Genomic DNA, 49159 nt, shown 5'->3' with positions numbered 1-49159 from the left:
CGCTTTTCGAAAGTGACCCGCTGTAAAAGCGGAACCAATAGTGGCCGTTACCCAAACAACGGATATGTACTCGGCTGATCCAGCACCCTGGTCGGCCCTGAGGCCGCCATCGGGAGCAAGTCGAATCCTGCGCCAGCACAGCGAACAAAATGCTTGAGACTGCCTAAATCTACCCGCCCCCCACAATGGCCAGACGACCATTCGGAATAATGGCCTTTTGCCTAATCTGCTGTAGGACATGATCCACATCAAAATCAGGTAAAAGAACCGCCGAACGGGGCCGAAAAACTCACCTTGTACTTGCGAACGAATGCTATTTTTAAGTTCTTCGCCGTCTTGACCAACGAAGGTCCTGACCCCTGCCGCGAGCTAAAGGAAGCGCTCAATGAACAAGGTGGGCAATATGAACAAAGTGACTTTTCCCAATGCGTGCCAGTTGATGCGCTGGCATTTTCATCCGATGGGCTTCGAGGGGAGTATGGATGCCCCCGGCAGCATGATCGCCCGCCTGTTCGACCGCGCCAGCGGTGAAACATTGATCGCCATCGCCGGCATACCTTGCGCCACAGTGATGAACGCCGCTGATGTGGAGCGCATTATCGAGGCCGTGGAGGATGAGCTGGAGTGTTTTGTGCCGCCGTTGTCGTTGCGGGCCTGAATAGTATTTGTCAGCCGCTGATTACCTGATGCGGGAGCGGACAAGCCCCTCCCACATTTTGCTGTGTGTCAGCTGAAGGTTCAGCGCTGATCGTCGAAAAACGCTTTCTTGCCATCCACCCGCTCGGATGCCCTGGGCACATTCACACCCTGGCCCTCCGACTTTTCCACATACCAGTAGCAGTGGCTGACCGCTCGGGTAATACCGACGTAGGCCAGTCGTAGTATTTCGTCCTTTTGCGCATTGTCGTACGGCTCGCTGTCACCTTCCTTGCCCAAGCCCGCCATGCGGTAGACCTGGTTTTTGTAGGGCGAGCTGGTGAGATGCTGGCAGTCCCCAAGCAGAAATACTGCATCGGCCTGCAGGCCCTTGGCGCTGTGGTAAGTGAGCTGTTTCAGACGGCGCTCGTGGACCGGCAAGCTAGAATCCACATTAACAACAGACTGAATATGCTCTTGAATCAGCAACTTATCGCTGCTTTTTCGATAAAGCATCAAGACCGTATCCCCGCGTTGATAATGCTCCAGCAACCGCAGGCCGAGCGCCGCGTCGTCGCGCTCCACCACGGTGACCGGCACCAATGCCTTGGGCTCGCCACTGGCCTTGGCCTTCTTGCCGGGGATGGCCGGTGCGGTGCGCACGATATGCTCGGCCGCGTCGATGATGTGTTGGTGGCTGCGGTAGTTCTCGCCCAGCATCACGCGAGTGGTGCTCGGTGCGACAAATTCCTGGTTGAACTCCATGAAGTACTTGGGCGAACTGCCGCGCCAGCCATAAATCGACTGCCAGTCATCGCCGACACACAGCAAGGATGAGCGTTGCGCCCCACGCCCGACGTGCATGGCCGGGCCGCGACTGCGGATTTCCCGCAGCGTGGCACGGATCCACGAGACAATCTGCGGCGATACATCCTGGAATTCGTCGATCATCAGGTGTGACATCGGCCGCAGCAAGGGATCACTGAGCAGCTTGAGGTTCTCCGGGGTATTTTCGCCAAACAGGGAAAACATTCGGTTGTAGGTCATGATCGGCGGTGATTGATCGAGCAGGTGGTCTTCCAGGGCCTTCCAGAAAATGCTCAAGGCCTCGAAGAACAACCGATCCGGGTCATCCTTGGCGAAGCTCATCTGGCCCACGGCCGTCGGTACGTCCAGCCCGAGGTTCTCGATAAACCCGGCCGCCATGACAAAACTGTCCAGCAGCGGCGCCGAGGCGAGTTCACCCTTGACCTTGTAATCAAAGCCAGGCCCTGCCGTGGCCTCGCCGGCCAGACTGCTTAAAAGGCGCTTGGATGACTCGTAGTTATCCAGCCATATCAATGGCTTATTGCAGAAAGCTTGAAACAGGGTGCGCTTTACCGCCCACTCTGCGCGCACCGATAATTTTGAGTTTGGGCGGCTGATCCCGGCGTTTTCCCTCGCATCGAAACCCAATACGACCCAGGCATCCAACTGCGGGATATAGCCGTGGCAATGAAACTTGGCACCGTTGATTTCAAAGGTCTGACGGCTGGGTTCGATGCCTTTGATCGGCCAGGCGCCCGCGCGGAACCACAGGTCCTCGATCACGTCGCAGAGTTCTTCATCACGTTTGGCCGCCAACTCGGTCACGGCCATGCGCTTTTGCACGTCCGGATGATCGCGCTCCAGCTCCTTGAGCTGCAGGCCCTGGCGAGCCAGCGGCGCAATCAACTCGCGAAAACGCGCATGATGCCCCTGCAAACGGTGAAAACAGGCGTTCATATGCTGGCGCTGGGCATCACTGATACGAAGATCGAAGGCATTGCTATCGGCGTCTTCGAAGCCGCCACTGAGGTTTTCAAAGGCTTGCAGCCGTTCAAAACCCGGCAGGCTGCGCACCATCGGCAGGATGCGCGAGTGAAACGTACGCACCACCGCCTGGGCTTGTTTCAGGTCAAGGGGTTGGCCCCACAGGCTCAGAATCTCCATGAGCTTGTTGATGAAGTCCTTGCGCGACTCGCGGGTGAACGTCACCACGGTCATCGAACTCAACTCAAAACCCAGGTAATGGGTGAGCAACAGGATACGCAACACCAGGGAGGTCGATTTACCTGCGCCGGCGCCCGCAATCACCGAGGTCGAGGGCGTGTCGCTGAAGATCATCTTCCACTGCGCTGTGCTCGGCTGCGCGTGGGCTGACAGCAGGCGCGCCACATCCGCCTTCATGCGCTTCTTCACATCGGCGGTGAGCGGCAATCGCCAATCGTCGAACAGGCTGTCATCCACACCGGGTGCTCGGTGCTCATCAGGGCGAAAGTCGCGAATCAACAGGACTTGCCGGCCCTCTTCAAGACCATCGGCCTTACCCTCGCGATACCCATATTCCACGCCGGCTTCATGCCCATTGCGAAAACCGTCGGCCTGGCCATGCAGCCAGGAAAACCGGTGCTGCGCGCGCAAACGGGTGAGGCCATGGCCGAACAGGCGAGCGGCCAGCCGCTTCAATAACGGCATTTCAGCCAAGGGGCGCAGTTCAGGGGGCAGATCAGGCTTTTGTTGCGGCACGCGGACTCCTGCGATGAGCTTGGCTTTGACAAGGCCGCCATGGTCGCCGGAATCGACGCTCAGTTCCAGCCAATTGCTTTACGGTCATGTAGTTAGGCGATGAAGTGAAAGTTGAAGCAGGTTTAAATGATCGAATTGATGGATAGGAATCAGGCATTTTTTACGCTTTTTATCGATCATGCGCTGCTGGATGATGGGCTCATTCACAGGAGACGATCATGCTTGAACTTCGACCTTTCAACACCCTCGGCGGCGCCCATCATGGCTGGCTCGACGCCCATCACCACTTTTCATTCGCCGAATACCACGACCCCGAGCGTATGCACTGGGGCAATTTGCGGGTATGGAACGACGACATCATCGCGCCTGGCAGCGGTTTCCCCCAGCACCCGCACCGCGACATGGAAATCATCACCTACGTACGCGAAGGCGCAATCAGCCATGCCGATAACCTGGGCAACAAAGGCCGCACCGAGGCGGGCGATGTACAGGTGATGAGCGCTGGTACCGGGATCGCCCACAGCGAGTACAACCTGGAGGCCACCCCGACCAAGATCTTCCAGATCTGGATCATCCCGAATGAGGCCGGCTTGCCACCGTCCTGGGGTGCCAAGCCGTTTCCGCAAGGTAATCGTGAAGGCTTTGTGACGCTGGCCAGCGGCAAGGCTGGCGACAGTGAAAGCCTGCGCATTCGTGCCGATGCACGCTTGGTGGCGGCGAACCTGAAAGCTGGGGAAAGCGCCGAATACCGGCTGGACAACGGACGCCGGGCGTACCTGGTGCCGGCAACCGGCGTAATTGAAGTCAATGGTTTGCGCGCACAGGCGCGAGACGGCGTGGCCGTTGAGGATGAGCAAGTGTTGCGGGTGACGGCGATCGAGGACAGCGAGATCGTGCTGGTCGACCTGGCCTGATCTTGCATCATGCTGCTATCTAATGTGGGAGGGAGTTTGCTCCCGATGAGGTTATGCCAGTCAACACATCTGTGACTGACCCACCGCTATCGGGGGCAAGCCCCCTCCTACACCGTTACTGGGAAATTGCGCCGTCCACCAGCACCTGCGCCTCTTCCACCAGCTGCTTGAGGTGTTCTTCGCCGATAAAACTCTCGGCGTAGATCTTGTAGATGTCCTCGGTACCCGATGGCCGCGCAGCAAACCAGCCGTTTTCCGTCATGACCTTCAAGCCGCCAATCGCCTGGTTATTGCCCGGGGCATGGCTGAGGATCTGCTGGATGCTCTCGCCGGCCAATTGGGTGGACGTCACCTGCTCCGGCGACAGCTTGCCCAGCAGGGCTTTCTGCGCCGGGGTCGCCTTGGCATCCACGCGAATGGCAAACGGTTCGCCGAGTGCATCGGTCAGGCCGCGGTAGATCTGGCTGGGATCCTGGCCCTTGCGCGAGGTCATTTCCGCTGCGAGCAAGGCCGGGATCAGGCCGTCCTTGTCAGTGCTCCAGACCGTGCCGTCCTTGCGCAGGAACGAAGCACCAGCGCTTTCTTCGCCGCCAAAACCCAACGAGCCTTCGAACAAGCCATCGGCAAACCATTTGAAGCCCACCGGCACTTCATACAGGCGCCGGCCCATACGTGCAGTCACGCGATCGATCAGGCCACTGCTGACCACGGTCTTGCCCACCGCCGCATCGGCTCGCCAATCAGGACGGTTCTGGAACAGGTAATCGATGGACACCGCCAGGTAGTTGTTCGGCGCCAACAGGCCGCCGGAGGGCGTGACGATACCGTGACGGTCATGATCCGGGTCACAGGCAAACGCCACGTCAAAACGTTCCTTGAGACCAATGAGGCTCTGCATGGCGTAGCTGGAGGATGGGTCCATGCGGATCTGTCCATCCCAGTCCACGCTCATGAAGCGGAAGGTGGAATCCACTTCGGTGTTCACCACCTCCAGGTTCAGGCGGTAGTGCTCGGCAATCGCCGACCAGTAGCGCACCCCCGCCCCGCCCAATGGATCAACGCCCAGGCGCAGATCAGCGCTACGGATCGCGTCCATATCGATCACATTGATCAGGTCGGCCACATAGCTGTTGAGGTAGTCATGGCGATGAGTGGTGTCCGCCTTGAGCGCCTGGGCATGGGTGATGCGCTTGACCCCAGCAAGCTTGTTGGCTAGCAGTTCATTGGCTTTGGCTTCAATCCACTTGGTGACGTGGGTATCGGCCGGGCCGCCATTGGGCGGGTTGTACTTGTAGCCGCCACTCTGCGGCGGATTGTGCGACGGGGTGATCACAATGCCGTCCGCCAGGCCGCTGGTGCGGCCGCGGTTGTAGCAAATGATGGCGTGGGAAATCGCCGGGGTCGGTGTGTACTCATCGCCCTCAGCCAGCATGACGTGCACGCCATTGGCAGCGAGCACCTCCAGGGCACTGGCACCGGCCGGCGTGGACAATGCATGGGTATCCAGGCCAACAAATAAAGGCCCTGTGATGCCTTGGGCTTCACGGTACAGGCAGATCGCCTGGCTGATCGCCAGCACATGCCACTCATTGAAGCTCAGCTCGAACGAACTGCCTCGGTGCCCGGAGGTACCAAAGGCTACACGCTGGGTAGAGATTGCTGCATCAGGCTGGCCGGTGTAATAGGCCGTGACCAGTCGCGGGATATCCACCAGCAACTGAGCCGGTGCCGGTTTGCCCGCAAAAGGACTGATAGTCATGCATAAACCTCGGAAAATAAGGATTCGGAAAAAATGACAGTTTACTCAGAGTTGGACTACTGAGCGATGTTATCGATCCCACAATTCGGAGAGAAGTTTCACACATTAATCGGTCTGTGCCTGGAGCAGCGCCTGAGCCAGCGCATTCAGGACAATATCCAGATTGGGGTGGCCGCTGAACGTATGACTCAAGCGCATATGCTGGTGATGCAAGCCTAAGAGGCTGAACAACTCCCCCGGCGCAATCACGACCTGCTGGGCGAGCATGCGCTGGAACACCAGACGCATATCCACCGGCGCCACCGACTGCAACCAGAAACTTGCCCCGGCGATAGGCATTCGATAACTCACACGCCCTTGCATATGCACATCCAACCGATGGCTCATGGCTTGCGCCTGTTCCTGGAGGCGCTGGCATAACGTCTGCAGGTGCTGATCCAACCGCCCGCTCTCATATAGCCGAGCAATGGCGCGTTGCCGAATGGATGAAAGTCGAAATGAGCGCAGCAAAAACTGGCGCTGCAACTCACTGCCCATTTGCTGCGTCAGTAGGTACCCAAACGGCGCTTCTGGCCCCAACACCTTTTCGAACGAAGAAAACACAATCAGCCGCTGCGGGTTGACCAGGTTGCGCAAAGCCGTCTGCGACGACACGAAGCTCAGCTCACCAAATGTGTCGTTCTCCAGCAACCAACAGGCGTGCCGCTCCAGCAAATGCGCTACTTGCAGCCGTTCGGGTAGCGTCAGCGCATTACCCGAGGGCATGCTGACCACGGAGGACAGCAGCACAAGGTGTACCGGTTCGTGCTTGAGCAGGTGCTCGAACGTGGCCAAGTCGAAGCTGCCATCGGCGTGCCAGGGCAGTTCGATAACCCGCACGCCAGCGCTCTGTAACAGGCGCAAGACCAGGTAATCGCAGGGCGATTCAGCCAGCACCACCGTGCCCTCGAGGCCAAGCGTGTCGATCAGGATTTGCAGTACGCCCTGAAGATCGGCGCCGATATACACCTCGTCGGCCTGCCAGCAATGGCTAGGCGACGAGGTATAACGGGCCGCCAATGCCGCCCGTAATTCCCATACGCCACAAGGTTGCGACGGTTGCAGGTGGTGTGGGTACCTGCGCACCAGCTGGCGCTCCAGCGCAAGCAAAGCGCCATCCAGTGACCCCAACAACGCCGGCTCATCACCACTGAGCACAACCATGGTCGGGCGTCGCGCCGCCGCATACAGCCGCTCAAGCAGGTCGGCGCCCGCCATGACCGGCGGGTTTGTCGCCACAGGCCAGGCGAAATAGCCAGACTTGGCCACCGAGTAGACCCGCCCTTCCTTTTCCAGCAAAGAGTAAGCGTACTGAATCGTCGAGATCGACACGTTCATGCGTGTCGACAACTGACGCAACGACGGCAACTTGACCGGCGTTTCCAGGCTGACTTCGTTGATCAGGTTGATCATGTAGCGGTACACCGCCTGATAGGCAAAGTCTGCCTGCCGCTCTCCCCTCAGGTTCATCGCCGCTCACCGGCATCTATACGCCAATGCACGGTGCTAGCGCCCCGACACTTGGGCGATCCGGGCCTCGGGCCGGCTAAACAGTTGTTTGTGGATGCGAGAGCCGTGCGCAGCCGGCAATGTTCGCTTGCGATACAAATGCTGCAATAAGGCCAGCGGCAAACCACTGGTGTCTACCAGCCACTGATGCAACATGTCCGCAGCAGGCTTGCCCTGCAGCGCCTTGTGCAGTTCGGGCAGTGCCACCAACATGCCGGGATGGCATTGACGCAAGAAGCCCTCCAGCCGTTCGCCATGCTGAACGAAAGGCGCGAACAGCAGGCAAGTCAACTGACTTTCGTCCAGACCAAAAAACGCCTGGGCGTAGGTGGTCGACAATACCCGCCCATCCGGGCTGGACGCCTCGGTGATCAACTCAATGGGGACGCGTCTGCGCAGCATGTAGTCTGCCGCGTGACGAACAAAACCTTCGACACCGTGCTCATAGGAGAGCTCACGCAGGCATTGGGCCTGCAAGCCGTACATATGTGCCATGAGCAATGGGTTTGGATAGGCTGGGTGGCTGAACTGGAACTCGAACGGGTCGCGCTTGTGAGCCAGAAACTCCGTAAGCAGCGGCGCGCGCGCGACGTCGACATCGTCGAGCAGGTCGGCAATACCGATGTAGGCCAAATGCCGGTGCCCGCCCCGGCCTGGGTTCTCGGTGCCCGCGTAGTGCTCGCCATAGAGGTCGCGGTAGCAGCCGACGCTCCATTCTTCCATGCGTGCAAACAACCCGTTGAGCGATGTCGGCTTGCCGGACGCGAACGCGAGACCGGTTGCCAGGGCATTTTTCTTCAGCCACGCGATGTATTGGCTTTGCTTGCGCACCGAATCGCCGCTGACCACTGCGTGCACACCGCCGTTCCAGGTAGCAACCCGCTGATAGAAATCGCCAAGGGCCAGATACGTGTCGTTGCGCAGGATGGCGCGAATGTCCCCGGACGTCAGGTGCCCTATCATCAGCATATTGCGCTGGCTGACTTCACGCCCGGCACTGGACGCCGGGCGCTGATGATTAAAGGGCAGTACTTCATGGTTTTCGACCATCAGCAGTTCAACCCGAGAATCATCATGGAAGAACAACGCGCCATAGCCCTGATGCAGTGAATCAAGCGTTGCCTGAGTCATACCCGGATGCCGCAACGTTGCCACGCGCAGATGAAAAGTCTTGGGTGCACGCCCGGCGATGCTCAGTTGCGCCGCACGCAACAGCGCCAGGGTGTAACTGCTGACCTCACCCCCGCCGTGAGCAATCAGCACTTTGTAGTTGCCTACTTGTTCCATGCCACCGGCCGCTACCACAATTCGCTGGATCAACAGTTGCAGTGCGGTACGTTCGTCACGGGTAAAGTGCCCGACCAACCGTTGCAGAACTTGCTGGTAAACATAGTTCATGGCTTGCTCATGAATAGCGCTCATCGTTCTACTACCTGAATTGAAATATTAGCTTCAAGCAATTATCAATCGTCATTGCTCGACCCATTACATCTATAAGTTTGTCGTCAGTTGCATCGTGCGAGGTTGATTCAACATTAGCACCCTGCAACAAAATCGCAGGACCGCTCACCGGAGCAGTCAATGGCGCCACCGATGCTGAGTCGTGGGCGTGCACGGCTTCCAGCGCGGCTGGCCGCATGTCTTAGGAATATTCCGACAACGCCCTACACCACTTTAACTAAGCAACTAAGGAAACGTCCGACGCAAATTAGTTACCCGCTCATTGTTGGCTCAGGTAAAGCGACTGCGTATTTGTTTTGCACTTTCGAGAATGCGACCCGTGCATCGCTAGTTTCAGAGGTGCGAGACGTTAATGTCAGGTATTCAATCATTGCTCAATCCTTGAGATGACAGCGAAGACACAATTATCGGCACTCAAATAATGATTAACAGATACAGAACAACGCCTGAAAGCAGTTCAGATGGGCAGGCGACCGAACTTTTTTGGCGCGCACGCAACAGCGCCGCTCTGGAATTCAGGGCGGCGTAAGGAAAAAAGGTATTGTTTGCAGGGCGCAACACCCTCGCGGCGGCTCAACCCCGATGCGGGTTAAGCCCTGTCAAATGGCGCATTTGCCTCATAGGCTCAGACGCCAACGTATTCATTTACGAATACTCCTACAGCTCAAACAGCTTCAACCTGCAACGCCACACGCTCGCGACACGGGCATTCGTCCATGTATCGATGTGCTTCGACGAACTTACCGAACGGAAACACCGTGGTTTTCAGTGGGACCAGCACCCGGTCGGCCGTCAGTTGGTTGATCTCACGCAAGGCGCGCTGCACTGCCACCTGGTCCTGGATGATGCCCAGTTCCGGCTTGCCGGTGAAGTTGCCGATACAGTGCACGAAGAACTGAATGTTCTTCTGGAACGCCGCACAGGCCGGGAACGGCGTCTGGTTGCCGCCTTGCAGGCCATACAGCACCAGGCTGCCACGCGGTGCCAGCACATCACCGAGCAGCGACATCTGCGGGCCACCCAGGCCATCGAATACCACGTCCACGCCACGGTTATCGGTGAACTTGTTGATCTGCATGAGCAGGTCTTGTTCTTCGGTGACGATGACTTTTTCTGCCCCAAGGGACAGCAGGTATTCGCGCTCGGCACTGTCTTTGGTAGCGGCGATCACCCGCACACCCAAGGCCTTGCCCAGTTGTACAAACGATGGGCCGGAACAATGGCTGGCATCGGTCACCAAGGCAAACTGCCCCGGTTTGACCCGCGCCAGATCCATGTAGGCAAAGTAGGCAATCAGCAACGGCGTGTAGTGCACGCTGGCTTCAATCGGGCTCAAGACATCCGGGTAACGGGTCAGCGCCGAACGGGGCAGGACGATCTGCTCGCCGTACACCGGGTAATCATTGGGGCTCTCGGCCGGAAAACTGGCCACCTTGTCGCCCACTGCCAAGTCATCCACGCCATCGCCGAGGGCGACAACAACACCGGCCATTTCATGACCAAGGCCCGAAGGCAAGCGCGCATGGGAAGACGCCAGGTTCTGGCGCCACAGAATGTCGTACCAGCTGATGCCAATTGCCTCGACACGCACCTGCACTTCGCCCGGTGCGGGCTGCGCGGCTGCATGCTCTTCGCATTTGAGCACCTCGGCCGGACCAAACTTGTGAAAACGGATCGTGCGGGACATCGCAAACCTCGTCAAAGTAACCTCTAATGCCATGAACTTTATCTGGGCTTTCCAGGTAAGACCACCGGTCGCCATTAATAGTCGACATGCCTGTCATTGATTCCGCGAAGGAGGAGCAGACCTCAACTATCGTAGGAAAAATCAATTAGCCGGTGCAGAGTACCAGCCTTTCCCCGTAAGATTCATGCCGGTCATGCTTCTGAATAGGACCTTATGGGTTCCTGTGTGACCGCTCACATCAAGTTTGCAGACTCTTCCAGGACACAAGATGAACCGTAACGACCTGCGTCGTGTCGACCTTAACCTCTTGATCGTATTCGAAACCTTGATGCATGAGCGCAGTGTGACCCGCGCCGCCGAGAAATTGTTCCTCGGCCAGCCGGCCATCAGCGCGGCCTTGTCGCGCCTGCGTGGGCTGTTCGATGACCCGCTGTTCGTGCGCACCGGGCGCAGCATGGAACCCTCGGCCCGCGCCGTAGAAATCTTCGCCCTGCTCTCCCCGGCCCTGGACTCGATTTCCACCGCCGTCAGCCGCGCCGCCGAATTCGACCCGGCCACCAGCACCGCCGTGTTCCGTATCGGCCTGTCCGATGACGTGGAATTTGCCCTGCTTCCGCAATTGCTCAAACGCCTGCGTTCCGAAGCCCCCGGCATTGTGCTGGTGGTACGCCGCGTCAATTACATCCTGATGCCCAGTCTGCTCGCCTCCGGTGAAATCTCCATCGGCGTCAGTTACACCGCCGACCTGCCGGCCAATGCCAAGCGCAAGGTACTGCGGCGCAGCCTGCCAAAACTGCTGCGCGCCGACAGCGTGCCCGGCTCGCTGAGCCTGGACGACTTCTGCTCACGCCCCCATGCATTGGTGTCATTCGCCGGCGACCTGAGCGGGTTTATTGATGAAGAGCTGGAGAAACTCGACCGCAAACGCCACGTAGTACTGGCCGTGCCGCAGTTCAACGGGCTGGGCACGTTGCTGGCGGGTACCGACATTCTGGCCACCGTGCCGGATTATGCGGCTGAAGCGTTGACCGCGGCGGGAGGGTTGCGCGCCGAAGACCCGCCGCTGCCCGTGCGCTCGTTTGAGCTGCATATGGCATGGCGGGGGTCGCAGGATAATGATCCGGGGGAGCGGTGGTTGAGGTCGCGGATTCAGATGTTTTTCGGCGACCCGGATAGCCTCTAGCAAGCGTCGGCTAGATATGCATTCGCTGTGCAACGAAAAGACAGCGACCCAGCGCCACGCTTGAATCCAGACCTGTGCAGGCCTACCCTGCACGCGTCGAACAATCACCCAACACGTCAAGGAAGACTTCAAATGTGGGATGGCAGCGTTACCTTTGGCGACTCGTGGGCCGGCTACATTGGCCGTGCGGATCAAAACACTGCTCACTCCCATGTCGCCATCCAACTGTGCATCGGCGTAGGTCACCCCGCCACCCTTGAGTTGCCCGGAAGGGTGCTCCGTGCGGCAGGTGTGATCATCGGTCCCAACGTCGAACACCGTGCCGTGGCGGAGAGTCATCCGGTAGCGTTTTTATATGTCAGCCCGGACACGGCGTTGGGCCGTGCACTCAATGCGTTGCTCCAGGACGATGGAATCGCCCTGGCCAGTGATGAACTGCTGGCGTGCTTTCGCCGTAGCACATCCCTGTCGCACTTTGTCGACGCCCTATCGCGTTTGCTGGCAATTACCCCGCCGATCGACCATAGGCTCCACAAAGCCCTGAATATTTTGCGCCTGGACCGCGACGGCCCAGGTTGCGTCAGTCGCGCTGCCCAGGCGGTGGGGTTGTCCAGCCCCCGGTTGCGCTGCGTCGCCACCCACCAGATGGGTGTTTCCCTCTCCCAGTGGATCATCTGGAACAAATTGGAACGGGCCTCCAAATCCCTGGCCGGCGGTTCGACTTTATCGGACGCGGCCGCCGACGGCGGTTTCTCCGACCAGGCGCATCTGGCTCGCATGATGCGCCGCATGATTGGCATGACGCCGCGCACCGCCGCTGAGGTTTTGCGTAAGACAAGCGTTTCGTTCAAGACGCACTGATATCAAAACGCCAATATCGATCGCATCTTATTCGCGACAACGTTAAGCGCTGATCACCTCCTCCCAGAGCACCTCAGCGCCACCGAAAGTGAATAGAAGAGTGTTCGCCCGGGGCACCTGTGCCTGCAATTCGGCGAAACGCACCATGAATTCTTTCGATGAATCCGCAGGATGCGCCCTACATGTCAGCACAGCAAAAACTAACCGTCCTTCTCACTGGAGGCTCAGGGGTGCTCGGTGAGTCACTGATCGACTGCCTGGCAGAGGACTTTCACCTGGTCTGCCTGGCGCGCAAGAGCCGTATCCGCGATCCCCGAGTGGAAGTGCTCAAGGGTGATATTTGCAGCGCTGACCTGGGCTTGGCCTGCGACGTTTATGCGGCGCTGGTTGAGCGTGTCGACTGGGTGATCCACGCCGCGGCAGTGACGCGCCTGGACGGTGATATCGATCAGATCTTTTCGGTGAACTACCTTGGCACCGAAAACGTCGTGGCCTTCGTGCAGCAAGCCAAGGTGCCGCTGTATCACATCAGCACCGCCTTTACCCACCCTTGCGACTATTACGAAGGCGTGCAAGCGGAAACGCCATACGAAGTCGCCAAGCGCCAGGCCGAAACCCTGGTGCGCTCGGCTGGCATCGATGTGTCGATCTTTCGTCCGTCCATCATTATCGGTGACGCCAGCACAGGGCATATGCCCAACTTTCAGGGTTTCCATATGACCATGGGGCTGATGATGTCTGGCGTACTGCCCATCGTACCCTGCCCGCCTGCTGGCTATGTCGACCTGATCGCCCGTGACGTCGCGGCCCGAGCGATTGCCAACGCGCTGCACCAGCGTTTGATCGGCGACGACTACTTTCTCACCAGCGGCCCACAGGCTCTGGATCTGACGGGGCTGCTGGACCTGATGTGCCAATCCATGGAAGCCCAGATGCAACCCTTCACACGGCCACGCTGCATGGCGCCGGATATTTACGAACGGTTGATCCGCCCGGTATTTCTGCCGGCGCTGAGCGGCAATATCCAGGCTGCCCTGACCCGTGCCACTCAGTTGTGCCGCTATGCCTGCCTGCGCACGCCACTGCCCACTTCATTGCCGCAGTTACTCGGCGAGCCGGCGTTCAGCCAGCGTGATGTTGGCCGCGAGTTGCTGCTGTCGCTCAACCACCTGGCACCCAAGCTGGGGGCTCTGACGCGCATGCTCAAGCAGCCGGTGACAACGTCCACAGAAGCGAGCGTGGCATGAACCACACTGTTATCGAACCTACTCTCGACGCCGCACAGGTCGACCAATACCTGCGCCAGCACGTCAACTCGGGCTACGCACGCCTCGCCTCGCTGATGAACCTGCCGATCGAGCAGTCCAGCCGTGGCGCCTACATCTACGACGAGCAAGGCCGCCAATACCTGGATGCAGGCGGCTATGGCGTGTTTTTCCTCGGGCACGGCCACCCGGTCGTCGTGGAAGCGGTTACTCGGCAACTGCAGCAAAACGCTTTGGCCAGCAAGTTGTTGCTCAACCCGCAACAGGCCTTCGCCGCACGTGCCCTGGCAGCGCAGTGCCCGGGCGACCTGGACTATGTGTTCTTTTGCAATTCAGGCGCCGAGGCCACCGAAGCCGGCTTGAAGCTCGCGCGCCTCAACGGTTGCCGTCGTACGCTGTCGACCTTCGGGGGGTTCCACGGCAAGACCCTCGGCGCCCTCGCCGTCACCGGCCGCGAGAGCTACCGAGAACCCTTCAATGGGTTGCTCAGCGACAGCGAGTTCGTGCCGTTTGGCGACAGCGTCGCACTTGAGCAGCAACTACGCGCATCGCCGGACAAGGCCTGCGTGATCCTCGAACCGATCCAGGCCGAAGCGGGAGTCATTCTGCCGCCATCGGGTTACCTCAGGCGTGTGCGCGAGCTGTGCAATCAGTATGGCGCCGTGCTGATTATCGACGAGATCCAATCTGGCCTGGGCCGCACCGGCTATTGGTGGGGCTGTGACCAGGAACAGGTGGTGCCCGACATCATGCTGGTAGGTAAAAGCCTGTCCGGCGGTTGCGTACCGGTGAGCGCCATGGTCGCCAGCGCCACGATCTATGCGCCGTTCAATCGCAACCCTACGGTCCACACCTCGACCTTCGGCGCCAACCCGCTGGCCATGGCGGCCGTGCAGGCCACGCTGCAAGTGATGGTGCAAGAAGACCTGGTCGCGCGTGCCCGGTTACTGGGCCAGGACCTGCACGCCCGCTTCAGCGCGCTGTTGCAACAAAGAGGTTGGGCCGAACGTGTGCAACTGCGCAGTGCGGGTTTGCTGTTGGGCTTTGAGTTCGCCGAGGCCTCAATCGCCGCCAATATGGTCATGGCCCTGATCGAGCAGCGCATCATTGTGTGCCACTCGCTCAATGATCACCGGGTGATAAGGCTCACGCCGTCGTCATTGCTGACGGCCCAGGATTGCAACTGGTTGATCGAAGGCTTCACCCAGGCACTGACCACTTCGATGCCATCCCTTTAAATGGAGTTTTCCCCCATGCAAGAAGTCAACGTGCAGGCCCATATTCCCCATGCCTGCGCTGATGAAGTATTTGCGGTGATCAGCGATTTCAGCAATTACGTCGAGCTCTGCGAGTCGGTGCGCGATATCAGCATCAACAAGGTCAGCGACCAGGTGTCGTTTACGTCCTGGGAGGTCAACTTCCACAGCGGCATTCTCAAGTGGCAGGAGCGTGACACCTTCAATGCCGACACCCGGGAAATTCATTTCGAGCAGATGGCCGGCGACGTCGATCACTTCTCCGGCACCTGGCACGTCTTGCCGGACGGCAAGGACGCGATCATCTCCTTCAAATCGCGCTTCGACCTGGGCCTGCCGATGCTCGCGGACATGCTCGACCCTGTGGCCAAACAAGCCATCCGGGACAACATTCACTCGATCATCACCGGCCTGTTTCCGGCGAGCTACTTGAAGGCCTGAACCATGTCACTGTCGTTACTGAATCGCTCACGCGATCTGCTTCAACGCTACGCCCCTGGTTTTGACGAGCGTCTGGCGGCCATTCCTCCGGCCCAGCGTGAGGCGCCACAGAGCGAGGTCATCGCCCTGTTCAAGCAACATGGCCCGGTGGGTTTGCTGGTCAACCGCGAAGCCGGCGGGCTGGGCGCGAATATCCTCGACGCGGTGCATGTGCAGATCGCCCTGGGGGCCCGCTCGCCCTCGCTGGCAGTGGCCAGCACCATGCACCAGTTTTCCGTGGCGAGCTTATTGGCACTCACGCAGAACGGTGGCGGCGCCGAAGGCCTGTTGCTGGCTGCCGTCGCGCAAAAACGCTTGTTGCTGTCTTCGGGGTTTGCCGAGGGCACCAGCGGAGCGGGCATTCTCGACTCGGCCATGCAAGCGGTGCACACCCCAGAGGGGGTGTTACTCAGCGGCAGCAAGAAGCCCTGCTGCCTCGGACAGTCGATGGACTTGCTCACCGCCAGCTATATCCGCCAAACCCCTGGCGGCGAAGAGCTGATGGTCGCATTGATTCCGGCCACTGCGCCGGGCATCAGCCGTAATCCCTTCTGGCAGAACAGCGCCTTGGCCGGCGCTGAAAGCATCGAAGTGCGCCTCAACGAAGTGCTGGTGCCCGAGCGCATGGTGTTTTCCGCCGGTTACACCCACCAGCTGGGCGACGTGCAGACCGTAGGTTTTATCTGGTTCGAACTGTTGATTTGCGCATCCTATGTGGGTGCCTGCGCCGGCCTGATCGAGTCGGTCACAGACGCCGCCCGCTGGACCGCGCATCACCGCGTGGACCTGGCAGCCGACCTGCAATTGGCGATCAGCGCGCTGGAAGGCGCGGCCCTGGATATCGAGCGCAACCCACAGGACTTGCCTAACGTGCTGGCCCGTCTGCTGCTGGTGCGTTACGGCATCGAGCAACGCCTTGCCCAGCTCTCCGACCAGGCTCACGCCATGTTGGGCGGGATGGCGTTCATCACCAGCAACCTGAGCTCCAACGGGTTGATGGCCTGCCGCGGTCTGCAATTTCATCCACCGGCCAGGATCTCGATGGCGACCAACCTTGACACCTACTTGTCCGCATCAACCTTCAGCATGACCGGAGCGCACTCATGAATCTGCTCGGAAAAACCATTGTTATCACCGGCACCGCGCGCGGCCTGGGTTTCGCAGCGGCCTGCAAACTCAAGCAACTGGGCGCCACCGTGATTGGCCTTGACATCCTCGCACCGCAAGACAGCGGTCTGCTGGACGCTTTTTATCAAGTCGACCTGTGCGACCGCCACGCCGTGGCCAACGTGATCAGCGCCATCAGCACCGATTTCGGCGACATCGACATTCTGGTCAATAACGCCGGCACCCTGACGCTGGAACGCGGCGAAACCGGCGTCACCGATGAGGTGACCCGCGCGGTGGATGTCAACCTGTTCGCGCCTTGGCAACTGACTTCGGGGTTCCTGCCGGGGTTGCTGCGAAAGCGCGGCAAAGTGGTCAACGTGTCCTCACTGTTCGCGCTGGTGAATGCACCCTACGTGGCCGCCTATGCTGCGAGCAAACGTGCGCTGAGCGCTTATTCGGATGTGCTGCGCATGCAGTATCGCGGGGAACTTGACGTGGTCACGGTGTACCCGGGGTTCATCGACACGGCGATCCACTTGCCCGCGCAGCGTGTTGGCCTGTCGGTCAAACGCCTGGTGACCTTCAAGTGGGGTGACAAGACCCTGCTGTCCCTCGAAGAAAAGCTGGATGCCGCCGCGAACGGCCTGGTACGTGCCTGCCAGAAAAATGGCCTGCGCAACCGGGGGCTGACGTTCATGGGCACGCTGGCCATGTATACCGCACGCAGCGTGCCGAGCGTGGTGGATGGCTTTATCGCCATGCGCCTGCGCACGCTCACGCGCGGCGGCCACCTGGTGCTCAACCCTGAACTGATCGAGTAAGCCGTCGCCAATGGCCAGCCACCTGCCCCCCAAGCCCCAGGTCCGTCTCGACCGCGCCTTGTTCAAGGCCCGGCCGAGGGAGTCCTTGCTGATCATCGCCTACGCCTTGAGCCTGTACCTGTTGCCACTGGCACTGTTTGTGTGGGTGACGACCACAGCTTCCACCCTGTGGACGCTGGTGTGTTTGCCGTTGGTGGTATTGGCGGGATACGGGTTATTTCTGCAAGCGATCCTTGGGCATGAAGGTTTCCACTTCAACCTGAGTGCGAACCCCATGCGCAGTTGCTACCTGGGCATTGCCACCAGTTCGCTGCTGCCGGGGTTCTATGTGACCGGTTACTTTGTAGACCATTGGCAACACCACCGTTACAGCAACAGCACGAAGGACCCGGACTACCGGCTCTTTTCGCGTTACCACACACTGGTAAGCCGCATCACCCTGTCGCGCTTGATCGCCACCTTGAGCTATCTGCAGACCACCTGGCGCCTGGCGTTCGGGCCATTGGGCAATCCCTCGGCGCTGCCGTTGAGTTCAGCCCAGGTGCAATGGCTGGCGCGCTGCAATATCGCCTGTCAGGTTGTATGGCTCAGCCTTTATGGGCTGGCCATGTGGCTCATCGACGGGTTGCTGCTGGGGTTTTCCTTGAGCCTGGCGGTGGCGTTCATGCTGTCGGCGGTCAATGCCTATCAAGAACATGCTTTCGACGCAGGCCCGCACTTGCCGCCAGCGCGTTCACGCACTTCGCGCCTCAACACCTGGCTGCACGCGGGTTCGAACTTTCACCTGGAACATCATTTTTACCCCGCGGTGCCTTGCTGGCGACTGCCCAAGGTACACCGTCAACTGCTGGACGCGGGGTGGTACGAAAACCGGCAATACCTGCTGGAAAAGCACTTCGTGCGGTCTTTCCGGTATGCCACCGGGCGCCACCCCTACCGTACAAACACGGTAAACGACACACACCCTTAATTTCCGCTGGATTTTCTGCCTGACCCTTCAGGCCGCAGGAGCACGCATGCCTTTTGATATCGATAGCCACATTGAAACCGAGCGCGAGCAGCTGTTCAGTCACCCCTTGTTCGCCAGTATCCGCACGGTAGAAGACGTGCGCACCCTGATGGAATTTCACGTGTTCGCCGTCTGGGACTTCATGACCTTGCTCAAGCGTATCCAGCGCGACCTCACCTGCGTGGAGTTGCCCTGGGTACCGCCGGTACACATCACCGCCGCCCGCCTGATCAACGAAATCGTGGTCGGTGAAGAGACCGACGAGCATCCCGAGGGCGGTTTTATCAGCCACCTGGACCTGTACCTCGCGGCCATGGATGAAATCGGCGCCGACAGCAGCGTATTCCGCCGCTTCCTGGCCGCTATCCAGGCCAAGGTTCCGCTGGCCAAGGCGCTCAACCACGGAGAGATTCCAACGGCGGCCAAAGTGTTCATGTGCCAGACCCTCGATATTGCGCAACACGGCAGCACCGAAGCGGTCCTGGCGTACTTCTTCTTCGGGCGTGAAGACATTATCCCCGACATGTTTGGTCGCCTGCTGTCGCAATGGTCGGTCAGTGAAAGCGAGGTACCGATGCTCACGTATTACTTGAAGCGCCACATCGAGATGGATGGTGACGATCACGGCCCGGCGGCCAAACGCATCATCGCCGAAATCGTCACCAGCCCCGCGCAACACCTGCACATGGTCGAGAGTGCGAAAACCGCAATCAACTCACGGATTGACCTGTGGAATGGCGTGCATCAGTTCCTGTTGGACAAGGCTCAGCCGACGGTGAGCCGTCCTGTGCGGGAGGTCCACACCGTTTCTGAGCCTGCTTGACCTCAACGTGCATCGACAGGGAGTACCACATGACCAAAGGCAAGTTGATAAAACTGACGCTGTGCGGCGTCGTGGTCGGCGGGTTGCTGATACTGGGCTGGCAGCGCTGGCAGTATTCCAGCACCTACGTGAGTACCGACAACGCCGAACTCGACGGGGTGATCATCCCGGTACGGGCCAAGCTCTCGGGCGTGGTGATCAGTGTGCCGGTGGTGGACAACGTCACGGTACAAAGCGGCGACCTGCTGTTTCAGATCCGCGACAGTGAATACCGCTACCAGCTGCAGCAGCGCGAAGCACAGTGGCAAGCGCTGCTCGCCGCCGCCGGGCGCGCAGGCGTGCCGGGGGCGCTGGACAGCCAGGTGCTCGGTGCAGTGGCCATGCGCGAGGCCGCGCAAGCGGCCCTGGCTCAAGCGAGCGCCAACCTTGAGCAAGCGCGTAACGACTACCAGCGTGCCCGTCGCCTCGGCGCTCAAGGCGTGCTGAGCACCCAGGACCAGGAAGTCGCCAAGGCGCGTTTCGATGCCCTCAGCCATGCCCAGGGGGTAGCGCGCAGCAACGCCCAGGCCGCGGCCCAAAGCACCTTGGCCAACAAGGCCGAACTCAAGGTGCAGGACTATCGGATCGCGGCCGCGCAAGCTGAGCTGGAACAATCCAGGATCCAGCTCAACGACACCCGACAGACCGCGCCGTTGCGCAGCATTGTCTCGAAAAAAGAAGTGGAGCCTGGCCAGTTTGTGGTCGCCGGCCAAAAGCTCATGAGCCTGATCGCCACCGAACCGCTGTGGATTACCGCCAACTTCAAGGAGACCCAGGTGGGCCGCGTGCGCGTCGGCCAGAATGCCCGAGTTACCGTGGACGCCTTTCCCGGGCACGCCTTCGACGGCGTCGTCGAAAGCCTGGCACCGGCCACCGGGGCGAAGTTCTCATTGCTGCCCCAGGAGAATGCCACGGGCAACTTCACCAAAGTGGTGCAGCGAGTGCAGGTGCGCATCGCGCTCAACGCTGTGCCGGATGACTACAAGTCGCTGTTGAGCCCGGGCATGAGCGCGTTCGTCGAAGTGGCCGCACCTGACGACGCCGGCCAGACGCTATGAGGTCGCCCTACCTGATTGCGTTTACCGTCACGCTGGTCTCGATGATGGAGCTGCTCGATGTCACCATCGTCAACGTCGCGATTCCCAGCCTGATGGGCACCTACGGGGCGTCGGTGGATGAAATCTCCTGGGTCTCCACCGGTTATGTGGTGGCCAACGTGGTGATTCTTCCGGTCAGTGGCTGGCTATCGGCGTGGTTCGGCCGGCGTACTTATTACCTGGTCTCTACTGCGCTGTTCGTACTGGCATCGTTGGGTTGCGCGATGTCTGCCGAACTCTGGCAACTGGTCGCGTTTCGGGTGCTGCAAGGCCTGGCGGGCGGCGGGTTGCTGGGCATTTCCCAGGCCATCATCTACGACGTATTCCCCAAGGAAAAAGTCAGCAGCGGCATGGCGTTGTACGGCGTGGGGGTGATGATGGGGCCAACCCTCGGTCCGACCGTCGGCGGCTACCTGATCGACACCTTGTCGTGGCACTGGATCTTCTTGATCAACTTGCCGATCGGTGCCGTGGCCTTGTTGCTGTGCTGGCTGTGTATCAACGACTCGCCCAACGAACAAAAACCTTCCAGCGTCGACTACAGCGGCTTCTGCTTGCTGGCTCTGGGCGTCGGCAGCCTGCAGATCCTGCTGGAGCGCGGCGAACACTGGGACTGGATGGCGTCCAACTGGACCGTAGCCTGCCTGTTGCTCAGCAGCTTCAGCCTGGTGGGCTTCTTCTGGTGGGAGCGGCGTGTGGCCAACCCAATCGTTAACGTCGCACTGTTCCAGAATCGCGAGTTCCTGATGGGATGCATCTGTGCATTTTGTGTGGGCTTCGGGCTGTACAGCACGTTGTTCATGGTGCCGCTGTTCTTGCAGACCTTACTGGCGCAGAGCGCTTACCAGAGCGGGCTGGTGATTTTCCCCGGGGCAGTGGCCAGCGCCATCAGCACCTTGGTGATCGGCAAGCTGTCCCAGGAAAACAAGATCGACGAGCGCGTGTTCGTCACGCTGGGCATCGTCATGTACTGCTATGCCATGTTCCTGCACACCCAGTTCACCCTCGACAGTAACCCGGACACGCTGTACTGGCCCTTGGTGATCCGCGGCCTGGGCCTGGGCATGATCTTTGTGCCGCTGACCAACCTGGCGATGCGCCGCCTGCCGCTGACATTGATCTCCGGTGCTTCAGGCGTACTCAACCTGATGCGCCAGTTGGGGGGCAGCGTGGGTATCGCCATCGCAGCCACCCTGCTCACACGATTCTCGTGGGAACGCTACCGCCTGCTTTCCGAACATGTCACCGAATCGAGTCTGGTTGCCAGCGGCTGGGGAGGTGTGGAAACCGACCCGCTGTTTCTTTCCCTGGGCCTGGCGAGCCATCAACAAGCCCTGGCCCTGATGCCTTACCTGCAAGCGCGCGAACAAGGGCAAATGCTGGCGTTCAGCATGCTGTTCGGCACCTTGGGAGCGGTGATGGCCATCGGGATTCCCATGGTGCTGATGATGCGCAGAAGCCACATCAGTCGATAAATCTTTCAGTGGAGCACACCCCTTGCGTATTCCAGGTTTGCATCTCAACACCACCTCGCTGCTCACGCCCCTGTATTGGCTGGCACTCGCCTGCGCGCCCACCCAGGTATCGGCAAATGACTTGTACCACCTGTACCAGAAGGCACTGACCCACGACATGCAGTTCGCCGCCGCACAGGCCCAGCAATTGGCCACGGCAGAAAAGGAACCGCAAAGCCGTGCCAACCTGCTGCCAGACCTGTCTGTCACCGGCGGCGCGGCCTGGGTCGATGCCGAGGACTCTTCCGATTATCATCGCAATCGCAATAACACCAACGCCTACGCGGTGGTCCTCACACAGCCGCTGCTGCGTTGGCAGAATGTGATCGCCCACGACCAAAGCAAACTGTTGATCAGCGCCAGTGAACTGCACACTGAACAGGCGCGCCAAGCGCTGATGCTGCGCGTTGCCCGCGCTTATTTCGACGTGCTGCTCAATCAGGAACTGTTGAGCACCCGCACACAACAGCTACAAACCCTGCGCCAGAGCCAGACGCGCAGCCAGCGACTGCTGGCCGACGGGGCTACCACCGCTAACGCGCTCGCGCAGGTTCAGGCCAAATACGACCAGGCATTCGCCGAACAGATTGCCGCCCGTGGTGCATTGGACATCGCCAACGAAACACTCACCCAATTGACTGCCGCACAGGCGGGGCCGTGGTCAGGCAAAGAGCCGCAGTTCAGTGCCCCGGTGCCCGCTGTCATCGATGATTGGGCCACGACCGCGCAACAGGGCAACCTCGCCGTACAGGCGGCGCAGATTGCCCAGCGCCTGGCCGAAATGGACATCGACAAGGAACGGGCCGGCCATTTGCCCACCCTCGATCTGATCGCCGCCCATGGCCGCTTCGCCTCTGTCGGCGGTGATGTATACGATGTGACGTTACCGGAAAATCGCTATAACCAGACCGTGGTCGGGGTCAAACTGAGCGTTCCGCTCTACAGCGGTGGCCGCACCAGCAGTCGCGTGCGCGAAGCCCATGCACTGCAAAGCAAGGCAGCGGACGAAGTCGAAGACGCACGCCGCAACGCCGGGATGAAGGCCCGTCAGGCCTACCTGCAAGTCACCAACGGCATGAGCCAATATCAGGCACTCAAGCAGGCCTTGAACTCCAGCCAGATCAACCTCGCCGCCGTGACCCACGGCTTCGAAGCCGGTTCCCGCATCAACACCGACGTACTGGATGCGCAACAGAAAGTCACCGATACCCAACAACGCCTGGCCCAACAACGCTATGCGATCCTGATGGCCCAGTTGCACCTGTTGGCGTCCACCGGCAACCTGAGCGACGCGCGCCTGCGTGAGGTCAGCCGTACACTGAACTGACGCGCGGATGAAAGCGCTGACATTCGCTCAACGTAGGGCCTGAGTTGGATTAAGCTGGGGCATCTCAAAAATGGAACACTGCCCATGTTCGACCTGAACGAACTCTTCCTTTACGCCAAGGTGGTCGAGCACGGCGGCTTTGCGGCGGCGGGTCGAGCGTTGAACCTGCCCAAATCGACCCTGAGTCGCAGAGTCGGTCAGCTTGAGGCAAGGCTTGGGGCGCGGCTGATACAGCGTTCGACGCGCCAGTTCCAGGTTACCGATATCGGCCAGGCTTATTATCGACATTGTGTGGCGATGATTGCCGAGGCCGAGTCGGCAGAAGATGTGGTGGCCTTCAACAAATCAGAACCTCGCGGCTTGATTCGCCTGAGTTGCACCACCGCGCTGCTCAACTATTGGGTGGCGCCGATGCTGGCTCAATTCATGGCGCAATGCGGTAATGTCGAGCTGAATGTGAAGAGCTTCAACCGTAAGGTCGATGTGATTGCCGAGGGTTATGACCTTGCCTTGAGCCTGTGTCTCCCACCCCTGGAAAGCAGTGAACTGGTGATGAAACTGCTCGGTAAAAGTACTCAGGTGCTGGTGGCGAGTGCGGCTTTTTTGCAGGACTATGCCCTGCCCTCGCAACCCGCCGACCTTGCCGGGCTGCCCACCGTGCACTGGGGCAACCTGATGATTCAGTACGTGTGGGAGCTGACCGGCCAGGATGGCGCGACGACGCAGATCCAGCACACGCCGCGCCTGGTCAGCGATGATGTGCCGACTTTGAAAAACGCGACACTGGCGGGAGTAGGCATCGCCAACCTGCCGTGGGTGGTGGTCAAGGAGGATGTCGCCGAGGGGCGTCTGGTTGTCTTGCTGCCTGAGTGGCAGCCCGTGCAAGGCGTTATCACGGCGGTATTTCCATCCCGGCGCGGGCTGATGCCGTCGGTGCGCGCCTTGATCGACTTTCTGGGTGAAGCATTCGATGCACCTTAGGCAACAGTCTTTTGTCATCAAGGCTATTGATAGCTCCCTAACGAAACCCCCATGCTAGAGGGCTGACTCCCCTCTTATATCATTCCGAATGATAGTTACCTTTGCTTCATTCGATTCGTGACATAGCACCCCGCCGCGCATGATCCGCCCATCTCAAATACATTGGCGGATGCACCTCATGGAACAGTCACTCAAACTTTTGCGCTTCCCCCTGGCGATTCTGGCCGTGGTGGTGATGAGCGCGTGCGGCAAGTCTCCCGAACAAGCGGCCGCCATGCCCCCAGCCAAGGTCAGCGTGGCCAAGGTACTGGAACAGCCGGTCAACGAGTGGGACGAATTTACCGGACGGCTGGAAGCCCCGGAAACCGTGCAAATTCGTCCTCGGGTGTCCGGCCAGATTGACCAAGTCGCTTTTACTGAAGGCGCTTTGGTCAAGAAAGGCGACCTGCTGTTCCAGATCGACCCGCGCCCGTTCCAGGCCGAAGTGCGCCGCCTGGAAGCCCAGCTTGCACAGACCAAAGCCGCCGCCACCCGCAGCGAAAACGAAGCGCAACGCGGCGAACGCCTGCGCCAGAGCAATGCGATCTCCGCTGAACTGGCCGACTCGCGCACCACCGCCGCCCAGGAGGCCCGCGCCGCCATGGCCGGGATCCAGGCGCAGTTGGACCTGGCCCGCCTGAACTTGAGCTTTACCCGTGTCACTTCACCGATCAGCGGCCGCGTCAGCCGTGCCGAAATCACCGCCGGCAACCTGGTGACCGCCGACACCACTGCGCTGACCAGTGTGGTGTCCACCGACAAGGTCTACGCCTACTTCGACGCCGACGAGCGTGTGTTCCTCAAGTACACCGAACTGGCCCGTGAAGGCCGTCGCGGCGCAACCACCCCGGTGTATCTGGGCCTGTCCAACGAAACCGGCAACCCGCACCTGGGCCAGATGAACTTCGTCGACAACCAGGTCAACCCGTCCACCGGCACCATCCGTGGCCGTGCGGTGTTTGACAACAGCAAGGGCGAATACACCCCTGGCCTGTATGCGCGCTTGAAGCTGGTCGGCAGCGGCACCTACTCCGCCGTGCTGATCAACGACGAAGCCGTCGGTACCGACCTGGGCAAGAAGTTTGTGCTGGTGATGGACGGCGACAAGCCGGCTTACCGCGCGGTGGAATTGGGGCCCAAGATCGAAGGCTTGCGCATCGTACGCAGCGGCCTGACCAAGGACGACACCGTGATCGTCAAGGGCCTGCAGCGTGTGCGCCCCGGCTCACCGGTCGCGCCGGAAACCATTCCGATGGCCAGCAAGGAAACCCTCGCCGCCTTGGCCCAACAACGACAAGCGCTTGAAGCCAGCAACCTGGAGCAAGTGGCGCCGGAAACGACCGCGCCCAAGCTCGCCAGCACTGCGACTCCACGCGGTTAAGGGATAAGACTCAAGATGAATTTTTCCAAGTTCTTCATTTCGCGGCCGATCTTCGCAGCGGTGCTGTCGCTGTTGATCCTGATCGCGGGTGCAATCTCGCTGTTCCAACTGCCGATCAGCGAATACCCGGAAGTAGTGCCGCCGACTGTGGTGGTACGCGCCAACTTCCCGGGTGCCAACCCCAAAGTCATCGGCGAAACCGTGGCCGCACCGCTGGAGCAGGCCATCACGGGTGTCGAGAACATGCTGTACATGTCCTCGCAGTCCACCGCCGACGGTAAGCTGACCCTGACTATCACCTTCGCCCTGGGCACCGACCTGGACAACGCACAGGTGCAAGTGCAAAACCGTGTGACGCGGACTCAGCCAAAGCTGCCTGAGGAAGTGACACGCATCGGTATCACCGTGGACAAGGCTTCCCCCGACCTGACCATGGTGGTGCACTTGACCTCCCCGGATCAGCGTTACGACATGCTGTACCTGTCCAACTACGCGATCCTCAACATCAAGGACGAACTGGCCCGTTTGGGTGGCGTCGGCGATGTGCAGCTGTTCGGCATGGGTGACTACTCCCTGCGTGTTTGGCTGGATCCGAACAAGACCGCCTCGCGCAACCTGACCGCTACCGATGTGGTCACGGCGATCCGCGAGCAGAACCGCCAGGTGGCTGCCGGTGCCCTGGGCGCTCAGCCTGCGCCGAGTGACACCAGCTTCCAGTTGTCGGTCAATACCCAAGGCCGCCTGGTCACCGAGGAAGAGTTCGAGAACATCGTGATTCGTGCCGGCGCCAACGGTGAAATCACGCGCCTCAAAGACATCGCTCGGGTCGAGCTGGGCTCCAGCCAATACGCGCTGCGCTCGTTGATCGATAACCAGCCGGCCGTTGCGATTCCGATCTTCCAGCGCCCCGGCTCCAATGCCATCGACATCTCCAACGATGTGCGCAGCAAGATGGCCGAGCTGAAAAAGAGTTTCCCGGCGGGCATGGATTACCGCATCGCCTATGACCCGACCATTTTTGTACGCGGCTCTATCGAAGCGGTGGTGCACACACTGTTCGAAGCGCTGATCCTTGTAGTGCTGGTGGTGATTCTGTTCCTGCAGACCTGGCGCGCCTCGATCATTCCGTTGGTGGCGGTGCCGGTATCCTTGATCGGTACGTTTGCGGTGATGCACCTGTTCGGATTCTCGCTCAACGCCCTGTCATTGTTCGGCCTGGTACTGGCCATCGGTATCGTGGTGGATGACGCGATCGTGGTGGTGGAGAACGTCGAGCGCAATATCGAACTGGGCCTGGAGCCATTCCCGGCCACCGAAAAAGCCATGAGCGAAGTTACCGGCCCGATCATCGCTACAGCGCTGGTGCTGTGTGCGGTATTCATTCCAGCCGCTTTTATCAGTGGCTTGACCGGGCAGTTCTACAAGCAGTTCGCGTTGACCATCGCGATCTCGACCGTGATCTCGGCGTTTAACTCGCTGACGCTGTCCCCTGCCCTGGCCGCCGTGTTGTTGCGCGGTCACGATGCGCCGAAGGATCGCTTCTCGAAGTTCCTCGACAAGCTCTTCGGTGGCTGGCTATTCCGTCCCTTCAACCGCTTTTTCGAAAAGGCCAGCCATGGCTACGTGGGTACCGTACGCCGAGTGATTCGCGGCAGTGGTATTGCCCTGTTCGTATACGCCGGGCTGATGGTGCTGACGTTCTTCGGGTTTGCTCACACCCCGACCGGTTTCGTACCGGCCCAGGACAAGCAATACCTGGTGGCCTTCGCTCAACTGCCCGATGCTGCAAGCCTGGACCGCACCGAAAACGTGATGAAGCGCATGTCGGAGATCGCCCTTAAACAGCCCGGCGTGGAGGCCGCGATTGCCTTCCCGGGCCTGTCGATCAACGGCTTCACCAACAGCCCGAACAGCGGCATTGTGTTTGTGACCTTGAAGCCCTTCGATGAGCGTAAAGACGCGAGCATGTCGGCCGGGGCGATTGCCGGGGCGTTGAATGGCCAATACGCCAACATTGAAGAAGCGTACATGGCGATCTTCCCGCCGCCGCCGGTACAGGGCCTGGGCACCATCGGCGGGTTTCGCCTGCAGATCGAAGACCGTGGCAACCTCGGCTATGACGAGTTGTACAAAGAAGTCCAGAACGTGATTGCCAAGAGTCACAGCGTGCCTGAACTGTTCGGCCTGTTCACCAGCTACACAGTGAACGTGCCGCAAGTCGACGCCGCCATCGACCGCGAAAAGGCCAAGACCCACGGCGTGGCGATCAGCGACATCTTCGACACGCTGCAGGTCTACCTGGGTTCGTTGTATGCCAACGACTTCAACCGCTTCGGGCGTACCTACCAGGTCAACGTGCAGGCCGAGCAGCAGTTCCGTCAGGACTCCGACCAGATCGGCCAGCTGAAAGTGCGCAACAACAAAGGCGAGATGATCCCCCTGGCGACCTTTATCAAGGTCAGCGACACCTCGGGCCCGGACCGCGTGATGCACTACAACGGCTTTATCACCGCTGAAATCAACGGCAACGCCGCACCGGGCTACAGCTCCGGCCAGGCCCAGGCTGCGATTGAAAAGCTGTTGAAGGATGAACTGCCCAACGGCATGACCTACGAGTGGACTGACCTGACCTATCAGCAAATCCTCTCGGGCAATACCGCGCTGTTCGTGTTCCCGCTCTGCGTGCTGCTGGCGTTCCTGGTACTGGCCGCCCAATACGAAAGCTGGAGCCTGCCGCTGGCGGTGATCCTGATCGTACCGATGACGCTGCTGTCGGCCATTACCGGTGTGATCATCTCGGGCGGCGACAACAACATCTTCACCCAGATCGGCCTGATCGTACTGGTGGGCCTGGCCTGCAAGAACGCGATCCTGATCGTCGAGTTTGCCAAGGATAAACAAGCGGAGGGCCTCGACCCGCTGGCCGCGGTACTGGAAGCCTGCCGCCTGCGTCTGCGGCCGATCCTGATGACCTCGTTCGCGTTCATCATGGGTGTGGTGCCGTTGGTATTGTCCAGCGGTGCGGGTGCCGAGATGCGCCATGCCATGGGTGTGGCGGTGTTCTCCGGGATGATTGGTGTGACCTTCTTCGGTCTGTTGCTGACGCCAGTGTTCTACGTACTGATCCGTCGCTATGTTGAGCGCCAGGAAGCGCGCAAAGCGGCCAAGGCCTTGAAGCTGGAGACACAGCAATGAGTGTGAAAGTATTCCTGCCGAGCTTGCTGGTACTGGCGCTCGCCGCCTGTGCCGTAGGCCCGGACTACAAGACCCAGCAACTGGAGGCGGCCAACATCACGGCCGCCGCCGACAGCAAAAGCTACGACCATGCCAAGTACGAAGGCATCTGGTGGCAGCAGTTCGAAGACCCGACGCTCAACCAGCTGGTAACCCAGTCGCTGAGCGGCAACCGTGATTTGCGCGTAGCCTTTGCCCGCCTGCGGGCAGCACGGGCTATCCGTGACGACGCGGCCAACGACATCATGCCAGTGGTCACCTCCCGCGCCAGCAGCGATGTGGGCAAGGGCCAGATTCCCGGCCAGACTACCAAGCGTGTCAACAGCGAGCGCTATGACCTGGGCCTGGACATGGCCTGGGAAGTGGATTTGTTCGGGCGCATCCGCCGCAACCTGGAAGCCAGCGACGCTGACCAACAGGTGGCCGAAGCCGACCTGTACCAACTGCAAGTCACCATGATCGCTGAACTGGTGGATGCCTATGGCCAACTGCGCGGGGCGCAACTGCGTGAACGCATCGCCCTGGACAACCTGAAGAACCAGCAGGAATCACGCACCATCACCGTCAGCCTGCGCGATGCCGGCGTGGGTGATCAACTCGACGTCGAGCGTGCCGACGCACGCCTGGCGGCGGTGGAAGCCAGCGTGCCGCAGCTGCAAGCCGAACAAGTGCGCGAGCGCAATCGCATCGCCACCCTCCTCGGCCAGCGTCCCGACAAGCTGAGCGTGGACCTGAGCCCCAAAGACCTGCCGGCAATCGCCAAGGCCCTGCCGATTGGCGACCCGGGGCAATTGCTGCAACGGCGCCCGGACATCCTCAGCGCCGAACGCAAGCTGGCCGCCGCCACCGCGCGTATCGGCGTGGCCAAGGCCGACCTGTTCCCACGGGTCAGCCTCAGCGGCTTCCTCGGCTTTACCGCCGGGCGTGGTTCGCAGATCGGCTCGGCTGCAGCGAATGCCTGGTCCCTGGGCCCGAGCATTACCTGGGCCGCGTTTGACCTGGGCAGTGTGCGTGCGCGTTTGCGCGGTGCGAATGCCGAGGCCGACGGCGCCCTGGCAACCTACGAGCAGCAAGTGCTGCTGGCCCTGGAAGAGTCCGAGAACGCCTTCAGCGATTACGGCAAGCGTCAGCAACGCCTGGTGTCTCTGATCCGCCAAAGCGAATCCAGCCGCGCCGCCGCCGACCTCGCCGCGATCCGCTACCGCGAAGGCACCGTGGACTTCCTGGTACTGCTCGACGCCCAGCGCGAACGCCTGGCCGCAGAGGACTCCCAGGCCCAGGCCGAAGTGGATCTGTATCGCGGCATTGTGGCGATCTACAAGGCCTTAGGGGGTGGCTGGCAGCCGGATACGGTGGTGGCCAGCAGCAAGTGAGGTAAAGAGCTCCTTTGGTTGGTCGCATCCAGCCAATTTTTAGCCCTGCGATCCATTCGGTCGCGGGGCTTTTTTTTGCCGGGACTTCCTAAAATGTTGAAAGTAACTTCTGTAAGTCAAATAAGAAGGCCTTCGTAGGTAATGTCCTAGTCCCGCGCTGTACCTCGCCGTCAGGCTTTAATGCCTCACAACCAACTCACATTTCAGACGCCACGCGCCATTAAAGTAATACGCACATGCGTCGACAACGAAGTGTCACTTACTAATGGAGGAAGGGACATGGCTATCTTGTTGACTGCTGAACAGATGCGGTATACCAAGGCAACCAATGCGTTCGCGATCAAAAATCCAGAGCAGACAATGAATGCATTCACAATTACAGAGAAGAAGGTGGCAGCTGACACCCTACAGCTCAATGATAACAATCAAATCACCCAGCTGAAGGCTTATTTGAAAGATTATGACATGACGTCCATAAGTTCAGATGACCTAAGAAAAGTAGGGCGCACACTATTTGAGCACGAAATGATTGATATCTATGCATTCAGAATGTTCATAGGTGGTAATTTGCATACCGATGCGAAAGGTGTTCCAACAGAGACGCACGTAAAATTCAACGCAATTGCCTTATTTAATGAGCGACTGGTGGAGTACAGTGAATTCCTGGAAGACAACCCTGCAACCGCAAACGAGCATACGTTGAGATGGCGGCAGGGAATGGTTGCAGCTAATCACGCCATGGGGGCACTGGTCTATTTTGTAAACTCTTCCAATACGGCTTTATCCATAGATGAAAAAGCTTGATTCAGATGCTCGCAAATAGTGCGCCAATAACCTCGTGGCGCACTGTTTAGCTTAACGACTCAGCGACCGTATCGTGCGGTGCCAGAGTAAGATTGCACCTCCGAACCAGAATTAATCATGACGACTCGATAGGTTCCAAACACACCTGAGAAGGACGTACTACTTCCAAAGGTTCCAGCAACATCTCCCCAGGAAGCCCCGGTCTGCTTTTGAATTATCAACTGCGGCGCCCTCCCCCCACCGCTTGTGGAAGCAGAAACATCAATGGTCGCACCAGCACACCCATTAGCCGACGTTATTGTGAACGGACCATAAACTGCCGTTTCCACGCCTGGCTGCAAAAGCCCGCTATAGCTATCAGTTATATACAGACACAAGGCAGACACCTGAGCAGACAAAAGCATTAACGCAAGACACGGCAACGCAATAAGACCTTTCATAATCTCACCTCAAATCAATAAATAATTCATTTGAAAGCAGCTGATCACGTTATTTGCCCATAAGCGCACTCCACGATAAAACCTCGGATCCCAGTACGCGAAGTTCAATGTTCACCAAGCAGACATTAAGTGCCCGAAAACATGGATAGGAACACGTTGCTTACAGTGCACGAAATCAAGCGCCAAATATGCCGGCCGCGTCCTAAAATATCGAAGGAGCGTTCTGTCATACTGGGGTGAAGGAATGAGTAAGAAATGTCTTACTTGCGCATAACGAAGGTTAGAACCGACTCGAGTCGCTCAAAATCAAACTCCGATAATGCCCCGGATTCGACCCCGCCCACTTGCGAAACGCCTTGTAGAACGAACTCGCATCGGCAAACCCCAGCCGCGTGGCAATCTCGGCAAAGCTGATCTGCGGTTCAGCCAACCACACAATCGCCAGTTCTTTGCGCACACTGTCTTTGAGGCCCTGATAAGTCTGCCCCTCTTCCGCCAGGCGCCGACGCAGGGTGGACGCAGAAATACATAGCCTGGCGGCAAGGCCCTCCGTTTCCGGCCAGGTGTCGGGAGGCATCTGCCGAAGGTCGTGCTTGATGCGCGTGGCGAGGCTTTCAGGGTCGCGGTATTTGACCAGGATGTTAGCGGGTGCATGGGCCAGAAAACGTTGGAGCTCCTGCTGACTGCGTTTGATCGGCAGGTCCAGGCAGTCGGCAGAAAAGATCATGCGGGTACGAGGTCGATCAAAGCGCAGGTTGTCGGAAAACATTACCTGGTAATCGTCACAGAAGTCCGGCTGCGCGCAACGCAGCTCAATGGCCAGGATCGGGATGCGACGCCCCGCCAGCCAGCACGCAACGCCGTGGACGATCATCCAATAAGTGAAATACGTGAACGCACGCTTGGGCTCATCGGGTTCGAGCAGGACGATCTCCGCCAGGCTCTGTTGGCGAACCAACTGGCCTGGCATGTGCTCCAGCATCAACGAAAGAAACCCCAGGCCGGTTTCCAGGCCCGCCGCCAGGCTAGGTTGCGCCATGGCGGCGCAACACAGAAACGCCAGGCTACCGGATTTGAGTGCGCGCGGGTCCATGCCAAAAAACTCGTCATCCCTGCGCCGCGCCAGCAAACGCCAAAGGCGCGCATAGGCCGTGGCCGGGACACGGGCATTGGGCTGCTCAAGCAACGCAGGGTCAATCCCGACTTTGCTCAATGCCTCGACAGTGGCCGCACCAGGCGCACAGCTCTGCAACAGCGCTTCGCGCACAAGGTGGATGGAGATGGTGTCTTTTTCCGACATGGGATGTTGAGTTATCCGACTGCAAACCAGGTGGCCTGCATCATAAGGGCGGTCGCGCTTCGCCACCACTGTTCAGCCCTCGTTCAGCAAAGGTCAATATTTCTTGTTTAGCAATGAGTATCATTATGTTACAACTTAGCTTCCTAACTAGTTACGCCCTGGTGCCCGATGCTCGTTCCTTTTTTAATCATGCTGCGCGAAGGCATTGAAGCCGCCTTGATCGTTGGCATCATCGCCAGTTACCTGCAACAGACCGGGCGTGGCCAATGGATGCCCGCCGTGTGGATCGGCGTATTCCTTGCCGCTGCCCTGGCCTTGCTGGTCGGTGGCGGCCTTGAGTTGGTCAGCGCTGAATTCCCGCAAAAGCAGCAGGAATTGTTCGAAGGGATCGTAGGGCTTGTTGCAGTGGGCATCCTCAGTTCCATGGTGTTCTGGATGCGCAAGGTGGCGCGTTCGATCAAGCATACCCTGCACGAATCCCTTGACCTCGCCCTGACCGGCTCCAGGAACCAAGTGATCGCGTTGATCGCCATGGTGTTTTTCGCCGTGGCCCGCGAAGGCCTGGAGACTGTATTTTTCCTGTTGGCCGTGTTCCAGCAGAGCGAAGGCCCGGGCGCGCCGGTCGGTGCCCTGCTCGGCCTGATCCTGGCCATCGTCGTCGGTTTCCTCATCTATTCCGGCAGCATGCGCCTGAACCTCGGCGCGTTTTTCCGCTGGACCGGCCTGTTTATCCTGGTGGTGGCGGCCGGCATTCTCGCCAATTCGGTGCAAGCCCTGCATGAGGCCGGTGTGTGGAACCACTGGCAAACCGTGCTGTTCGATTTCAGCGCTGCGCTGCCCATGGATAGCCCGTTGGGCTCGGTACTGGCCGGCATGTTCGGTTATCAGGAGGCGCCGACCGTCAGCACCCTGGGTGCCTATGTGATTTACCTGGTGGTGGCCCTGGTGATGTTCTTCCTGCCCTCGGCCCCCGCCAAGCCTGTCGCCACGACTTCTTCCGTTTCCAGCCAGTAAGGACCGTCTCTTGTCCAACCCAACCCCTCAATCGGCCCCGCCATCCCGCGCCTTGCGCTGGGGTGTGGCCGGCTCGGTGGTGGTGATGATCGCCGCCGGTGGCCTGTTCTACTACGCCTCGCAATTGGCCGCGACCAAGCGCCAGACCAACCACAATGAAATCGCAGTCACGATTCACAACCACGCCTGCGAGCCCAACGCCCTCACCGTGCCGGCCGGGCGCGCAAGCTTTCGTATCATCAACCGCTCCGACCGTGCGGTGGAGTGGGAAATCCTCGACGGTGTGCTGGTGGTCGAGGAACGGGAAAACATTGCCCCTGGCCTGAGCCAGGTGATCAACGCCAATCTGTTGCCCGGTGACTACGCCATCACCTGTGGCCTGTTGAGCAACCCGCGTGGCACCTTGCATGTCACCCCCACTGCGGAGTCCGACGCCCAGGCCAAGGCCAAGCCGTCGATGGTGGCGTTTATCGGCCCGTTGTCGGAGTTCCGTGTGTACTTGAGCGGCCAGAGCGGTGCGCTGATCAAGGCGGTGACGGCGCTGCAACAGGCTATCGACGCCGGTGATCTGGCCCAGGCGCAGGCCGTGTATGTGCCGGCCCGTGAGGCGTATCAGCGCCTGGCGCCTGCCTCTCAACGCCTGGCCGAATTGGATAACGCAATCAACGCCCGCGCCGACTACTTTGAAAAGCGCGAGCAGGACCCTGCCTTCAGCGGCTTCCATCGCCTCGAATACAGCCTGTTCCAGCAACACAGTCTCGACGGCCTGGCGCCGGTCGCGCAACGCCTGGTGGCCGACGTCACCACGCTCAAGCAACAATTGCTGGCGCAATCGCTGCCCCCAGAGCAACTGGTGAGCATTGTGGTACGCAACCTCAACAGCCTGGCGGATGTACGTGCCCGCAGTGGTGAAGAGGAGCGCTACAGCCATATCGATCTGAACGGCTTTGCCGCCAACCTGGACGTCGCTCGTAAAGTGGTCGACTTGATGCGCCCGCTGCTGGGCAAGTCCGCAGCCGGCTTGCTGCCCGATATCGACAGCGCGCTGAATGCCTTCGACGCCGAACTCGCTGCATTCAAAGTCGACAATACCTACAGCACGTACGACAGCATCACCGCCGATCAGCGCCAGCAGATCGCCGACAAGGCCAAGGCACTGGCCGCCGCACTCGATGGAATCGACCCCGCCCTTGGCCTTTCCGGCCTGCAGTGAGACGAACGCATACATGAGTGATTCAAAACAGCTAAACCTTGCGCGCCGCCGCGTCCTGCTGGGCATGGCGGCCACCGGCGCGGCCATCGCCGGCAGCACCTTGACCTGCCCGGCCATGGCCGCAGCGGCCGAGCAAGTCACCAGCGCTCCGCGCAGCGACAAGACCCACGACCACCAGGCTTTTTTCGGTCAGCATCAGAGCGGCATCGTCACCCCGCGCCCGGCCTGCGGCATGGTGGTGGCCTTCGACGTACTGGCCAGCGACCGCGAGGACCTCGAACGTTTGTTCCGCACCCTGAACGAGCGTATCGCGTTCCTGATGAGCGGCGGCACCGTGCCGCAGGTCGACCCGAAACTGCCACCCACCGACTCCGGCATCCTTGGCCCGGTGGTTACCCCAGATAACCTGACCATCACCGTGTCGATCGGCGAATCGTTGTTCGATGAGCGCTTCGGCCTCAGTGCCGTCAAGCCCAAGCGCCTGATCCGCATGGTGGGTTTCCCCAACGATGCACTGGAGCCGGCGCAGTGCCACGGCGACCTGAGCCTGCAGTTCAGTTCCAACACGCCCGATACCAACATCCACGCCCTGCGCGATATCGTGAAAAACCTGCCTGACTTGCTGCTGGTGCGTTGGAAACAAGAAGGCAGCGTGCCGCCCCAGGCCCCGGCCAAGCCCGGCGAACCGGCGCAGAGTGCGCGTAACTTCCTGGGTTTTCGCGACGGTTCGGCCAACCCCGACTCCAACGATGCCAAGGCCATGGACCAGATCGTCTGGGTGCAACCGAGCAGCGACGAACCCGCCTGGGCGGCCCATGGCAGTTACCAGGCCGTGCGTATCATCCGCAACTTTGTCGAGCGCTGGGATCGCACCCCACTGCAAGAACAGGAAAGCATCATCGGCCGCGTCAAACCCACCGGCGCCCCCATGGATGGCCAGCATGAAACCCAGGTGCCGGACTACAGCAAAGACCCGCATGGCAAGTTGACCAAGCTTGATGCGCACATCCGCCTGGCCAACCCGCGCACCCCGCAGACCCAGGCCAACCTGATCCTGCGGCGGCCGTTCAACTACTCCAACGGCGTCAACAAAAACGGTCAGCTGGACATGGGCCTATTGTTCATCTGCTATCAGGCTGACCTGGAGAAAGGCTTTATCAGCGTGCAAACGCGGCTCAACGGCGAACCGCTGGAGGAATACCTCAAGCCGGTCGGCGGCGGGTATTTCTTCACCTTGCCCGGCGTCACCGGCCCTGAGGATTTCATCGGGCGCACGCTGCTTGCTGCAACGCACTCCACCACCCCTGCCAAGACCTGAAACACACCAGAGCGGAATGCCCCCATGAAGAAGTCGTCTATCGCGTTGTCGTTGTTAATGAGCCTTGCGCCGCTGGCTGCCTTCGCCGCTACCGCGCCGCTCGACCTGGTAGGCCCGTTATCGGACTACAAGATCTACGTTACCGAGGAAATCGGCGAACTGGTCACCCAGACCCAGGCGTTTACCAACGCCATCAATAAAGGTGACCTGGCCACCGCCAAGAAGCTCTATGCGCCGACCCGCGTGCACTATGAGGCCATCGAGCCGATCGCCGAGCTGTTCAGCGACCTCGACGCGTCCATTGATTCGCGTGTCGATGACCATGAAAAAGGTGTAACGGCCGAAGACTTCACCGGTTTTCACCGGATTGAATACGCGCTGTTCGCGCAAAACTCGACCAAGGGCCTGGAAGCACTGACCACCAAGCTCAATACCGATGTGAACGATCTCAAGACGCGGGTCGATGGCCTGACCTTCCCGCCGGAAAAAGTCGTCGGCGGCGCTGCGGCGCTGTTGGAGGAAGTCGCTGCCACCAAGATCTCCGGCGAAGAAGACCGCTACAGCCATACCGACCTGTATGACTTCCAGGGCAACATCGACGGTGCGAAGAAAATCGTCGATTTGTTCCGTGGCCAGATCGGGCAGCAGGACCAGGCGTTCCTGGCCAAGGTCGATACAAACTTCGCCACCGTGGACAAGATCCTGGCCAAGTACAAGACCCAGGATGGCGGCTTTGAAACCTACGACAAGGTCAAGGACAACGACCGCAAGGCCCTGGTGGGCCCGGTCAACACCCTGGCTGAAGACTTGTCGATGCTGCGCGGCAAGCTGGGTTTGAATTAAAGGCTACCGGCAAAAAAACACCCAGGCCCTGTTGAGGGCCTGGGTGTTTTTTTGCCTGCGGGATAACGGCTACAAAATGCGGTACAGCAAACGCTCAATGCGCACTCGGCTCACCCGACGCAGGAATTTCCCCACTGCCGGCGGGTAATCAACCAACGTCTGCAATTGCTGGTAGCCCCGGATACGCGTGGTGTGCTGGAAGATCTGCGCCAGCTCGGCACGCCGCGGCTCCAGCCATTGGCCCTTGGGGTCGTCGATCAGCAAGCCGTTTTCCAGGTCGAGGCGAAATGCCCTGGGGTTGAGGTTATTGCCGGTCAGCAAGGTATAGCGCTGGTCAACCCACATGCCCTTAAGGTGGTAGGTGTTGTCGCCATCGCGCCACAGGTGCAGGTTCAACTGGCCGCTGTCGATCATCGGCTGGTGACGCTTGGCAAAGCGCCGCAGGCTGATCTCATATAGATAAGGCAAGGCCGCGATCACCTTGAACGGCTCGCTGGGCGGAATATAGAAGTCGTTGGCCGTCTTGTCGCCGACCACGATGTCGATCTTCACCCCACGCGCCAGGGCGCGGTTGATCTCGCGGGTCACCGGCAACGGCAGGTTGAAATACGGCGTGCAGATGGTCAACTGCTGCTGGGCGCTGGCGATCAGCTCCAGAATGACCCGGCTCAGGGGGTTGTTCTTGCCGACGCCGAGCAACGGGCTCACCGAGAGGTGACCATTGGGCAACTGCCCGGCCGTGGTGTCATAGGCCGCGTGCTTGAGACGGCTGCGCAGGTCGCCGATATCGTTGCGCAGGCTGCGGGTGGTCGGCGGGTTGGGCAGGTCCAGGCGGTGCACGGCCTTGGATGCCACCAGGCCGTGCTCGATCAGGTGTTGCATAGAATCGGCCAGCACCTGGCTATGGATCAGGTGGTAACGATCAAAGCGGTACTTGTCGAACTTGTGCAAATACACATTGTTGAGGCTGGCGCCGCTGTACAGCACGCTGTCATCGATCACAAAGCCCTTGAGGTGCAATACGCCAAACAGCTCGCGGGTTTGCACCGGCACGCCATACACCGGCACTTCGCTGGCGTGGCTTTGCGTCATGGCCTGGTACCAGGCGCTGTTGCCCGGCTGCTTGCCGGCGCCAATCAAGCCACGCTGGGCGCGCAACCAGTCGACCATCACCACGATGTCCAACTCCGGCCGTGCCGCCTTGGCAGCGTGAAGCGCGTCGTAGATCTCCTGCCCCGCTTCGTCGTGCTGCAAGTACAAGGCGACGATGTAGATGCGACGCGTCGCCTGGGAGATTTTTTCCAGCAGGCAGCGACGATAGGCATCGGCGCCGGACAGCACCTCGATGGCCTCCGGGGACAGCGGGAAACCGCGTAGTTTGGGCAACAGGGAGCGTTTGAAGAACGACGGCATAGGGCTCGCAATGGGTCGAATCCGAAGAGGTCCAGAGCTTACACCATGGGGCTGCTCAGGTCTCGCCGTACGGCATGGAAAAAAGCCGATTGACCAAGAAGAACGATCGTTCTACTGTAATAAGCATGAACGACATAACCCGCGACATTATCCTCGACGTCACCGAAAAGCTGATCTATCGCCATGGCATCGCCGCCACCGGCATGGACTTGCTGGTAAAAACCGCTGGCGTATCGAGAAAAAGCATCTATCGCTATTTCGCCAACAAGGACGAGTTGGTGATTGCCGCCCTGCAGCGCCGCGACGAACGCTGGATGCAGTGGCTGCGCAGCGAAGTGGAACGCAGCGACAACAGCGGCGAGCGCTTGCTGGCGCTGTTCAGCGCCCTGAAAAGCTGGTTCGGTTCCGCGGATTTTCGCGGCTGCGCCTTTATCAACACCAGTGGCGAAACCGGCAACGCTCAAGATCCGGTGCGCCTGCTGGCCAAGGCCCATAAACACAAACTGTTCGAGTACGCACTTGAACTGTGTCAAGCACATGGCACCCCCGACCCGCAACAGCAGGCCGCGCAACTGCTGATCCTGATCGATGGCGCCATTACCGTTGCCCTGATCATGGGTGATTCAACAGCTGCCGATAATGCGCAATGCATGGCGCGAACGTTATTGGGACTTTGAATTCTCGGAATTGGCAACTTCTATCATTCAACCCTATTGTTTTAAGGAGCCACCCCATGTCAGCCAATGCACAAGCCCGCCCGCCCCTACCGCCCTTTACTCGCGAGTCAGCCATCGAAAAAGTCCGGCTGGCCGAGGACGGCTGGAACTCCCGCGACCCAGAACGGGTTTCCCTGGCCTACACCCTGGACACCCAGTGGCGTAACCGCGCCGAATTCGCCCACAACCGCGAAGAAGCCAGGCAGTTCCTGAGCCGTAAATGGGCCAGGGAACTGGATTATCGATTGATCAAGGAGTTGTGGGCGTTCACCGGCAACCGCATCGCCGTGCGCTATGCCTATGAGTGGCATGACGACTCCGGCAACTGGTTTCGTTCCTACGGAAATGAAAACTGGGAGTTCGATGAGAACGGCCTGATGGCCAACCGCTTTGCCTGCATCAACGATAAGCCGATCCAGGAAAGCGAACGCAAGTTCCACTGGCCGCTGGGGCGTCGCCCGGATGATCATCCGGGCTTGTCAGACCTAGGGCTGTAGCTCTCTTACCCTCTGTAGGAGCGAGCTTGCTCGCTCCTACAGAAAGCGATTACCGAAAGGCATCAGTCCTGATTCAGCCCGACCCGATACAACACGCCATTATCCTCATCCGTCAGCACATACAGAAACCCATCCGGCCCCTGCCGCACGTCACGAATTCGCGCTTTCAACTCGCCCAGCAAACGTTCCTCGTGAACGACCCTGTCACCCTCGAACTGCAACCGAATCAACTCCTGAGTGCCCAGCGCACCGATAAACAGATTGTGCTGCCACACCTTGAACCGGTCGGCGTCATAGAACGCCATGCCGCTGATGGCCGGGGACTTCTCCCAGACATGATGGGGCTGCACCGTGCCTTCTGCCGTTTTGCCCTTGGCTTCGGGAATCGGTAGCAGAGAGTAGTTGATGCCGTGGGTCGCCAGCGGCCACCCGTAGTTCTTGCCGCGCTCGATGATGTTCACTTCATCGCCCCCACGCGGCCCATGCTCGTTTTCCCAGATCGTGCCGCTCCACGGGTTCAGCGCCAGGCCCTGTGGGTTACGCTGGCCGTAGGACCAGATCTCGGGACGTACACCGGGTTGACCGACGAAGGGGTTGTCATCCGGTACGCGGCCATCTGGATAGATGCGCACAACTTTGCCTTGCAGCTTGTCCAGGTCCTGGGCGGTCGGGCGGTCGTTGTTCTCGCCCAGGGTCACGAACAGATAGCCGTCACGATCGAACGCCAGGCGCGAGCCGAAGTGGTTGCCGGTAGACAGCTTGGGCTCCTGGCGCAGGATCACCTTGAAGTCCTCCAGGCCGCTCATGTCAGCAGACAGGCGCCCGCGCCCCACAGCGGTTCCGGCTTTGCCATCCTGCCCGCCGCCTTCGGCGTACGACAGGTAGACCATACGGTCCTGCTTGAAGTCTGGTGACAACACCACATCCAGTAACCCGCCCTGCCCCTTGGCCCAGACTTGCGGCACCCCCTTCAACGGAGCGGAAAGCTTACCGTCGGGGCTGACAAATCGCAGGTACCCGGGAAGCTCGGTCACCAGGAAGCCCTGCTGATCCGGTAGAAACGCCAGCGCCCATGGATGATCCAGGCCTTTGGCGATCGGCGTGACGGTGATGCTGCCTTGCTCGCTGGGGAACTGCTGGCTATCGGCGGCATAAACGGTGGTCAGCGGCAGCAGCGTGGCGGCACAGACAGCCGCTAGCAGAGTTTTGCGTAGAAACATAAGGCGAAGTCCTTACCGGCGATTGCCGTTGGCATCATAGGTGGGTGCTTTGGTTTCGGTGGCCGGGCGACTGGGAGCTACGTCGCGCTTGGGATACGTATTGCCGATTCCGCGGTTTTCCACGGTCGGCCGAGGGCCGGTGGGCGCAGTCTGGATACCGCCGGCCGCAGGTGCATTGGGCTGAGTGCCCTGCATGCTATTGGGGTTGGCCCGGTGAATCGGGCTGTTATTGGTGTCGTATTGGCCCGGCAGGTTTTGCGCCTGGGCCCAAGGCGCCAGGGCCAGGCCCAGCGCAAGTACTGCAAGATAACGTACATAAGCATTCATGACGGAGCCTCTCTATGCCGAGTACTACGTGCTTTCGATAACACGCTACGCCATGGGTTCGGGTTGCGACACTAAATAGTTTCTCATCAGGTGTAACACGATCTGTCCGAGCATCTGCCCGCCGAAACTTTTGCCGCGGCCTGCGAGTCACCAGAACAGGCTCACTTTTTAAGGAATCGGAGTTATGCCACGGGCAATCTGGAAAGGCGCTATCAGTTTCGGTCTGGTTCATATCCCGGTGTCGCTGGTCTCGGCGACATCTTCCCAAGGCGTTGATTTCGACTGGCTGGACAAACGCAGCATGGACCCGGTCGGCTACAAGCGCATCAACAAAACCACGGGCAAGGAAGTCACCAAGGAACATATCGTCAAGGGCGTCGCCTTTGAGAAGGGCCGTTATGTGGTGCTCAGCGAAGATGAAATTCGCTCGGCCCATCCGAAATCGACCCAGACCATTGAGATCATCGCGTTTGTCGCCGCTGACCAGATCCCCCTGCAAAACATCGACACGCCCTACTTCCTGGCGCCGGACAAACGTGGCGGCAAGGTCTATGCACTGCTGCGCGAAACCCTGAAGAAAACCGGCAAGGTCGCCCTGGCCAATGTGGTGCTGCATACCAAACAGCACTTGGCCGCGTTGATGCCGCTCGAATCGGCCCTGGTACTGGTGATGCTGCGCTGGCCCGCAGAAGTGCGCAGCCTGGACGAGCTGGAACTCGGTGCCGATGTAACCAAACCGACCCTGGCCAAGGGTGAATTGGACATGGCCAAGCGCCTGGTGGAAGACATGAGTGCAGACTGGCAACCCGACGAGTACCGCGACAGCTTCCAGGACAAGATCATGGCGCTGGTGGCGAAAAAGGCCAAGGCCGGCAAGATCGAAGACGTGGAGTCGAGCCAAGACAGCGAAGTGCGCAAATCCGCCGATGTTATCGACCTGACCGAACTGCTTAAACGCAGCCTGGCGGGCAAACCCGCGGCGAAAAAGCCCGCCGCGAAGAAATCCAACAAAAAGGCCTCTTGAGCCTGCCATTGACTGGAGCGCGACATGGCAAAGCCCCTGAGCGAATACAACCGCAAGCGCGATTTCAAGATCACCGCCGAACCCGCCGGCAGCTCACCCGCCAGCAAGCGGAAAGCCTCGGCGCTGAGCTTCGTGATTCAAAAGCATGATGCGCGCAACCTGCATTATGACTTTCGCCTGGAACTCGACGGCGTGCTGTTGAGCTGGGCGGTGCCCAAGGGCCCGAGCCTGGACCCAAGCCAGAAGCGCCTGGCGGTCCACGTTGAAGACCACCCCCTGAGCTATGGCGGTTTCGAGGGCAGCATCCCAGCCGGCCAATATGGCGCAGGCGATGTGATTGTGTGGGACCGAGGTATCTGGCAGCCCCATGACGAGCCGCGCAAAGCCTATGCGGCCGGAAAGCTCAAGTTCACGCTGGTGGGCGAAAAACTCGCTGGGGATTGGACCCTGGTACGCACCCGACTCAAGGGCAGTGGCGACAAGGAGCAATGGCTACTGATCAAGGAAAAAGACCAGCAGGCACGCCCCGCTTCTGAATACGATATTGTCGACGCCGAGCCTGCCAGCGTGCTCAGCGATGCGGTGGTCGGCACGCCCAAGGCCAAGGTCCAAGTCAAAAAAAAGCCAGCGCCAAAGGCCAAGGCCCGCACGCAAGTGAGCGCCATACCCGAAGAATTTGCCCCGCAATTGGCGACCTTGGTCGATCGCGCCCCCGAGGGCGATTGGAGCTACGAGATCAAGTTCGACGGTTATCGCATTCTCGCGCGCATCCATGACGGTCAAGTGCGCCTGTTCACTCGCAACGGCCACGACTGGACCGAACGCCTGCCGCGCCAGGCCAAAGCCTTGCAAGCCCTCAAGCTCAAGGACAGCTGGCTGGATGGCGAAGTGGTCAGCCTCAACGGCGACGGGTTGCCGGATTTCCAGGCGTTGCAGAATGCCTTCGATATCGGCCGCAGCCTGGACATCGTCTATTACCTGTTTGATGCCCCCTTCCTGAACGGCCGTGATCAACGCGAAGATCCGGTCGAGGAGCGTCGGGCTGCGCTTAAAGCTGCGCTCGCCGGCAGCAAAAGCAAACTGCTGCGTTTCTCCGAAGCCTTTGCCGCCAACCACCGCGATATTTTCGAAAGCGCCTGCGACCTGGCGCTCGAAGGCGTGATCGGCAAGCGTGCAGGCAGCCCCTATGTGTCCCGCCGCAGTGCTGACTGGATCAAGCTCAAATGCCGCCTGCGCCAGGAGTTTGTGATTGTTGGCTACACCCGCCCTAAGGGTTCGCGCAGCGGGTTTGGCGCGCTGCTGCTGGCCGTCAACGATGAAACCGGGCTGGTATATGCCGGGCGTGTGGGCACCGGATTTGATCAGGCCACGTTGAAATCCATCTACGCCAAGCTCACGCCATTGGAGCGCAAGGACTCGCCCTTGCAAAAGCCTTTGACCAGCACCCAGGCCCGTGGCGTGCATTGGGTCGAGCCGCGCCTGGTGGGTGAAGTGCAATTCGCCGAATGGACGCGTGAAGGCGTGGTGCGCCAGGCCGCCTTCGTGGGGCTGCGCACTGATAAGCCTGCGTCGCAGGTCATTCATGAACAGCCGCGTGCGGCAAAGTCGGTCAATGCCTCGAAGAAGCAGAAAACCGATAAAGCCGACAAAGCGGTGAAGAACGTGAAAATCACCCACCCCGATCGCATTATCGACAAGCACAGTGGCACGCAAAAACAGCAATTGGCGCAGTTCTACGCCGACATCAGCGAATGGATCCTGCCGTTCCTGCGTGGTCGCCCTGTGTCGCTGCTGCGCGCACCCGAAGGCATCGAAGGGGAGCAGTTTTTTCAGAAGCACTCTGAACGCCTGGCAATTCCCCACATCAAGCAACTGGATCAGGCCCTGGATCCCGGTCATGCACGCCTGATGGAGGTAGACAGCGCAGAGGCGCTGGCCGGCGCCGTGCAAATGGGCACTGTCGAGTTGCATACCTGGGGCGCCACTACGGACAAGATTGAAACCCCTGACCTGTTCGTCCTGGACCTCGACCCGGACCCGGCCCTGCCCTGGAAATCCATGTTGGAAGCGGCCGAACTGACCCTGTCGGTGCTGGATGAGCTGGGCTTGCAAGCCTTCGTCAAGACCAGCGGCGGTAAAGGTCTGCACCTGATCGTGCCGCTGGCCCGGCGTGATGGCTGGGACGCCGTCAAGGCATTCGCCAAGGCCATTGCCCAATTTATGAGCCAGCAACTGCCCGAACGCTTTACCGCCACCAGCGGCCCTAAAAACCGTGTGGGCAAGATCTTTATCGACTACCTGCGCAACGCCCGTGGCGCCAGCACTGTGGCGGCATACTCCGTGCGTGCACGGCCGGGTCTGCCGGTATCGGTGCCGGTCAGTCGGGAAGAATTGAAAGGATTGCGCGGGGCCCAGCAGTGGACGGTGGCGAACCTGCATGAGCGTCTGCAGGGGTTGAAGGGCGACCCATGGGCCGGCTATGCCAATCGGCAGAAAATCGGCAAGAAGATGTGGGACAAGCTGGGCGCAAAACCACCGCAGTGATTCGCGCCCGGCACAGGGTTCAGATAAGAATGAAGATCAGCGCCAGACCGGCAAAGATCGCCCATTTTTCCAGGTAGTAGCGTGTGCGGTTGCGCTTTTTGAGCTCTTTGCCGCGCAGGCGGATCTTGTACAAGCGGGTAAAGGCGCGGTTGAGGCCGCCGGTCTTGTCGCCATCATCATTGGGCGAGCCTGCAGCGGCCATTACATTGCGGCTGAACCAACGGTTGAATGCCGCCGCCCAGCGGTACTTCATCGGGCGTTCGATATCGCAGAACAGAATGATGCGGTTCTGCTGGGTGGTGTTTTCTGCGTAGTGAATGTAGGTCTCGTCGAACATCACCGGCTCGCCGTCGCGCCAGTAATAGCTCTCGCCATCCACATTGATGTAGCACCCTGGGTCGTTGGGCGTATCGAGCCCCAGGTGATACCGATAGGAGCCCGCGTACGGGTCACGGTGGCGCACCAGCTTGGAGCCCGGTGGCAGTTCGGCGAACATCGCGGCCTTGATCGAGCCGATCCCTTGCACCAACTCGGTGGTGCGCGGGCACAGCTTCATCGCCGAAGGGTGGCTGTCGCCATACCACTTGAGGTAAAAGCGCTTCCAGCCCGACTTGAAAAACGAGTTGAAACCCACGTCGTTGTACTGATCCGAACGTTTGATCTCCCCGGCCCGCATCAGGTTCTGGCCTTCCTCGCGGATCTCTTGCCAATGTTCCTGCAGGGGGCTCAGGTCTGGAAAATCGCTGGGCGACAGATAGGGACGGCTGGGCTGCTTGGAGAACAAGTACAGGAAACAGTTGATCGGCGCCAGGAACGTCGAGTGATCGCTAAGCTGGCGACCCAGCTTGTGTCGCACCCGACCACGCAGGTGTACATACGCAATGGAGGCAACGTAGAGAGCAACAATGATGAGTTTCAAGGGATTCGTCACAAGTCAGGGAGAGAACAGGCTGCTCCTGCGGGCCCACAACGGCCGAGGATGGATATGCAGCACCTGAAATCACAATTCACGTACAGGTGACACGGCAGGCTGGGCGACCTTGCGGCGTGTAACCATTGGCCGTTATTTAGCCATACTTTGTAACCAAAGGTTAACTAAGAATTGTGAAAAGCTGTCTACTGAGTGTGCTGGGGTGGGAACAGGCGGGCTTGTGCGCCCGCCTGTTTAAAGGCATTACTTCGATTATTGCGGCGCGTCTTTACCGTCACGGCGGGGCAAACTAGCGTCTGCCAACGCGGTATAGGGGACAACCTGGCTACGACTGCGGATAAAGTGGCGGATCAAGGCGATCATCAGCCCCAGCAACAGGCCGCCTACCAGACTCAACGCAATGACCAACGATTTTTTCGGCTTGATCGGCGCCAGAGGCTCCTGGGCGCGGCGGTCGACCGTTACCAGCTTGAGGTTGCTCATGTCGATGTTCAAGCCACGCAGCCTGGCAACTTCAGCACGAAGCGGCTCGACGTCCTGCAGGAATATGTCCTCATTGCCGCGCTTGCGCAGCACCTCGACTTCGCGGTTGCTTTCGAGCAGTTGCAAATCCTTGCCAATCTCGGCAATTCGCGGGTTGGTGAAGTCATCGCTGGTGCGCTGTTGCAGCGCAGCGCGTTCGGCTTCCAGAGCCTCGGTGCCCATGAAGTACAGCGGGATCTTCTGATTGTTCACCTCTGTGCGCATGACCTGGCTCGACCCACTGCGCGTGGAGTCCGCCATGGAAGATGGTGTCGTCGGGGTGCGAATGCCCATGGACTTGGCAATAGAGATGGCTTCCGCCAGCTCGGCCAGGCGATTGGTACGCTCCATCTTCATCTGCAGGCGCAGCGCGCTGAGCTCATCCTGCAACTGGGCACGCTTGAGTCGGTCAGCCTCGAGCAGCTTGGCGATCTTGGATTCCTTTTCCGTATCGTAGTTGTCACGGGCGGCGTCGATCTTGCCTTTGAGTTCGCTCAAGCGGTTATTGACGATCACCTTGAGGTCGGCGCCAACCTGCTGACGCTCGGCGGCGATGGCGTAGTCTACAAAGCCGTTGAGGATCGCGACACCATCAACGTCTGTCGGGTATTGCAGTTCCAAGCGAATATAGCTGCTCAGCGAGTCTGATTTCTTCGGGTCCGGCAAGATCAGGTTGACAGAGTTTCGATTGAACGCCTCAAAGCTTTGCTCAAGGCTCTGCCCCGGCTTCTTGAACGCCTTGAACAATTCCTCGTGTTCCTTGAAAAATCCCAAGCGCGCCTCGTAAGAGTCTAACTGTGCTCCCACTTTCATCAGGGCGTCAGCGGGAGGCAGCTTATAGACTTCCGAACGGTTCAACGCATCCAGTTCATTGATTGCCGCAGGCCGCAGCACACTGCTGACTTCATAAGTCTTGGGTGCCAGGAACGCGTACCCTGCCCCTAATACGCCCACCAGAAGCGTACATCCGACTACCAGCTTTTTTTGTCGCCAGATGGCGTGAAACAATTCAAACAAGTCAATTTCATCAGACGCTACGGAGGGCGGGAGCGGGGAAGTGCGATTCAAAATAAGAACACCTTAAAATAATACTAAAAGGCCATCATTCTCAGAAACCTAAATGGCTTCAAAAATCAGGGACAACGCCCTGGATACGCCGGACCGGTGGCGATGTGACCACTTAGCCAGCCGAAATATCCCACATTTCCAAGGATTATTTCGGTTTTATATCGAGGAGTAGTACAAATGGCGCAGCATTGTCGGACTTGCGCGCTTGCAAGCATAGTCAATAGAACATCAAAATGCTGTCAAATAGCTGTCTTCTAAAGAAAAAACTTATCCGCCCACGTCGTGGTTGCGTACCTGATGCAACGGGGCGCTTCCCTGATCAGCAATAAGGAATTTGCATGCTGTCTGTTTCAACTCTCGATTTACGCGGCTTACAAGGCACCTGGGAGCAGACTGCCCTTGAAGACAGTGGCATCCTCAACCCCGCCGACGCCCACAGTGCGCCAGGGGCTATTACCACCATCACGGGCGATTGCTTCGAAGTGACCACCGTCAATGGTGATCAACTGCTGGCGGGCCGTTTTTTCCTGGATGCCAGTACCACGCCCAAAAGCATTACCTGGATTGACGCTATCGGCGATGACGCGGGCAAGCAGCTTCCCGCCAGTTACCGGCTCGACGGCGATGATTTCGTATTTATCGCAGCGGATGAAGGCATGCCCAGGCCCACCGTATTCAGCACCGGCCCTGGGCAAACCATGCGCACCTTTGTGCGGCGCTCATGAGTTACCTCTGTAATTAGATGGACTCGCCCAAGCCGAGGCGTCTATGCGCCACGGTGGCATTCTTATAGAAGCCAACGACAGCGAGGGCGAGCCCATGAAAAAGCATACGACGATCAATCAGTCTTTGTCAGCCGATGTATCTACTTGCGTAAACGTCGCGGTAGACCTTGCCAAAAAGGTCTTCCAGGTGGCCGGTGAGAATGCGCTCGGCCAGGTGATATTCGAGGATCGGATTAAGTCACGAGAGGCCTTTCAAACCTTTCTTCTTAAGCTTCCAGCAAGCGTGACGGTGCTGGTGGAAAGCGGGCCAGGTGCTCAGGCATGGGCGCGATTACTGCAAGCACAGGGCAATTTCGGCAAGATGAGCAAGAAGGGTGATGCGTATTTGCGCAGCCTGGCGGTCCAGGGGGCCCACGCCGTGTTAAGACAGGTGCGACCGGATTCAGAACAGCCCGACGACCAGTGGCTACAGCGTTGGGTATCTCGCCTAGGGCGCAAGGAGGCGGCGGTGCGTTTGGCCAACCGCAACCTGCGTATCCTCTGGCGGCTCTTGCAAAACGACCAGACTTATCGACGTCAGCCAGGCAATAGTCAGGAGGCTGCGATGAGCCACTGATTTACAGAGTTCTGCCACCGGGGCGTTTAGCCGCTCCAACCCGTGCTAACGAACATTGACCTCTGGTCAGACCGTCGCGAATTGATGCCTGTGCTCCTACCGGCCCTTGAGGCCTTTTTGTAATGGGCAGATCGCGAGCTGATCCAATGTTGGCCAGAAGCTGTTTGGAGCTTCCTCGGATAGGCCTGATACATAGCCGACTACCCGGCCCACTGACCGGTGCTGACGGGTTACCTGGGGCTGTTCGTCGCGGCGTTTGGCGCCGCAACGTTATTGCCC

At 59.5% G+C, this 49159-nt stretch carries 40 protein-coding genes; 29 read left to right on the top strand and 11 right to left on the bottom strand.

Annotated elements, in window-relative coordinates; genetic code table 11:
* The first annotated feature begins 385 nt into the window (after window positions 1–385).
* The gene (locus E4O97_RS02530; RefSeq protein WP_005788459.1) at window positions 386–658 is read left to right on the top strand and encodes a DUF1652 domain-containing protein; all 273 of its coding nucleotides are present in this window, start codon (window positions 386–388) and stop codon (window positions 656–658) included.
* A gap of 80 nt (window positions 659–738) precedes the next feature.
* Here E4O97_RS02530 and E4O97_RS02525 read toward each other — a convergent pair whose 3' ends face one another.
* Window positions 739–3183, bottom strand: coding sequence for a UvrD-helicase domain-containing protein (locus tag E4O97_RS02525; RefSeq protein ID WP_248160821.1), 2445 nt, complete (start codon window positions 3181–3183; stop codon window positions 739–741).
* Between the two features lie 218 nt (window positions 3184–3401).
* Here E4O97_RS02525 and E4O97_RS02520 point away from each other — a divergent pair, with 218 nt between their 5' ends.
* Window positions 3402–4097: a pirin family protein gene (locus E4O97_RS02520; RefSeq protein ID WP_032875247.1), complete on the top strand. Its 696-nt coding sequence runs from the start codon at window positions 3402–3404 to the stop codon at window positions 4095–4097.
* A gap of 115 nt (window positions 4098–4212) precedes the next feature.
* Here the strand turns inward: E4O97_RS02520 and pgm are convergent, their stop codons facing one another.
* From pgm to E4O97_RS02500, 4 genes are all read right to left on the bottom strand, one after another.
* Window positions 4213–5856, bottom strand: a complete 1644-nt coding sequence (pgm, locus tag E4O97_RS02515; protein WP_248132186.1) for a phosphoglucomutase (alpha-D-glucose-1,6-bisphosphate-dependent) — start codon at window positions 5854–5856, stop codon at window positions 4213–4215.
* A gap of 105 nt (window positions 5857–5961) precedes the next feature.
* Window positions 5962–7365 carry a PLP-dependent aminotransferase family protein gene (locus tag E4O97_RS02510; RefSeq protein ID WP_216091328.1) on the bottom strand — a complete coding sequence of 468 codons (1404 nt, stop codon included), beginning with the start codon at window positions 7363–7365 and terminating at the stop codon, window positions 5962–5964.
* 36 nt (window positions 7366–7401) lie between these two features.
* Window positions 7402–8826 (bottom strand): hypothetical protein, encoded by a 1425-nt coding sequence (locus E4O97_RS02505; protein WP_248160820.1) that lies wholly within the window; start codon window positions 8824–8826, stop codon window positions 7402–7404.
* Window positions 8827–9529: 703 nt separating this feature from the next.
* Complete coding sequence (locus E4O97_RS02500) at window positions 9530–10552, bottom strand: zinc-dependent alcohol dehydrogenase family protein (protein ID WP_005788465.1); 1023 nt, start codon at window positions 10550–10552, stop codon at window positions 9530–9532.
* Between the two features lie 268 nt (window positions 10553–10820).
* On the opposite strand from E4O97_RS02500, the gene E4O97_RS02495 reads away from it, so the two are divergent.
* The 17 genes from E4O97_RS02495 to E4O97_RS02415 all read left to right on the top strand — a co-directional run bounded on the left by E4O97_RS02495 (window position 10821) and on the right by E4O97_RS02415 (window position 31149).
* Complete coding sequence (locus E4O97_RS02495; protein WP_078821402.1) at window positions 10821–11735, top strand: LysR family transcriptional regulator; 915 nt, start codon at window positions 10821–10823, stop codon at window positions 11733–11735.
* Between the two features lie 132 nt (window positions 11736–11867).
* Window positions 11868–12596: an AraC family transcriptional regulator gene (locus E4O97_RS02490; RefSeq protein WP_223018266.1), complete on the top strand. Its 729-nt coding sequence runs from the start codon at window positions 11868–11870 to the stop codon at window positions 12594–12596.
* A 182-nt stretch (window positions 12597–12778) separates the two neighbouring features.
* Window positions 12779–13843 carry an SDR family oxidoreductase gene (locus E4O97_RS02485; protein ID WP_348984547.1) on the top strand — a complete coding sequence of 355 codons (1065 nt, stop codon included), beginning with the start codon at window positions 12779–12781 and terminating at the stop codon, window positions 13841–13843.
* Complete coding sequence (locus E4O97_RS02480; RefSeq protein WP_248160818.1) at window positions 13840–15099, top strand: aminotransferase class III-fold pyridoxal phosphate-dependent enzyme; 1260 nt, start codon at window positions 13840–13842, stop codon at window positions 15097–15099. The genes E4O97_RS02485 and E4O97_RS02480 overlap by 4 nt, the downstream gene beginning before the upstream one ends.
* 15 nt (window positions 15100–15114) lie before the next feature.
* Window positions 15115–15558: an SRPBCC family protein gene (locus tag E4O97_RS02475; protein WP_032875168.1), complete on the top strand. Its 444-nt coding sequence runs from the start codon at window positions 15115–15117 to the stop codon at window positions 15556–15558.
* Between the two features lie 3 nt (window positions 15559–15561).
* The gene (locus tag E4O97_RS02470; protein WP_032875165.1) at window positions 15562–16704 is read left to right on the top strand and encodes an acyl-CoA dehydrogenase family protein; all 1143 of its coding nucleotides are present in this window, start codon (window positions 15562–15564) and stop codon (window positions 16702–16704) included.
* Window positions 16701–17528 (top strand): SDR family NAD(P)-dependent oxidoreductase, encoded by an 828-nt coding sequence (locus E4O97_RS02465; RefSeq protein ID WP_248132174.1) that lies wholly within the window; start codon window positions 16701–16703, stop codon window positions 17526–17528. Before E4O97_RS02470 ends, E4O97_RS02465 begins: the two co-directional genes overlap by 4 nt.
* A 10-nt stretch (window positions 17529–17538) precedes the next feature.
* Window positions 17539–18498, top strand: coding sequence for a fatty acid desaturase (locus E4O97_RS02460; protein WP_248160817.1), 960 nt, complete (start codon window positions 17539–17541; stop codon window positions 18496–18498).
* 46 nt (window positions 18499–18544) lie between these two features.
* On the top strand, window positions 18545–19360 hold the full coding sequence (locus E4O97_RS02455) for a DUF3050 domain-containing protein (RefSeq protein ID WP_248160816.1): 816 nt from the start codon (window positions 18545–18547) through the stop codon (window positions 19358–19360).
* Window positions 19361–19389: 29 nt separating this feature from the next.
* Window positions 19390–20457, top strand: a complete 1068-nt coding sequence (locus E4O97_RS02450; RefSeq protein WP_032875154.1) for an HlyD family secretion protein — start codon at window positions 19390–19392, stop codon at window positions 20455–20457.
* Entirely contained in the window at window positions 20454–21971 is a 1518-nt protein-coding gene (locus E4O97_RS02445; protein WP_148853193.1) for a DHA2 family efflux MFS transporter permease subunit, read from the top strand. Before E4O97_RS02450 ends, E4O97_RS02445 begins: the two co-directional genes overlap by 4 nt.
* Before the next feature lie 22 nt (window positions 21972–21993).
* Window positions 21994–23337, top strand: a complete 1344-nt coding sequence (locus E4O97_RS02440; protein WP_248132172.1) for a TolC family outer membrane protein — start codon at window positions 21994–21996, stop codon at window positions 23335–23337.
* 84 nt (window positions 23338–23421) lie between these two features.
* Entirely contained in the window at window positions 23422–24318 is an 897-nt protein-coding gene (locus tag E4O97_RS02435; protein WP_248160815.1) for a LysR substrate-binding domain-containing protein, read from the top strand.
* Between the two features lie 178 nt (window positions 24319–24496).
* On the top strand, window positions 24497–25738 hold the full coding sequence (gene mexE / locus E4O97_RS02430; protein ID WP_078821430.1) for a multidrug efflux RND transporter periplasmic adaptor subunit MexE: 1242 nt from the start codon (window positions 24497–24499) through the stop codon (window positions 25736–25738).
* A 15-nt stretch (window positions 25739–25753) separates the two neighbouring features.
* Window positions 25754–28933 (top strand): efflux RND transporter permease subunit, encoded by a 3180-nt coding sequence (locus tag E4O97_RS02425; RefSeq protein WP_032875142.1) that lies wholly within the window; start codon window positions 25754–25756, stop codon window positions 28931–28933.
* Window positions 28930–30345, top strand: a complete 1416-nt coding sequence (locus E4O97_RS02420) for a TolC family protein (protein ID WP_216091321.1) — start codon at window positions 28930–28932, stop codon at window positions 30343–30345. Before E4O97_RS02425 ends, E4O97_RS02420 begins: the two co-directional genes overlap by 4 nt.
* A gap of 279 nt (window positions 30346–30624) precedes the next feature.
* Window positions 30625–31149: a hypothetical protein gene (locus tag E4O97_RS02415; RefSeq protein ID WP_078821409.1), complete on the top strand. Its 525-nt coding sequence runs from the start codon at window positions 30625–30627 to the stop codon at window positions 31147–31149.
* A 720-nt stretch (window positions 31150–31869) separates the two neighbouring features.
* Here E4O97_RS02415 and E4O97_RS02410 read toward each other — a convergent pair.
* Window positions 31870–32889, bottom strand: a complete 1020-nt coding sequence (locus tag E4O97_RS02410) for an AraC family transcriptional regulator (protein ID WP_248160814.1) — start codon at window positions 32887–32889, stop codon at window positions 31870–31872.
* 168 nt (window positions 32890–33057) lie between these two features.
* On the opposite strand from E4O97_RS02410, the gene efeU reads away from it, so the two are divergent.
* From efeU to efeO (E4O97_RS02390), 4 genes are read left to right on the top strand one after another with little or no spacing between them, the layout of a single operon-like run.
* Window positions 33058–33903, top strand: coding sequence for an iron uptake transporter permease EfeU (gene efeU / locus E4O97_RS02405; protein ID WP_103735213.1), 846 nt, complete (start codon window positions 33058–33060; stop codon window positions 33901–33903).
* 10 nt (window positions 33904–33913) lie between these two features.
* Window positions 33914–35116 carry an iron uptake system protein EfeO gene (gene efeO / locus E4O97_RS02400; RefSeq protein ID WP_248160813.1) on the top strand — a complete coding sequence of 401 codons (1203 nt, stop codon included), beginning with the start codon at window positions 33914–33916 and terminating at the stop codon, window positions 35114–35116.
* Between the two features lie 13 nt (window positions 35117–35129).
* Window positions 35130–36434, top strand: a complete 1305-nt coding sequence (gene efeB / locus E4O97_RS02395; RefSeq protein WP_103735215.1) for an iron uptake transporter deferrochelatase/peroxidase subunit — start codon at window positions 35130–35132, stop codon at window positions 36432–36434.
* Window positions 36435–36458: 24 nt separating this feature from the next.
* Window positions 36459–37277 carry an iron uptake system protein EfeO gene (gene efeO, locus E4O97_RS02390; protein WP_248160812.1) on the top strand — a complete coding sequence of 273 codons (819 nt, stop codon included), beginning with the start codon at window positions 36459–36461 and terminating at the stop codon, window positions 37275–37277.
* A gap of 69 nt (window positions 37278–37346) precedes the next feature.
* On the opposite strand, the gene pssA is transcribed toward efeO (E4O97_RS02390), so the two are convergent.
* Window positions 37347–38690, bottom strand: coding sequence for a CDP-diacylglycerol--serine O-phosphatidyltransferase (gene pssA, locus E4O97_RS02385; protein WP_248160811.1), 1344 nt, complete (start codon window positions 38688–38690; stop codon window positions 37347–37349).
* 125 nt (window positions 38691–38815) lie between these two features.
* Between pssA and E4O97_RS02380 the strand changes: the two genes are divergently transcribed.
* Complete coding sequence (locus E4O97_RS02380) at window positions 38816–39367, top strand: TetR/AcrR family transcriptional regulator (protein WP_005788500.1); 552 nt, start codon at window positions 38816–38818, stop codon at window positions 39365–39367.
* Window positions 39368–39423: 56 nt separating this feature from the next.
* Window positions 39424–39903, top strand: a complete 480-nt coding sequence (locus E4O97_RS02375) for a nuclear transport factor 2 family protein (RefSeq protein WP_032875113.1) — start codon at window positions 39424–39426, stop codon at window positions 39901–39903.
* A 62-nt stretch (window positions 39904–39965) separates the two neighbouring features.
* Here the strand turns inward: E4O97_RS02375 and E4O97_RS02370 are convergent, their stop codons facing one another.
* The gene (locus tag E4O97_RS02370) at window positions 39966–41123 is read right to left on the bottom strand and encodes a PQQ-dependent sugar dehydrogenase (protein WP_248128759.1); all 1158 of its coding nucleotides are present in this window, start codon (window positions 41121–41123) and stop codon (window positions 39966–39968) included.
* A gap of 12 nt (window positions 41124–41135) precedes the next feature.
* On the bottom strand, window positions 41136–41450 hold the full coding sequence (locus E4O97_RS02365; RefSeq protein ID WP_078821416.1) for a hypothetical protein: 315 nt from the start codon (window positions 41448–41450) through the stop codon (window positions 41136–41138).
* A gap of 184 nt (window positions 41451–41634) precedes the next feature.
* On the opposite strand from E4O97_RS02365, the gene E4O97_RS02360 reads away from it, so the two are divergent.
* Together E4O97_RS02360 and ligD are read left to right on the top strand one after the other, a co-directional pair.
* A complete protein-coding gene (locus E4O97_RS02360) occupies window positions 41635–42474 on the top strand; it encodes a Ku protein (RefSeq protein WP_216091315.1) in 840 nt (279 codons plus the stop codon).
* A gap of 24 nt (window positions 42475–42498) precedes the next feature.
* Window positions 42499–45018 (top strand): DNA ligase D, encoded by a 2520-nt coding sequence (ligD, locus tag E4O97_RS02355; protein ID WP_248160810.1) that lies wholly within the window; start codon window positions 42499–42501, stop codon window positions 45016–45018.
* A 19-nt stretch (window positions 45019–45037) separates the two neighbouring features.
* Here ligD and lpxO read toward each other — a convergent pair whose 3' ends face one another.
* On the bottom strand, window positions 45038–45937 hold the full coding sequence (lpxO, locus tag E4O97_RS02350; protein WP_032875099.1) for a lipid A hydroxylase LpxO: 900 nt from the start codon (window positions 45935–45937) through the stop codon (window positions 45038–45040).
* A gap of 264 nt (window positions 45938–46201) precedes the next feature.
* Window positions 46202–47539, bottom strand: a complete 1338-nt coding sequence (locus E4O97_RS02345) for a Wzz/FepE/Etk N-terminal domain-containing protein (RefSeq protein ID WP_078821418.1) — start codon at window positions 47537–47539, stop codon at window positions 46202–46204.
* Window positions 47540–47877: 338 nt separating this feature from the next.
* Between E4O97_RS02345 and E4O97_RS02340 the strand changes: the two genes are divergently transcribed.
* A complete protein-coding gene (locus E4O97_RS02340) occupies window positions 47878–48264 on the top strand; it encodes a TIGR03067 domain-containing protein (protein WP_032875090.1) in 387 nt (128 codons plus the stop codon).
* Window positions 48265–48358: 94 nt separating this feature from the next.
* Entirely contained in the window at window positions 48359–48880 is a 522-nt protein-coding gene (locus E4O97_RS02335) for a hypothetical protein (RefSeq protein WP_248160809.1), read from the top strand.
* The last annotated feature ends 279 nt before the right edge of the window (window positions 48881–49159 follow it).

It is taken from the genome of Pseudomonas sp. W15Feb34 (assembly GCF_023127765.1).
In the GTDB taxonomy this organism is placed as follows: Bacteria; Pseudomonadota; Gammaproteobacteria; order Pseudomonadales; family Pseudomonadaceae; genus Aquipseudomonas; species Aquipseudomonas synxantha_A.
This window is presented reverse-complemented; position numbering and strand designations above follow the sequence as displayed.

What these genes read in the sequence shown, in the direction of transcription:
- pgm (WP_248132186.1), bottom strand. Translation starts at nt 5,856, where the DNA reads ATGACTATCAGTCCTTTTGCGGGCAAACCGGCACCGGCTCAGTTGCTG.
- E4O97_RS02520 (WP_032875247.1), top strand. Translation starts at nt 3,402, where the DNA reads ATGCTTGAACTTCGACCTTTCAACACCCTCGGCGGCGCCCATCATGGC.
- pssA (WP_248160811.1), bottom strand. Translation starts at nt 38,690, where the DNA reads ATGCCGTCGTTCTTCAAACGCTCCCTGTTGCCCAAACTACGCGGTTTC.
- E4O97_RS02380 (WP_005788500.1), top strand. Translation starts at nt 38,816, where the DNA reads ATGAACGACATAACCCGCGACATTATCCTCGACGTCACCGAAAAGCTG.
- E4O97_RS02410 (WP_248160814.1), bottom strand. Translation starts at nt 32,889, where the DNA reads ATGTCGGAAAAAGACACCATCTCCATCCACCTTGTGCGCGAAGCGCTG.
- E4O97_RS02335 (WP_248160809.1), top strand. Translation starts at nt 48,359, where the DNA reads ATGAAAAAGCATACGACGATCAATCAGTCTTTGTCAGCCGATGTATCT.
- E4O97_RS02340 (WP_032875090.1), top strand. Translation starts at nt 47,878, where the DNA reads ATGCTGTCTGTTTCAACTCTCGATTTACGCGGCTTACAAGGCACCTGG.
- E4O97_RS02375 (WP_032875113.1), top strand. Translation starts at nt 39,424, where the DNA reads ATGTCAGCCAATGCACAAGCCCGCCCGCCCCTACCGCCCTTTACTCGC.
- E4O97_RS02530 (WP_005788459.1), top strand. Translation starts at nt 386, where the DNA reads ATGAACAAGGTGGGCAATATGAACAAAGTGACTTTTCCCAATGCGTGC.
- E4O97_RS02445 (WP_148853193.1), top strand. Translation starts at nt 20,454, where the DNA reads ATGAGGTCGCCCTACCTGATTGCGTTTACCGTCACGCTGGTCTCGATG.
- efeB (WP_103735215.1), top strand. Translation starts at nt 35,130, where the DNA reads ATGAGTGATTCAAAACAGCTAAACCTTGCGCGCCGCCGCGTCCTGCTG.
- E4O97_RS02420 (WP_216091321.1), top strand. Translation starts at nt 28,930, where the DNA reads ATGAGTGTGAAAGTATTCCTGCCGAGCTTGCTGGTACTGGCGCTCGCC.
- mexE (WP_078821430.1), top strand. Translation starts at nt 24,497, where the DNA reads ATGGAACAGTCACTCAAACTTTTGCGCTTCCCCCTGGCGATTCTGGCC.
- E4O97_RS02480 (WP_248160818.1), top strand. Translation starts at nt 13,840, where the DNA reads ATGAACCACACTGTTATCGAACCTACTCTCGACGCCGCACAGGTCGAC.
- E4O97_RS02500 (WP_005788465.1), bottom strand. Translation starts at nt 10,552, where the DNA reads ATGTCCCGCACGATCCGTTTTCACAAGTTTGGTCCGGCCGAGGTGCTC.
- E4O97_RS02505 (WP_248160820.1), bottom strand. Translation starts at nt 8,826, where the DNA reads ATGAGCGCTATTCATGAGCAAGCCATGAACTATGTTTACCAGCAAGTT.
- E4O97_RS02360 (WP_216091315.1), top strand. Translation starts at nt 41,635, where the DNA reads ATGCCACGGGCAATCTGGAAAGGCGCTATCAGTTTCGGTCTGGTTCAT.
- E4O97_RS02490 (WP_223018266.1), top strand. Translation starts at nt 11,868, where the DNA reads ATGTGGGATGGCAGCGTTACCTTTGGCGACTCGTGGGCCGGCTACATT.
- ligD (WP_248160810.1), top strand. Translation starts at nt 42,499, where the DNA reads ATGGCAAAGCCCCTGAGCGAATACAACCGCAAGCGCGATTTCAAGATC.
- E4O97_RS02370 (WP_248128759.1), bottom strand. Translation starts at nt 41,123, where the DNA reads ATGTTTCTACGCAAAACTCTGCTAGCGGCTGTCTGTGCCGCCACGCTG.
- efeO (WP_248160812.1), top strand. Translation starts at nt 36,459, where the DNA reads ATGAAGAAGTCGTCTATCGCGTTGTCGTTGTTAATGAGCCTTGCGCCG.
- E4O97_RS02475 (WP_032875168.1), top strand. Translation starts at nt 15,115, where the DNA reads ATGCAAGAAGTCAACGTGCAGGCCCATATTCCCCATGCCTGCGCTGAT.
- E4O97_RS02495 (WP_078821402.1), top strand. Translation starts at nt 10,821, where the DNA reads ATGAACCGTAACGACCTGCGTCGTGTCGACCTTAACCTCTTGATCGTA.
- E4O97_RS02465 (WP_248132174.1), top strand. Translation starts at nt 16,701, where the DNA reads ATGAATCTGCTCGGAAAAACCATTGTTATCACCGGCACCGCGCGCGGC.
- E4O97_RS02460 (WP_248160817.1), top strand. Translation starts at nt 17,539, where the DNA reads ATGGCCAGCCACCTGCCCCCCAAGCCCCAGGTCCGTCTCGACCGCGCC.
- efeU (WP_103735213.1), top strand. Translation starts at nt 33,058, where the DNA reads ATGCTCGTTCCTTTTTTAATCATGCTGCGCGAAGGCATTGAAGCCGCC.
- E4O97_RS02425 (WP_032875142.1), top strand. Translation starts at nt 25,754, where the DNA reads ATGAATTTTTCCAAGTTCTTCATTTCGCGGCCGATCTTCGCAGCGGTG.
- E4O97_RS02435 (WP_248160815.1), top strand. Translation starts at nt 23,422, where the DNA reads ATGTTCGACCTGAACGAACTCTTCCTTTACGCCAAGGTGGTCGAGCAC.
- E4O97_RS02470 (WP_032875165.1), top strand. Translation starts at nt 15,562, where the DNA reads ATGTCACTGTCGTTACTGAATCGCTCACGCGATCTGCTTCAACGCTAC.
- E4O97_RS02365 (WP_078821416.1), bottom strand. Translation starts at nt 41,450, where the DNA reads ATGAATGCTTATGTACGTTATCTTGCAGTACTTGCGCTGGGCCTGGCC.
- E4O97_RS02415 (WP_078821409.1), top strand. Translation starts at nt 30,625, where the DNA reads ATGGCTATCTTGTTGACTGCTGAACAGATGCGGTATACCAAGGCAACC.
- E4O97_RS02510 (WP_216091328.1), bottom strand. Translation starts at nt 7,365, where the DNA reads ATGAACCTGAGGGGAGAGCGGCAGGCAGACTTTGCCTATCAGGCGGTG.
- E4O97_RS02455 (WP_248160816.1), top strand. Translation starts at nt 18,545, where the DNA reads ATGCCTTTTGATATCGATAGCCACATTGAAACCGAGCGCGAGCAGCTG.
- E4O97_RS02485 (WP_348984547.1), top strand. Translation starts at nt 12,779, where the DNA reads ATGTCAGCACAGCAAAAACTAACCGTCCTTCTCACTGGAGGCTCAGGG.
- E4O97_RS02450 (WP_032875154.1), top strand. Translation starts at nt 19,390, where the DNA reads ATGACCAAAGGCAAGTTGATAAAACTGACGCTGTGCGGCGTCGTGGTC.